This is a genomic window from Ferrimicrobium sp. (assembly GCF_027319265.1).
Taxonomy (GTDB): Bacteria; Actinomycetota; Acidimicrobiia; order Acidimicrobiales; family Acidimicrobiaceae; genus Ferrimicrobium.
Window position 1 is genome coordinate 1 of the sequence record NZ_DAHVNP010000024.1, and the last position, 52630, is coordinate 52630.

At 57.8% G+C, this 52630-nt stretch carries 44 protein-coding genes and 2 tRNA genes; 13 read left to right on the plus strand and 33 right to left on the minus strand.

What is annotated here, in order from left to right; genetic code table 11:
• Positions 1-332 precede the first annotated feature (332 nt).
• Both M7439_RS02425 and M7439_RS02430 read right to left on the minus strand, forming a co-directional pair.
• Entirely contained in the window at positions 333-1523 is a 1191-nt protein-coding gene (locus M7439_RS02425; RefSeq protein WP_298442933.1) for an acyl-CoA dehydrogenase family protein, read from the minus strand.
• A 75-nt stretch (positions 1524-1598) separates the two neighbouring features.
• On the minus strand, positions 1599-5201 hold the full coding sequence (locus tag M7439_RS02430) for a bifunctional diguanylate cyclase/phosphodiesterase (RefSeq protein ID WP_298343021.1): 3603 nt from the start codon (positions 5199-5201) through the stop codon (positions 1599-1601).
• Positions 5202-5349: 148 nt separating this feature from the next.
• Between M7439_RS02430 and M7439_RS02435 the strand changes: the two genes are divergently transcribed.
• The 4 genes from M7439_RS02435 (at position 5350) to M7439_RS02450 (ending at position 8984) form a co-directional block, all read left to right on the plus strand.
• Positions 5350-6498, plus strand: coding sequence for an acyl-CoA dehydrogenase family protein (locus tag M7439_RS02435; protein WP_298343024.1), 1149 nt, complete (start codon positions 5350-5352; stop codon positions 6496-6498).
• Positions 6498-7352, plus strand: coding sequence for a 3-hydroxybutyryl-CoA dehydrogenase (locus tag M7439_RS02440; RefSeq protein WP_298349053.1), 855 nt, complete (start codon positions 6498-6500; stop codon positions 7350-7352). Before M7439_RS02435 ends, M7439_RS02440 begins: the two co-directional genes overlap by 1 nt.
• A gap of 71 nt (positions 7353-7423) precedes the next feature.
• On the plus strand, positions 7424-8824 hold the full coding sequence (gene gltX / locus M7439_RS02445; protein ID WP_298349055.1) for a glutamate--tRNA ligase: 1401 nt from the start codon (positions 7424-7426) through the stop codon (positions 8822-8824).
• Between the two features lie 88 nt (positions 8825-8912).
• Positions 8913-8984: transfer RNA gene (locus tag M7439_RS02450), tRNA-Gln, on the plus strand.
• A 370-nt stretch (positions 8985-9354) separates the two neighbouring features.
• Here M7439_RS02450 and M7439_RS02455 read toward each other — a convergent pair.
• The 3 genes from M7439_RS02455 to M7439_RS02465 form a co-directional block, all read right to left on the minus strand.
• Positions 9355-10890 (minus strand): 2-isopropylmalate synthase, encoded by a 1536-nt coding sequence (locus M7439_RS02455; RefSeq protein ID WP_298349058.1) that lies wholly within the window; start codon positions 10888-10890, stop codon positions 9355-9357.
• A gap of 239 nt (positions 10891-11129) precedes the next feature.
• The gene (serA, locus tag M7439_RS02460) at positions 11130-12713 is read right to left on the minus strand and encodes a phosphoglycerate dehydrogenase (RefSeq protein WP_298349061.1); all 1584 of its coding nucleotides are present in this window, start codon (positions 12711-12713) and stop codon (positions 11130-11132) included.
• A gap of 159 nt (positions 12714-12872) precedes the next feature.
• Positions 12873-14078 carry a pyridoxal phosphate-dependent aminotransferase gene (locus M7439_RS02465; RefSeq protein WP_298349064.1) on the minus strand — a complete coding sequence of 402 codons (1206 nt, stop codon included), beginning with the start codon at positions 14076-14078 and terminating at the stop codon, positions 12873-12875.
• Between the two features lie 29 nt (positions 14079-14107).
• Here M7439_RS02465 and serC point away from each other — a divergent pair, with 29 nt between their 5' ends.
• Positions 14108-15229, plus strand: a complete 1122-nt coding sequence (serC, locus tag M7439_RS02470; RefSeq protein WP_298349067.1) for a phosphoserine transaminase — start codon at positions 14108-14110, stop codon at positions 15227-15229.
• A 92-nt stretch (positions 15230-15321) separates the two neighbouring features.
• Here serC and leuD read toward each other — a convergent pair whose 3' ends face one another.
• The 3 genes from leuD to greA form a co-directional block, all read right to left on the minus strand.
• Entirely contained in the window at positions 15322-15921 is a 600-nt protein-coding gene (leuD, locus tag M7439_RS02475; protein ID WP_298349070.1) for a 3-isopropylmalate dehydratase small subunit, read from the minus strand.
• Positions 15922-15953: 32 nt separating this feature from the next.
• Complete coding sequence (gene leuC / locus M7439_RS02480; protein ID WP_298349074.1) at positions 15954-17363, minus strand: 3-isopropylmalate dehydratase large subunit; 1410 nt, start codon at positions 17361-17363, stop codon at positions 15954-15956.
• Between the two features lie 144 nt (positions 17364-17507).
• Positions 17508-17981 carry a transcription elongation factor GreA gene (gene greA, locus M7439_RS02485; protein WP_298349156.1) on the minus strand — a complete coding sequence of 158 codons (474 nt, stop codon included), beginning with the start codon at positions 17979-17981 and terminating at the stop codon, positions 17508-17510.
• Positions 17982-18253: 272 nt separating this feature from the next.
• On the opposite strand from greA, the gene M7439_RS02490 reads away from it, so the two are divergent.
• The 4 genes from M7439_RS02490 (at position 18254) to M7439_RS02505 (ending at position 22242) form a co-directional block, all read left to right on the plus strand.
• Positions 18254-19273, plus strand: a complete 1020-nt coding sequence (locus M7439_RS02490; protein WP_298349077.1) for a 3-isopropylmalate dehydrogenase — start codon at positions 18254-18256, stop codon at positions 19271-19273.
• Positions 19273-20199 carry a branched-chain amino acid transaminase gene (locus tag M7439_RS02495; protein WP_298349079.1) on the plus strand — a complete coding sequence of 309 codons (927 nt, stop codon included), beginning with the start codon at positions 19273-19275 and terminating at the stop codon, positions 20197-20199. The genes M7439_RS02490 and M7439_RS02495 overlap by 1 nt, the downstream gene beginning before the upstream one ends.
• A 61-nt stretch (positions 20200-20260) precedes the next feature.
• Entirely contained in the window at positions 20261-21784 is a 1524-nt protein-coding gene (cimA, locus tag M7439_RS02500) for a citramalate synthase (RefSeq protein ID WP_298349158.1), read from the plus strand.
• A complete protein-coding gene (locus tag M7439_RS02505; RefSeq protein ID WP_298349082.1) occupies positions 21781-22242 on the plus strand; it encodes a hypothetical protein in 462 nt (153 codons plus the stop codon). The genes cimA and M7439_RS02505 overlap by 4 nt, the downstream gene beginning before the upstream one ends.
• On the opposite strand, the gene M7439_RS02510 is transcribed toward M7439_RS02505, so the two are convergent.
• The 15 genes from M7439_RS02510 to M7439_RS02580 form a co-directional block, all read right to left on the minus strand.
• A complete protein-coding gene (locus M7439_RS02510; protein WP_298349085.1) occupies positions 22226-23521 on the minus strand; it encodes an NAD(P)/FAD-dependent oxidoreductase in 1296 nt (431 codons plus the stop codon). The genes M7439_RS02505 and M7439_RS02510 overlap by 17 nt on opposite strands.
• A 70-nt stretch (positions 23522-23591) precedes the next feature.
• Positions 23592-24203 carry a hypothetical protein gene (locus tag M7439_RS02515; RefSeq protein WP_298349088.1) on the minus strand — a complete coding sequence of 204 codons (612 nt, stop codon included), beginning with the start codon at positions 24201-24203 and terminating at the stop codon, positions 23592-23594.
• Complete coding sequence (locus M7439_RS02520) at positions 24193-25443, minus strand: hypothetical protein (RefSeq protein WP_298349091.1); 1251 nt, start codon at positions 25441-25443, stop codon at positions 24193-24195. The genes M7439_RS02515 and M7439_RS02520 overlap by 11 nt, the downstream gene beginning before the upstream one ends.
• 1 nt (position 25444) lies before the next feature.
• Positions 25445-26467 (minus strand): ketol-acid reductoisomerase, encoded by a 1023-nt coding sequence (gene ilvC, locus M7439_RS02525; protein WP_298349094.1) that lies wholly within the window; start codon positions 26465-26467, stop codon positions 25445-25447.
• Positions 26468-27043 carry an acetolactate synthase small subunit gene (gene ilvN / locus M7439_RS02530; RefSeq protein WP_308464370.1) on the minus strand — a complete coding sequence of 192 codons (576 nt, stop codon included), beginning with the start codon at positions 27041-27043 and terminating at the stop codon, positions 26468-26470.
• Positions 27040-28746, minus strand: a complete 1707-nt coding sequence (locus tag M7439_RS02535) for an acetolactate synthase large subunit (protein ID WP_298349097.1) — start codon at positions 28744-28746, stop codon at positions 27040-27042. Before M7439_RS02535 ends, ilvN begins: the two co-directional genes overlap by 4 nt.
• A gap of 201 nt (positions 28747-28947) precedes the next feature.
• On the minus strand, positions 28948-30633 hold the full coding sequence (gene ilvD / locus M7439_RS02540; protein ID WP_298349100.1) for a dihydroxy-acid dehydratase: 1686 nt from the start codon (positions 30631-30633) through the stop codon (positions 28948-28950).
• 123 nt (positions 30634-30756) lie between these two features.
• Positions 30757-32220 carry an Asp-tRNA(Asn)/Glu-tRNA(Gln) amidotransferase subunit GatB gene (gene gatB, locus M7439_RS02545; protein ID WP_298349103.1) on the minus strand — a complete coding sequence of 488 codons (1464 nt, stop codon included), beginning with the start codon at positions 32218-32220 and terminating at the stop codon, positions 30757-30759.
• Complete coding sequence (gene gatA, locus M7439_RS02550) at positions 32217-33653, minus strand: Asp-tRNA(Asn)/Glu-tRNA(Gln) amidotransferase subunit GatA (RefSeq protein WP_298349106.1); 1437 nt, start codon at positions 33651-33653, stop codon at positions 32217-32219. Before gatA ends, gatB begins: the two co-directional genes overlap by 4 nt.
• Positions 33653-33949: an Asp-tRNA(Asn)/Glu-tRNA(Gln) amidotransferase subunit GatC gene (gene gatC / locus M7439_RS02555; protein ID WP_298349109.1), complete on the minus strand. Its 297-nt coding sequence runs from the start codon at positions 33947-33949 to the stop codon at positions 33653-33655. The genes gatA and gatC overlap by 1 nt, the downstream gene beginning before the upstream one ends.
• 66 nt (positions 33950-34015) lie before the next feature.
• The gene (locus M7439_RS02560; RefSeq protein WP_298349112.1) at positions 34016-34459 is read right to left on the minus strand and encodes a hypothetical protein; all 444 of its coding nucleotides are present in this window, start codon (positions 34457-34459) and stop codon (positions 34016-34018) included.
• A 76-nt stretch (positions 34460-34535) separates the two neighbouring features.
• Positions 34536-36560 (minus strand): PASTA domain-containing protein, encoded by a 2025-nt coding sequence (locus M7439_RS02565; RefSeq protein ID WP_298349115.1) that lies wholly within the window; start codon positions 36558-36560, stop codon positions 34536-34538.
• A 242-nt stretch (positions 36561-36802) separates the two neighbouring features.
• Entirely contained in the window at positions 36803-38791 is a 1989-nt protein-coding gene (gene ligA / locus M7439_RS02570) for an NAD-dependent DNA ligase LigA (protein WP_298349118.1), read from the minus strand.
• A complete protein-coding gene (gene mnmA, locus M7439_RS02575) occupies positions 38784-39842 on the minus strand; it encodes a tRNA 2-thiouridine(34) synthase MnmA (protein ID WP_298349120.1) in 1059 nt (352 codons plus the stop codon). The genes ligA and mnmA overlap by 8 nt, the downstream gene beginning before the upstream one ends.
• Positions 39835-40599: a glycerophosphodiester phosphodiesterase family protein gene (locus M7439_RS02580; protein ID WP_298349123.1), complete on the minus strand. Its 765-nt coding sequence runs from the start codon at positions 40597-40599 to the stop codon at positions 39835-39837. The genes mnmA and M7439_RS02580 overlap by 8 nt, the downstream gene beginning before the upstream one ends.
• 35 nt (positions 40600-40634) lie before the next feature.
• On the opposite strand from M7439_RS02580, the gene M7439_RS02585 reads away from it, so the two are divergent.
• From M7439_RS02585 to M7439_RS02600, 4 genes are all read left to right on the plus strand, one after another.
• Entirely contained in the window at positions 40635-41228 is a 594-nt protein-coding gene (locus M7439_RS02585; RefSeq protein WP_298349126.1) for a hypothetical protein, read from the plus strand.
• A 74-nt stretch (positions 41229-41302) separates the two neighbouring features.
• Entirely contained in the window at positions 41303-42118 is an 816-nt protein-coding gene (locus M7439_RS02590) for a prolipoprotein diacylglyceryl transferase (protein WP_298349128.1), read from the plus strand.
• A complete protein-coding gene (gene pncB, locus M7439_RS02595) occupies positions 42111-43421 on the plus strand; it encodes a nicotinate phosphoribosyltransferase (RefSeq protein ID WP_298349131.1) in 1311 nt (436 codons plus the stop codon). The genes M7439_RS02590 and pncB overlap by 8 nt, the downstream gene beginning before the upstream one ends.
• Positions 43422-43459: 38 nt before the next feature.
• Entirely contained in the window at positions 43460-44683 is a 1224-nt protein-coding gene (locus M7439_RS02600) for a serine hydrolase (RefSeq protein WP_298349133.1), read from the plus strand.
• Positions 44684-45642: 959 nt separating this feature from the next.
• Here M7439_RS02600 and M7439_RS02605 read toward each other — a convergent pair.
• From M7439_RS02605 to M7439_RS12965, 10 genes are all read right to left on the minus strand, one after another.
• On the minus strand, positions 45643-46257 hold the full coding sequence (locus M7439_RS02605; protein WP_298349135.1) for a helix-turn-helix domain-containing protein: 615 nt from the start codon (positions 46255-46257) through the stop codon (positions 45643-45645).
• A gap of 133 nt (positions 46258-46390) precedes the next feature.
• Complete coding sequence (locus M7439_RS02610; protein WP_298349138.1) at positions 46391-47791, minus strand: glutamate decarboxylase; 1401 nt, start codon at positions 47789-47791, stop codon at positions 46391-46393.
• A gap of 55 nt (positions 47792-47846) precedes the next feature.
• A complete protein-coding gene (locus M7439_RS02615; RefSeq protein ID WP_298349140.1) occupies positions 47847-48725 on the minus strand; it encodes a serine hydrolase in 879 nt (292 codons plus the stop codon).
• Positions 48726-48748: 23 nt separating this feature from the next.
• Positions 48749-49120: a thioredoxin gene (gene trxA, locus M7439_RS02620; protein ID WP_298349143.1), complete on the minus strand. Its 372-nt coding sequence runs from the start codon at positions 49118-49120 to the stop codon at positions 48749-48751.
• 62 nt (positions 49121-49182) lie between these two features.
• A tRNA-Leu gene (locus tag M7439_RS02625) sits at positions 49183-49265 on the minus strand.
• Positions 49266-49270: 5 nt separating this feature from the next.
• Positions 49271-49777 (minus strand): DUF501 domain-containing protein, encoded by a 507-nt coding sequence (locus M7439_RS02630; RefSeq protein ID WP_298349145.1) that lies wholly within the window; start codon positions 49775-49777, stop codon positions 49271-49273.
• Positions 49758-50393, minus strand: coding sequence for an SRPBCC family protein (locus M7439_RS02635; RefSeq protein ID WP_298349147.1), 636 nt, complete (start codon positions 50391-50393; stop codon positions 49758-49760). Before M7439_RS02635 ends, M7439_RS02630 begins: the two co-directional genes overlap by 20 nt.
• 1 nt (position 50394) lies before the next feature.
• Positions 50395-50991, minus strand: coding sequence for a nucleotidyltransferase family protein (locus M7439_RS02640; protein WP_298349150.1), 597 nt, complete (start codon positions 50989-50991; stop codon positions 50395-50397).
• On the minus strand, positions 50985-52196 hold the full coding sequence (locus M7439_RS02645; protein WP_298349153.1) for an XdhC family protein: 1212 nt from the start codon (positions 52194-52196) through the stop codon (positions 50985-50987). Before M7439_RS02645 ends, M7439_RS02640 begins: the two co-directional genes overlap by 7 nt.
• Before the next feature lie 40 nt (positions 52197-52236).
• A partial coding sequence (locus tag M7439_RS12965) for a zinc ribbon domain-containing protein (protein WP_366525198.1) occupies positions 52237-52630 on the minus strand: 394 nt, incomplete at its 5' end.

Genomic DNA, 52630 nt, shown 5'->3' on the forward strand with positions numbered 1-52630 from the left:
CCCCAGTGAATGTAATGATCAGGATGATTAAGGTTAACAATCGCCCCGATGACTGGATGACCGTTCATGGCGGTATCCTTTCTAACGCTTGCGCGTAAATGACACACCCAACAACCGAGCTATCCACGGTGGAACAACTCCAACAACTATCCTATGGAGTCACGACAAACGATGTTAGGGACTTTGGTCACACAAGGATTGGGCGTTCAGACATTTCACAGATCCAAAGATACCAGGCGCATCTCTACCGCCATTCTGCGAAGTGCAGCCACCGGCCAACCCACCCACTGGGACGGTGGGAAACCGACTCCGGCATGTTCACGACATGGTGTTCATCGTGGAATCTGCGACCAGGGCAACTCCTTGTCGGAACGTGGTTCACCAGGGAGCCCGAGCACGCGCTCGCCCAAGATATTTCGCATCACCTCCGAGGTGCCACCTTCGATCGTATTGGCACGGGATCGCAAAAATGCCTGTGCCATCGACCGCGAGGAGGTATCGCCGTGCACACCCGCAAACTCAGGGCGTCGCATGGTGTAGTCCGGATACAACAGTGAGGCGTCTTGCTGGATATCTATGCAATATTCGTAGATTTTCTGGTTCAGCTCTGCATTCGCGAGCTTCACCACTGATCCTTCAGGACCCGGATTACCCTGCTGCCGCTGCGCGGCGGCCCGCAAGGAGGTCAATCGGAGGGCCTCTGTGCTGCACCATAGTTGCATCAACTGATCGAGTCCGCTACTCGGACTCCCCATGGTCCGAAAAGCTCCGATCGCCTCGGCGATAGCGCCGCTACTCCTTGGCATTACCACACCACCGATCGAAGCTCGCTCGTTCATCAATGTGGTAATCGCGACCGACCACCCCCTGCCGATATCACCAAGGCGCATCGTGTCGGGGATACGCACATCAGTGAGGTACACCTCATTGAACTCTGCCTCACCAGTGATCTGTCGCAATGGCCGCACCTCAACACCCACTGCTCGCATATCCAAAACAAAATAGGTCAGCCCTCGGTGCTTAGGTGCTTCGGGATCGCTCCGTGCGACAAGCATCCCCCAACGAGCAACATGAGCGAGGGTGGTCCACACTTTCTGTCCGTTCAGGATCCATTCATCCCCATCACGAATCGCCCTCGTCGCCAGGGAAGCGACATCTGACCCAGCTCCAGGCTCAGAGAAGAGCTGGCACCAGATCTCTTCACCGGTAAAGAGCGGGCGTAGCAGCCGTTGCTGAAGATCGACGGATCCATAGGTCATCACCGTCGGAGCTCCCATTCCCACGCCGATTGGGTTACTCGCAAAGGCGGGAGGGATATTCGCATTCGCCAGCAGCTCATCGATCACCCCTTGCAGGGCAGGACTCGCTGCAAGACCACCGAGACCAACCGGATGATGCACAAAGGCGAGACCGCGATCGTATTGTTCGCCACGGAATGCGACCCCCCCAACCTTCTCGAAATCGACCTCCTCGAGAAGCCGAAGCGTCGCCTGGCGTACCTCTTGCTCATCCGTCATCATCATTCGCCCTCCTGGCAGCCAGCCTAGCAAAGCGTAGGTGTTCTAGCAGAGCACTCGGATCAAACCAAGTGTCGTAGCTCAACGCAGACAGTTTGCGATGTCATCACGGAGGGCCTTGACATGGCTGGCCCAGTGTGAGGCCAACGCATGGTAGCTCTCCTCGGTTGCGGAATGACGGTGGATCTCTTCATGCATTGCCGCCGACGTGGCAAAGCTCGCAAGTTCTCCCCAACGGCCACTGCGCGTAGCGAACCAATCGAAAAAGGCACAGACCTGCGAAGACTTCTCACGCCGTTGATCGAGGTGCTCAATCACCAAGGCATCATTGAGCAGGAGGAAATCCTCGACAGCGAAGACCCGTCCGGGGAAGTGCAACAACTCGCCTCGACCGAGAACTCCAAGCAATGCCTCAAAGTCAACTGGGCGCGAATAGAGGTACCCCTGCACCAACTGGCCACCCAAGTGAATCCAACGCGACAGTTCGTCAATCGTCTCGACACCCTCTGCGACGATATGGATTCCCGCTATTCTCGCGAGAAAACTCAGTGAGCTCACGATCGCAAATGAGTTGACATCCATGCCAAAACGCGAGATGAAGGACCGATCGATCTTGAGTTCATCAACATCGAGTAGGGCGACATTGCTCAGCGAAGCATAGCCAGTCCCGAAATCGTCGACGGAGACTGCGACACCCACCGAGTGCAGCATACCGATGGTGGAACGCGCAGCCGCTAAGTCGTCGAGTGCGACATCTTCAGTGATCTCAACCGTAAAGTGCCATGGCTCCTCAGCCGCAAAGAGCGCTACATCCTGGGAAAACTGTCTGGAGAGGAAGTGCGACGGTGTCACATTAAGTGATACGTTGAGATCGGGGTATCCATCGGCAGCAAGCCGGTGATGCGTGGCGAGAGCAGCTTGGATCGCATGATTACCAAGCATGCGTGCCAGTACTGGATCGCTCTTCACCTCGTTCAGCACCGATTCGAGCGGCACTCCGTCCCATCGCATCAATAACTCGACACCGTTGATCAAGCCGGTCGTGCCGTTGACTTTGGGTTGCAGTAAAAAATACAGTTCGCCACTCTCGATAGCGGCTGGAAGCCGATCGCGAACCTGGCGGCGTAACGCGATAGAACGTGCCACCATGCCTCCAAAAAGGTAGGAGCGTGCTTTGCCGGCCCCCTTTGCCGCATAAAGGGCTTCGTCTGCATGAGCAAGCAAGCTTGGATAGTCACGTCCATCCGTCACCGACATCGCCCATCCCAAGGATCCAGTGATGCGGAATTTCTCACCCGTGGTCGTTACGAGCCCCATGACTCGTTCCACAAGATCATCGACTGTGTGTAACTCAGCATCGGCGACGCAGAAACCAAACTCATCACCGCCAAGGCGGGAGACGAAGTCGTCACCGGTGATGAGTGACCGTAAACCTGCACCGAGCGCTTCCAAAAACTTGTCGCCAGCCCAGTGCCCCGCTGTGTCATTCAACTCTTTGAAACCATCGAGATCAAGGATCCCAATGGCGACCTCGCGACCTGCAACTAGTAGATGGCGAACTTTTTCCTCGAATGCGAGCCGGTTATCTAGGCCGGTGAGCATGTCGGTTCGCGCCGCGATACGTTGGACGTTTCGCTCCCGTTCAAGTGCCTGCTTGAGGTTTAAATCAGCGATCCCTTGCTCAATCATCTTGACCACCGTCTCAAGCAGTGAGAGAACTGCGGGAGTCACGGTGTTGGTGACCTGCGACATGACCGTGATGGCGGCAAAAACTTTGCCGTCGCGATGGATGGGGAGCGAGACCCCACAATTCCAACCAAAGGTTCGGAGAAAGTCGATCCACGGGCTTACCGTAACATCACCGAGTTCATCTTGGTTCCACACAACCGCATCACTTCGGATCGCACGCAGCGCCAACGGTCCGCCATCGCCGACGAGATCCAATGGCACCATGAGAGCGCCGACCTCCTCAGCCCCACGTCCTGCACTGGCCATAGGGACAAGTCGATTCATGTCTGGGTTCGGGACGGCGACCCATGAGGAGGTAAAGACACTCTCGGTCACCAACACATCACAGAAGGACTGCAACAGCTCGACCTCCGTGCGAGCAGATACCATAATCGAGGCGCTCTGGAGGACGGTTAGGGTCAGATTGTTGAGCCAACGGTTCTCCCACTCAGAACGATTGTGTTCCACCCGAGCGATGGCTTGTCGGATCAGCTCGTCGATCGAGTGCACGACATCTTCACCAATACCCTGATCAGCCTGATCATCGATAGCGAAGATGATCACACCTTGACTCCGACCACTCATCACGATTGGAAGCCGCAGCACAGCACTGCCATGAGCCAACAGGGCCGCCATCTCGTTGAGCTCGTAACTTTGGGAACGGCCGATGAGGCCGTTGGTCACGATCTCGCGCTGCAATCGAAAACACGTTGCAGAGGGACCAGGCGGGCAGGTCTCGTCGGATACCGACACCTCAAGAGCAAGGAGCTCATCGCGAGCAGAGTCACTGAGTTCACCCCAAACTCCCGCGCAACGCAGCATCCCCGATTGCGTATCCAAGCAGAGAAGAGCAGCCTGGCTAATCGAGGTCTCCCCCACGATGCTTTGGGCAACCTCTCCCATCGCCGTTACCCAATCGGTCGTCATGGACAGCTGCAAGGCAACCTTGGTGTCCATGATGCGATCGAGCAACCGTCCATGAGCGAAGGCCGTTCTTGCCTCAAAAAGACGGCCCAACTCCGATCCAAGGGCACCCATCATGTCCTCGATATCGACGGGCATCGGATCTGACTCTCTCCGGTACAAAGCCAGGGCAGCGCTTCTGTTCAACGAGAGCGGGAAGGGAACAACAATGGCGGAGCCTAACTCGTAACGTTTGAGTTTGTCGATCCAAGGCCCAAAACGACTCTCGACGTCGCGAGAGCTCAAGCTGACGTTGCCAGTGCGCAAAGCGATACCCACAGGGCCCTGACCACGTAGATCATTTGGATCGGTTCGCAGATCAAGATCAGCTACATACTCGCGCCCATCACCAACCGCTGCCACAATGGAGATCTTTTCGTCGAGCCCCGTCACGGGGGTGCCGAGAGCGGTGGCAAAATAGACTAGGGGTGCCTGCGTGGCCCGCTGCACCATCTCCACCAGCTGTTCTATTAACAATGACTCCGGCATCTGCACATACCGATCAAACAGATTCGCAACCTCAACGATGGTCTGTTGGAGCGCCTCTCGGGCACTCCAAAGGCGCATACTCGCCTCGCTGGTGCACGCAAGGAGTTCCTTTTCGTGTAGCAAAAGTAGTGTCTGTTCCGACTCGTCGAGGACTCCAGCCAAGTCGGTACGATACAGCGAGTAGATGAGATCAATCCATGTTGGGCGGATATTCATACGGAGATGCACATCACCAATGCGAGCAATCACCTCGTAGTCGATGCGATGCTCGGAGAAGAGCCGGATGAACTCCTCAGTGATCAGCTGAGCGATCCGATCCACCTCCGAGGCGTCACGCTCATGAAAACTTCCAAGGTCAGCCTCGAGGAGTTCGCGAAGCTTAGGCAGGAGCTGTCGCAACGCCTTAATCACTCTTCCGGGAACTCTGCGAGTCTCCAACCTTGACCCCTCAGAACTCTGGTGCGCTGCTATCAGATCTGAACCGGACTCTGAATTTACCTCCATACCTCAGCCCCTCGGCAGCGCACACCATCTAAAACACCATAGGACACACGCAACTTCTTGCGTACATTTTTTATCGGCGCCGTTCGCCCGAACCTAAGGCATCGTCTCAAAACTGGCAGAAGTTGTCGCGAGGGTGCACAATAGAGGAATGACTAACTTTGCACTCAATGAGGAGCACAAACAATTTCGCTCGGTCCTCCGATCCTTTGCCGAGAACCGTATCGCACCTCACGCGCAAGAGGTCGACGAGTCCGCAAGCTTTCCATGGACGAGCTTTGAGGCATGCAAAGAGATGGAGCTACCTGCGCTCGGCATCCCTGAGGCCTACGGGGGGGCAGGAGCGGACGGCATCACCAACGCCATCATGGTTGAGGAACTCGCTCGCGTCTGTGCGTCAACTTCACTCACGATGCTGATCTCCAAGTTGGGTATGACGCCGGTCATCTACTGGGGATCAGAGGAGCTCAAACGCAAATATCTGCCGCGAGTCGCCTCCGGAGATGCCCAGGCCTCCTATTGCCTCTCAGAACCAGATGCAGGCAGCGACGTGGCCGCGATGACGACACGGGCCGTACGCGATGGCGACGACTACGTCTTGACTGGTACCAAGTACTGGATCACCAACGCGGGCATCTCCGATACGTACACTGTCTTCGCGAAGACTGATCCAAAGGCTGGCCATCGAGGCATTACCGCCTTCCTCGTTGAGGCCGATTGGGGCGTCAAGGTGGCCAAACTCGAGAAGAAACTCGGCGTCCGAGGTTCCCCCACCGGTGAGATAACCTTCGACGAGGTACGCGTACCAGTTGCGAATCGTATCGGGGAAGAGGGGCAGGGCTTCTACATCGCGATGGGCACATTGGATCGATCACGGCCAACCATCGGCGCCCAAGCCGTCGGGATCGCCACAGGGGCTATTGACTATGCCGCTGACTACATCAAAAATCGACAGCAATTCGGACGCCCGATCGCGGATAATCAAGGCATTCAATTCATGCTCGCCGATATGGCAACGCGGGTGGAAGCGGCACGGGGACTGGTCTATCAGGCGTGCCAGCTCATCGACAACGACCCCGATGGGCAGTTGACCAAATACGGGGCAATGGCCAAGATGTTCGCTTCGGATGTGGCCATGTCCACCACCATCGACGCTCTCCAGCTCCTTGGCGGCTATGGCTACACCAAGGACTTTCCACTTGAGAGGATGATGCGCGACGCCAAGATCACCCAGATCTATGAGGGAACCAACCAGGTCCAACGCATCGTCATCGCCCGCCAGGTCCTAGGAGGTAAGTAATGATTCAGCGACTCGGTGTCATTGGAGCGGGCCTGATGGGATCAGGCATTGCAGAGGTTGCATCCCGACGGGGCATTGATGTGATCGTCATTGAGGCCGACGATGGTGCCGCGCAGGCAGGATTGGCTCGGATCACGAAGTCCCTCGATCGTGGCGTCCGCTCCGGAAAACTCGACGAAAAGAGCCGAGAGGAGGCTCTCAGCCACGTCTTGGTAACCACGGACATGGAACAGCTAGGCGACAGGGAACTGGTGATCGAGGCGGTGATCGAAGATGAGACTACCAAACTCGCCATCTTCAAACGTATCGACGGCATCGTGGAGGATCCGACCGCCGTCCTCGCCTCCAACACCTCGTCAATCCCGATCATGAAACTGGCGATGGCGACACGGCGCCCCGAGCAGGTGGTTGGCATTCATTTCTTCAATCCGGTGCCAGTCATGCCTCTTGTCGAGGTCGTCACTTCATTGATGACCAATGCCAAGGTGGAACAGCAGGCCAACGAATTTGCTGCCGGGCAGCTAGGCAAACATGTGATCAAGTCCAAAGACCGCGCTGGCTTCATTGTGAATGCACTGCTCATCCCTTACTTGCTCTCTGCGGTGCGAATGTTCGAATCCGGTTTTGCAACCGCCGAGGACATCGATACCGGTATGGTGGACGGTTGTGCTCATCCAATGGGACCCCTTGCACTCGCCGACCTCATCGGCCTCGATACCACCATGGCAGTTGCGCAATCTCTCTACGAAGAGTTCAAAGAGCCGCTGTATGCTCCACCGCCACTCCTATCGCGCATGTGCGAAGCTGGGTTGCTGGGGCGTAAAGCAGGACGTGGGTTTTACCAGTACAACTAGTGTCGACAAGCACCTCCCCTGCGAGGCGAGGCTAGGATGATCCTCTGACCCAAAACCCTAAGGAGGAGCTGTTGCATCCGTCCCGCCCAGAGAAGGTTCGGTTCGCTCCATCGCCGACCGGCTTCTTCCATGTTGGAAGTGCTCGAACAATTCTCTACAACTGGCTCATCGCACGCCAAACACATGGATCACTAGTTCTGAGGATTGACGACACTGATACTGAACGCAACCGCGAGGAATGGGTTGACGGGATCTATCGTGCTATCCAGTGGCTTAGCCTTGACTGGGACGAGGGCCCAATTCGTCAATCGAGCAGGATCGAACACTACCAATCAGTTGCCTTCGACCTCCTAGAGAGCGGCCATGCATACTGGTGCGACTGCACACGTGATGCTGTTGAAGCTCGGAAAGCGCCCGGAACGCCGCCTGGTTACGACGGCTTCTGTCGTGATCGAGGGCTCGAGCAGGGCGCTGGCAGGGCGCTGCGCTTTCGCGTTCCCGACGCTGAGGTCATCGTCTCCGATCTGATTCGGGGTGAGGTCACTTTCCCGAGAGGATCCATCGAGGACTTCATTATCCTCAAGTCCTCACTGGCTCCACTCTATGTCTTGGCAAATGTCATCGATGATATCGACTTCGCCATTACGACAGTTTTACGCGCGGAAGAACACCTACCCACCACACCCAAGGCAGTCCTCATTCACCAGGCCTTAGGCGCACCTATCCCTCAATTCGGCCATCTTCCCGTTCTCGTCAACGAGCAACGTCGTAAACTCTCGAAACGTCGCGATCGCGTGGCAGTCGAAGACTACCGCCAGCTCGGCTACCTGCCTGAGCCGATGATCAACTACCTCGCGCTGCTCGGCTGGAATCCCGGGGATGATCGTGAGTTCTTCACCCTGGCGGAGCTCGTTCAAGCCTTTTCGCTCGACCGTGTAGGCCATTCACCCGCCTTCTTTGACGAACAGCGCCTATTACACTTCAACAAGTCCTATCTTGCCTCCCTCCCTCTGGCGTCCTTCGCAACAGTCGCCCGTCCATTTGTTGCAGCACTCATCACCATGCACCCAGAGGGAGAAGAACGCTTTGCTCGCATTGCACCTGAGGTCCAGACGCGAATCGGCACACTCTCCGAGCTGCCCAAGATGATTGGGTTTCTCTTTACTTTTTCCCCAGATTACGTAGAGCTCGTTGGGAAGCTACGCGCCGACGACCTCAGTTACCTCACCCAGGCCAGCAGGACATTACTGGATCTGAAAGACTTCACTGCGAGCGAAATCGAGACCTGTCTGCGAGCCTGTGCCGACAGCCTTGGCACCAATCTTCGTAAGCTGCAGGCACCCATTCGTCTCGCCATAACCGGTGCTCCCGTTGGTCCTCCCCTCTTTAGCTCCATGGCGATTCTTGGACAGGACGAATGTGTTGCTAGAATCAATACGCTTGCTCAGGCTGCGGAGAATGAACACCCCTGAAATGAGAGAAAAAGAGCCCGTTCTCTCGGATGAACCGATCCAGACTGGACGGTGAGCTGGGCAACAACTGCTAGGATCAGAGGGACCTTCGGGGGTGGTGTAATTGGCAACACTGCAGATTCTGGCTCTGCCATTGGGGGTTCGAGTCCTCCCCCCCGAGCTTTTCCTGTGACAAGATCGTCAGGGTTATCCTTCATCAGCAAGATGGTTCAGCTCACCTCGTGACCACGTAGCGCAGGCAACGTCGTTATGGGTTGCCCTAGCGACAGGACGCCCGGATTGCCTGCACCATGCGCCTCTTCACTGACACAAGGAGCTTTCTGTAGCGCACCAATCGCGTCGAAGCGTCATGTCACCGACCGCCAGGCTTGACGAGTCTGGCCATCACGCATCCCAAGACGCTGGATCCTTGTTCCACCCTGATCCTCTCTGAAGACCCTCATTACCCTCGTGACATCCCAACACGCCGTGCAACAGTGAGCTCATCTCCCGGATCTGCGGGTCACGGCAACACTAGGGTAACGGCAACACTAGGGGGTCTCGTTATTTGATGCCTTTTCTCTTGCCCGCAGTAACCGATTCAGGCCATTGAGATACGCCCGAGCCGATGCCTCCACAATGTCCGTCGAGATGCCTCTACCGGTGACTTCAGCATCTGAAGTCCGCAAGGTAACGACGACATCACCAAGGGCATCCACCCCGCCGGTTACCGAGGTGACGGTAAAACCGGTCAGCTTGGCACTCACGCCAGTCGCCTCCGACAGCGCCTTACCAATCGCGTCAACCATTCCGTTCCCAACGGCATCGGCCATCACCGCTTCGCCGTCGATTTTGACGACCACGCTCGCCTTCGCTGCCTCACCCGAAATGGAGGCAACCGACAGACTGATGAGCTCGAACCGGTCTGCGATCACAACACCGAGTTCATCGGTAACGATCGCCTCAAGATCGGCCTCGGTGATCTCACTCTTACGATCTGCCATGTCTTTGAAGCGTTCAAATGCGGCGTTGAGTGCATCTCCCGACAGATCAAATCCCATATCGTGCAGGGTTGAAGTGAACGCATGACGCCCAGAATGTTTCCCTAGGACGATCTGAGATCCTTGCTGCCCGACCGCACTGGCGTCGATCACCTCATAGGTGCTGCGATCAGCGAGCACGCCGTGCTGGTGAATGCCTGACTCATGCGCAAATGCATTACGCCCGACGACTGACTTGTTGTACTGCACTGGATAGCCGGTCAGACGCGACACGAGACGTGAGGCCTTGGCCAACTCCTCTGTACGAATCTGTGTTCCAAGGCCTTCGAACAGATCAGAGCGCACACGTAAGGCCATGACCACCTCTTCTAGCGCCGCATTACCAGCGCGTTCCCCGATACCGTTGATGCAACACTCCACTTGCCGCGCCCCGCCGGCTACCGCAGCAAGTGAGTTCGCCGTCGCCAACCCAAGATCGTTATGGCAATGACTTGAGATCACATACGTTCCCTGGACATTGCGCCGGACCTCCTCAACCATTCGGCCAAACTCGGCAGGGATACCATACCCCACCGTGTCCGGAATATTGATGGTCCCAGCTCCATGGTCGACCGCCACCTGGATGACCTCATAGAGGAACTCCAGTGGCGTACGAGTAGCATCCTGTGGGGAAAACTCGACATCATCGGTAAAGTTACGCGCATGCGCCACCGATGCCCTCACCTCTTCGAGAACCATCTCGTTCGTCATCTTGAGCATGTGGGTAAGATGCGATGGAGAGGTCGAGATAAAGATATGGATCCGAGCTCGTTCTGCATCGCGCAAGGCCTCCCAACAACGGTCCACATCACGCAGTTGCGTCCGCGATAAGGCGGCGATAACTGGCCCTTCGACTCGACGAGCAATCGCCTGCACCGCCTCGAAGTCGCCTTGCGAAGCAACTGGAAAGCCGGCCTCAATGTAGTCCACGTTCAAACGCGCCAGCTGCTCAGCGATCTCCAACTTCTCCAGCACATCCAGGGAGATACCGGGAGACTGCTCACCATCTCGAAGTGTGGTGTCGAAAATAATAACCTGTTCGTCCATTTTTCCTCCAAATTCAACAACAACGCTCACGACTCACATTTGTGTGACTCTTCTCCAACCGGTCATCGCCATCGTTCCCTATCCACGCACGACCACAGAGTGTTGACTCGGCTTTCTTTGCCGGGAAATAAAAAGACCCTCTGATCAACGATCAAGAGGGTCTAGGGCGATCACCGTCGGTGATCGCCCTAAATAAGAAGAAGTCGCTTACTTGCCAAAGTACTCATATGCGGTAGAACCTAATCGACCTCTAACGCAGATCCGACCGACTTCGCATAAATGATCCCCGCATTGGCCTCTAGCAGCTGAATAATCTCCGGATCCACTGGGCGTGAGACACTGAGCAACATCAACGCAGTTCCATCATCTACACGCGGAGAGACCGCCATCGAGTCGATAGAGTACCCACCATCGCCAAGCACTTTACCCACGACACCAATCATGCCTGGCTGGTCAAAATTACGGACAGCCAGCATAGAGACTGAGGGTGGCACCTCGACCCAGTGGCCATCGACAAGCACAATCCTCGGCTCAGCGCCACTGGCCCCAGCGAGCGTTCCACCAACCAGATGTTCTGGCGTGCGCAAGACGACCAGGTTTCGGAAGTTCAGGCTATTCGCAACCGTCGTCTCACGAATCTCCAGCCCTCGTTCTGAGGCGAGCTGCGGCGCGTTCACGTAGGAGACGGGCTCGTTCAGGCCAACCGAAAAAATCCCTTTGAGGATCGACAGCGTCAAGAGTCGGGTGTCCTCGTGGGCAAGCTCGCCCTGATACTCAATCTCGAGCGATCCGGGCAGACCGCCAGTCAAGGAGGAGATGAACTGGCCGAGGAACTCCACCAGACCCAAATATGGACGTACCTGCGCCGAAGCCTCAGCCGCATTCACATTCACTGCAAACGGAACAAACTCGTTGGCCAGCGCTAGCTGCACCTGCTCGGCGATGGTGATGCCTGCTTTATTCTGCGCCTCCTCGGTACTTGCACCGAGATGGGGAGTGGCCACCACTGTATCGAGGCCGAGCAGAGGTGATCCCGTGGGCGGCTCTGTTGCAAACACGTCTAAAGCGGCCCCGGCGACCGTTCCCTCTACAAGAGCTGCATAGAGCGCATCCTCATCGATGATTCCACCCCTGGCGGCGTTCACAAAGCGTATACCTGGCTTCGCATGCGCAAGCAGTTCCTTGCCGATGAGCCCCTTTGTCTCCTTGGATTTGGGTAGATGGATCGTGACAAAGTCAGCCCGTTGCACAAGATCGACAAGCGAGGTCAGCTCTACTCCCATTTTCTTGGCTCGTTCCTGGGATATGTACGGGTCGTAAGCGATGAGTGTCATGCCAAAAGCCAGCGCTCGCTGGGCCACAAGTGCGCCAATCCGTCCAAGACCAACGATACCAAGCGTTTTTCCATAGAGTTCGACACCTTCGAACTTAGACCGGGCCCAAGTGCCAGAGGCCAAGCTGGCATGTGCTTGTGGAATCTGTCGTGAAAGCGCCAGCAACAATGCCATGGTGTGTTCGGCCGCAGAGATAATGTTGGATTGAGGTGCATTCACCACCATCACGCCTGCCTGAGTGGCAGCCTCCACATCAACGTTGTCCAGGCCGATGCCAGCCCGCCCCACCACGATCAGATGCGGTGCGTTGGCGATGACCTCAGCCGTCACCTTGGTGGCCGACCGAATGATGATCGCATGCACGTCTTGTACCGCCTCAAGGAGTTGCTCCGGCGAGAGATCGAGCGCGACGCGAACCTCATGCCCAGCCCCTCGAAGGATATCAAGCCCGCGATCTGCAATAACCTCGCTCACTAAGATGGTAGCCACATCTACTCCCCACTGTATTACGACATCATATTACGATATCGTGTTTTGATACCTGCAACCATAGGCACCCTTGCCCGCGCCACTGCTACCAGCGACCAACCGCTACCCCTAGCTGCCCAGCCCACATAGCTGGTCAGCAGCAAAAAGGCTTACGTTCGCTTAAAGTCTAGTGACGAAGTCAGCAATCCGACCAATCCCGTCGACAATACCTTCATCAGACAATGCGTAGGAAAGACGTAGATAACCAGGGGCGTCGAACGCCTCACCAGGAATGACTGCAACTTTGGCGTGTTGCAGCAGCAACTCTGCCAAGCGATAGCTCGATCCAATCGGCGATCCCTCGAACTGCCGTTCAAGCACACCCTGCACCGAAGGGAAGACATAGAAGGCACCCTGTGGCCACATCACATCAATTCCGTCGATAGCGGCGAGAAGGCTGACGATGCTCTCTCGTCGACGAGCAAACGCCTCGCGCATGTAGCTTGTCGCGTCCGCATCAGCAGCGAGCGCCGCAACCGCCGCCCGCTGCGAGACGTTGGAGACGTTCGAACACAGCTGCGACTGGAGCTTGACCACTCCCTTCGCAATATCACCCGGTGCAATCACCCACCCGACGCGCCAGCCGGTCATGGCAAAAGTCTTCGCGACCCCATTGACTAGGATCAAACGTTGCGTCAGCTCTTGGCTCGCAAAACTCCCAATGGCCGGAGCACTCTCCATCCCATAGGTCAGCTGCTGATAGATCTCATCGCTGACGACATAGAGACCACGACGATCGGCAAATTCCGCTAGGGCAGCGCTCTCTTCGTCGGAGTAGACCGCACCGGTAGGATTCGACGGGGAGACGTGAATCAACATCTTGGTGCGCGGTGTGCAGTAGCGTTCGAGTAACTCAGGGGTAACCTTGAAGGCAGTGGAGAGGTCGGTCGGGACCGCAACGGGGACTCCACCAGCAAGACGCACTACCTCCGGATAGGTCACCCAATAGGGAGCTGGGATGAGCACCTCGTCACCGTCGTCCAGCAGCGTCATCATCGCCGAATAGACCGCATGCTTTCCTCCATTGGTGACGACGACTTGGTTCGGATCCACAAAGAGTCCGCTCAATTGCTCGGTGCGCTTGGCGATGACCTCACGTAGTTCGGCAAGCCCAGCAGCGGGTGTGTAGTGGTGATTGCGTGGATCACGCGCAGCCTCAACAGCAGCCTCAACAATAAAAGATGGTGTTGCAAAGTCAGGTTCTCCCGCCGCAAAGCTCACGAGGTCGACTCCACGGGCTAGCATCGACTTTGCCGTCGCATCGATCGCGAGCGTCGCAGATTCGTTGAGCTGTTCGATTCGTGTTGCGATACGGCGAGGAGACATTTGGGTTCACCTTTCGAATTGGAGCGACTATGAGTGCGAATTCATCCATCACCCTACCCGCGGAGATACTGCCCTCCGACGGCCGATTTGGCTCCGGCCCATCGAAGATCCCCACCTTCTTCCTCGATGGTCTAGCAGCGACCCAGGACACCCTTCTTGGCACCTCTCATCGCCGACCAGCGGTCAAGGATCTGGTCCGGGTCATCCGAGAAAGGATGTCCGAACTGTTCAAGCTCCCCGACGGTTACGAGGTCGTCCTCGGGAACGGTGGAGCCACCCTCTTCTGGGACATGGCCGTCCATTCCCTGATCAGGTCCTCAAGTGAACATCTCGTCTTCGGGGAGTTCTCATCAAAATTCGCCGCCGCAGCGCGACAGGCGCCCTTCATTGACTCGGTCAAGGAGGTGAAGGCAGAGTATGGATCGTGCCCCACGCTTGAGGAGGTCGAGGGGATCGACACCTACGCCCTCACGCACAACGAAACCTCGACCGGCGTTCTCGCCCCGCTCCAGCGACCACAGTCGTCGGATGCCTTAGTCCTCGTCGATGCTACCTCCGCAGCTGGAGCGGTCCCAGTAGACCCTTCCGTCTTTGATGCCTACTACTTCTCTCCTCAGAAAGCCTTCGCCTCTGAGGGCGGGCTCTGGATCGCACTGCTCTCGCCCCAAGCGATATCGCGCGCCGTCGAGACTGTCGCTCTTGGCCGTTACATCCCCACCATGCTCGACCTCTCCGTCGCCATCGATAACTCCCGGGAGAACCAAACCTACAACACGCCAGCAATCGCTACCCTCTACCTCATCAACGCACAGCTTGAATGGTTGCTATCGCACGGCGGGCTCTCGTATGCCGCTAAACGTTCGGCAGATTCAGCCGCCATCCTGTATCAGTGGGCCGACAATGCGGCGTATGCGCAGCCTTTTGTCAGTGACCCCACACTCCGGTCGCCGGTGATTGGAACGATCGACTTCGACGATACAGTGGACGCAACGGCGGTCGCAGCCACTCTCCGCGCCAATGGTATCGTCGACACCGAGCCGTACCGTAAGCTTGGCCGCAACCAACTACGCATCGCGCTCTTTCCCTCAATCAACCCCGATGACGTCGAAGCCCTTACCCAGTGCATCGACTTCATTGTGGGCCGACGCTAGCGCCGCCGACTGTTACCCCGGGACGACCCAACCCTCACTCGGGCTACCTCCCAGAACGGCTAATGCTTGCCCCCAAAATACCGATACATCGCTCAGCTGACCGAAAGACTTGGCATCCACGACGGACGGCGCTTTTCGTAGTCAAGTATTTTCGCCTCTTTGGTCAAGCTGATCCCGATCTCGTCGAGACCGGCAAGTAACCGCGCCTTCGCAGTCGGGTCGATCGCGAATCCGAACTCTAACGAGGCACCTGGTACACTCACGCGCTGGCTCTCTAGGTCCACCAGGATCTCCGTCGCGGGCTCCTTGACAACGAGCTCAAGCAGCGTTTGCACCTCTTGCTGGCTCAACTCCACTGGCAACAGCCCAACTTTCAACGAGTTGTTACGAAAAATATCGCCAAACCGTGGCGATATCACTACCCGGAAACCATAGTCCATCAACGCCCATACCGCATGCTCGCGCGAGGAGCCAACCCCGAAGTTCTCCCGTGCGATCAGGATCGTCGATCCCACAAACTGTTGCTTGTTCAGAACGAATTCAGGGTCCTGGCGCCATTCGGAGAACAATCCTTCACCAAAACCAGTACGTTCGACGCGCTTGAGCCACTCACTCGGAATGATCTGATCGGTGTCGACATCTGATATCGCCAACGGTACCGCATGGCCGCGTAGTTCGGTTATAGGTTCCATTCCCTCTCCCTCTTTCTCGATCGTTGTTGTAACTAGTCCAGATCGCTTGGCGAACTAAAGGTGCCGCGCAGTGCCGTTGCAGCTGCGATCGCTGGCGAGACCAGGTGGGTGCGCCCTCCCCGACCCTGTCGTCCCTCAAAGTTGCGATTCGAGGTTGAAGCCGCCCGCTGACCAGGTTTGAGCTGATCCGGGTTCATGCCCAAACACATGGAGCAGCCAGGCTCCCTCCACTCCGCTCCGGCAGCACGAAAAATCCGATCCAGGCCCTCGGCTTCGGCTTGCTGCATCACACGACGTGAACCAGGCACCACCAAGGTGCGCACGGAAGGGTTAACATGTCGACCCTCCAGGACCGCAGCGGCAATCCGGAGGTCTTCAATGCGCGAATTCGTGCATGATCCGATGAACACAACATCGACTCCGATAGCGCGGACCGCTGTCCCTGGACGGAGATCCATATAGCGTAAGGCACGATGAGCAGCCTCGCGTTGCGGCGCGAGTGCAAACTGATCCGGATCGGGGATCGCGCCATCGATATCGACGACCTGCGAGGGATTCGTTCCCCAACTGACCTGCGGCCTCAGCGTAGAAGCTTGGATCCGGACCTCTGTGTCAAATGCCGCATCTCGATCACTTGCAAGCTCAGTCCAAGCCTTTGTCGCCTGTCCAAAGAGTTCACCTTGAGGAGCAAATTCGCGACCCGTAAGATAAGCAAAGGTCGTGGCATCGGGCGCAATCATGCCCGCACGAGCGCCAGCTTCGATGCTCATATTGCAGACCGTCATACGAGCCTCCATCGACAGATTGGTAATGGCCTCACCGCGATATTCAATCACATGGCCAATGCCTCCACCCGTCCCGATCTGCCCGATGATGGCCAGAATGAGGTCTTTGGCGAAGGTCCCCTCTGGGAGTGCGCCATCAACTGTCACCGCCATCGTCTTCGGTCGGACCTGGGCCAGCGTCTGCGTGGCCAAAACATGCTCTACCTCGGAGGTACCAATTCCAAAAGCAAGAGCGCCAAACGCTCCATGGGTTGCGGTATGCGAGTCGCCGCAGACGATCGTCAAACCCGGCTGGGTGAGTCCCTGCTCCGGACCAATCACATGTACGATTCCCTGGCCCTGTGAGCCCATGGGATAGTACCTGATCCCATACTCATCACAGTTGCGCGCCAATACTTCCAGCTGTTTTGCGCTGATAGGGTCGGCAATTGGGCGGTCGATATGCTCGGTGGGAACATTATGATCGGCCGTTGCAACGGTGAGGTCTGGACGACGAACTCGGCGATTCGCCAGCCGCAACCCATCGAAGGCCTGCGGAGAGGTCACCTCATGGACAAGATGTAAGTCGATATAGATCAGGTCTGCCTCTCCCGGTCCTCCTCGATCGACCAGGTGAGACTCCCACACCTTCTCGGCGAGCGTCTTTCCGTTGACCACTGGTCACTCCCCCTTTCCATGGTTCACCCGAACCACCTCCATCACCCACGACAATGCAGGCCACCCACCAACAGCGCACACACGCAACCCTATGGCAGGTAGGCGCGCACCCGTTTAACGCTTGCGTTGACCAGCGCGGTCGAACTACGCCCGGCGAATCGCTACTACCTCGACCTTGAGCCGTCCACCTGGCGCCTGGTACTCCACTAAATCACCAGCGGCTGCACCTATCAGTGCCTGACCAAGAGGTGATGTCGGCGATACGACCTCTACTCCGGCGAGTCGTTCCTCAATCGAACCGAGGAAGTACTCACTCACCTCATCGTCATCCTCATAGCGCAGGGCCACCACCAACCCTGGACGCACACTGTCGACGTCCGCCCCCTCGTCGGTGACGACGACGGCATTTTCAAGCAACGACTGAAGCTGGCGTACTCGTGCCTCCATCTTGCCCTGAGCATCCTTGGCCGCGTGGTAATCACCGTTTTCGCTGAGATCGCCGAGTGCACGGGCAGACTCGATAGCCTTGGCGATCTCGATTCTGCCTGTGGTGGTGAGTTCATGGAGCTCAGCGACCAGTGCGTCATAGGTAGCTTGGGAGATCGTAGTATCCGTCATGACAGACACTCTAGCGCCTCACCCACCATAGCACTTGCCCATCAAAATGGTCCTTCCTTCGGTACCTCCGACGAGTTCCAACCCCGAACTAGCAAGCAACAGATGCGAGAACGCCCCTAGCAACGCGGTACTCGACATATCACCAAGCGCAATCACCCACCAGTTTCGGATTTTTGCGAAGACGGCCTACAATAGTCGAGTACACAGATTTATTGAGCCAAAGTTGTATTAAGACAAAGTTGTATTAAGCCATAGTGACAAGGGTGGAATAGGTGAAGTATCGTATTGCCGTGGTCGGCGGAGACGGCATTGGACCAGAGGTGACCCGAGAAGCCTTGAAGGTCGCCCGGTCGGCCGGTGCAGTCTTGGAGACCCAGGAATTTGAACTCGGCGCGGCTCACTACGAGCACACCGGTGAGGTGCTGGGTGACGAGACGCTAGCGGAGCTCATGAGCTTTGATGCCATCCTGCTCGGAGCTATCGGCCCTGCCATCGGTTCAACCACAGTCCCCTCGGGCATACTCGAGCGAGGTCTGCTGTTGCGTCTCCGCTTCGCTCTCGATCTCTACATCAACCAACGCCCCTTCCTTACCCTCGATCCGAGCGTTACCATCACCCACAAACCCGTTGATATGGTGGTTATTCGTGAGAATACGGAGGGTGCCTACACTGGCGAAGGCGGGCTCCTGCGCAAGGGAACCGCCTACGAAGTGGCCACCCAGGGCTCAGTAAACACCCGCAACGGAGTCGAGCGAGCGATTCGCTTTGCCTTCGATCTCGCCCAAACAAGAGAGCGCAAGTTGCTCACGCTCGTACATAAGACGAACGTCCTCACGTACTCCGGGGATTTGTGGTATCGAACCTTTCTTGAGGTCGCGGCGGAATATCCGGCCGTAACGACCAGCTATAACCACGTTGATGCTGCTTGCATCTATCTTGTCGAGGCGCCAGAACGTTACGACGTGGTGGTCACCGACAACCTCTTTGGCGACATACTGACCGACTTAGCCGCCGCGGTCTCCCAAGGTATTGGTTATGCGGCCTCGGCGAATATCAACCCCGCACGCACAGGCCCCTCGCTCTTTGAACCGGTGCACGGTGCAGCACACGACCGCGTCGGGACGGGTCAGGCAAACCCCTACGCGGCCATCAGGTCGGCAGCGATGATGCTCGCCTTCCTTGGAGAGACAGCAATCGCCACAAAAATCGAACACGCACTGACGGTTTTGCCCCCTTCGGGTGCAACGACCGCCGAAATAGGTGATTTCTACGGAGAAAGGGTAGCGCACTAATGCCAATACAAGCAATGAAATACGTCTGGATGAATGGCGAACAGGTTCCTTTTGAGGATGCCAAGGTTCATGTTCTCACACATGCACTCCACTATGGTTATGGAGTCTTCGAAGGTATCCGCGCCTATGAGACTCCACGAGGCTCGGCGATCTTTCGACTCACCGACCATATCAACCGCTTCTATGAGTCGGCCAAGATTCTGATGATGGAGATCCCTTACGCACCCGCCGAGCTCGTGGAAGCCACCAAGCGACTTGTCGGAGACAACGAATTCGCATCGTGCTACATCCGTCCCATCGCCTATCTCGGCTACGGCGAGATGGGCCTCAACCCACTGACCGGTACGACTGATGTCGCGATCGCTACCTGGCCGTGGGGTGCTTACCTTGGCGATGAGGGCCTCACCAAAGGCATTCGAGCGAAGATCTCCTCCTTTAAGCGTCATGACCCCAACATTATTCCACCAGCTGCCAAGACGACCGGTGGATACATCAACTCGGCGCTCGCCAAAGCAGAGGCCATCAAAGCAGGCTACGATGAGGCCATCATGCTCTCTGGTCAGGGAAATGTTAGTGAGTGCACGGGCGAAAACATCTTCATCGTTAAGGACGGCACGCTCTTCACCCCATCTGACGCCTCGGGAGCGCTTTCAGGCATCACCCGCAAGACCATCACCCAGGTCGCCAAGGATATGGGTATCGAGACACGCGAAGCCCAGCTCCTTCGAACCGACCTCTATCTTGCTGATGAGATGTTCATTACTGGCACCGCCGCCGAGGTAGTGCCGGTGAGTTCGGTCGACGATCGCTTGATCGGAACAGGCGAGCCTGGCAAGATCTCCAAGGAACTCCAGCGTCGTTACTTCCAGATCGTCACTGGTAACGAACCTGCCTACGATCACTGGCTTGAGTACGTGAAGGGTTAACGTTCTGCGTCACGTTGCTATCTACGATACGACCCTACGAGATGGGTCCCAACAGGAGGGCATCGCCCTCACCGTTGAGGACAAGCTGCGTGTTGCCCGCCAGCTCGACATTCTTGGGGTACAGTTCATCGAGGGGGGTTGGCCGGGGGCCAATCCGAAGGATGCGGCGTTCTTTACCCGAGCATCCGATGAGCTGAACCTCCACACTGCCCAGCTGGTAGCCTTTGGCTCAACCCGCCGCGCAAATGGGGATGTCAACAGTGACCCTAATCTCCAGGCTCTCGTAGATAGTGGCGTCACTCACGTCTGCATCGTCGCCAAGGCCTGGGATTACCATGTAGTGCACGCACTTCGCACCTCCCTCGAAGAGGCACTTGCCATGGTGCGAGATTCGGTCTCCTTTTTGACCAACCATGGTTGCCACGTGCTGCTCGACGCTGAGCACTTCTTTGACGGATTCAAGGACAATCCGACCTTTGCGCTCTCGGTCCTTGATGCTGCCGAGGAGGCCGGAGCAACAACACTAGTACTCTGCGACACCAATGGCGGAACCCTGCCATCAGAGGTTCCCGCGATCATGAGCAGTGTCAACGAACGTGTGGGGCTTCCCATCGGAGTCCATTTTCACAACGACTCCGGCTGCGCCATAGCGAACTCCCTCATAGCCGTTGATCTCGGAGCCAGCCAGGTGCAAGGGTGTGTCAACGGCTACGGAGAGAGGACGGGTAATGCCAACCTTGTCCCCATCATCGCGGCACTCTCGCTCAAACAGGAGATCGTCACCATCCCACCCCACAATCTTGAACTCCTCACCTCCACCGCCCGTCACATTGCAGAGATCACCAATCTTCCACTCGCTCCACAATCTCCCTATGTGGGCGCGTCTGCCTTCACCCACAAAGCCGGCCTCCATGTCAGCGCCATCGCAAGGCGCAGTGACGCCTATGAACACATCAATCCCGAACTCGTCGGCAACCATAGTCGCTTTGTCGTGTCAGAGATGGCGGGTCGTCAAACCCTCCTGATCAAAGCTGGGGAACTCGGGCTCGAACTCACCGACGACGCGACTACCTCGCTGCTCCAGCGCCTGAAGGATCTCGAACATCAGGGATATCACTTTGAAGTCGCAGATGGCTCACTGGAACTGCTGATGCGCCATGCTCTCGGCTGGACCCAGCCCTATTTTCATGTGGAGTCCTATCGGGTGACGACCGACGGCTATCACGGACCTGAGCTGCTCACCGAAGCGACCGTGAAGGTGCAGGTACGCGGCCAACGCATCATCGCTACCGCTGAGGGGAATGGACCTGTCCACGCACTCGATCAGGCGCTGCGACAGGCGTTGCAGACGACCTACCCCTCCCTCGCCACCATGGGGCTTGATGACTACAAGGTGCGCGTGCTTGACACCTCAAGCGGCACCGATGCCGTTGTCCGGGTCCTCATCGACTTCTCCGACACTGAGACACAGTGGACGACCACGGGAGTCTCCACCAACATCATCGAGGCGTCGTTTTCAGCACTGACTGAAGGCTTCGTACTCGCACTCGTGAAAACTAGCACAACTGAAGGGAGCGCACCATGAGTCAGCCAGACATGGTCGAGATTAGTAAGGGTGAACGTGCACCGTTGTTCTGGGCCGAACCCGTCAACCCAGTCGAGTTGGCGCTTGATCGACCCGCAGAGCTGACCGGCCGCAAGCTTGCCCAGGGGCAGCTGAACGGGCGCCCGGGACCGGATCAAGGCTACGCACTCACGCTCTACGGACACCTAACGGACCAGCTCCAAACCCTACCCGGGGAACAGCGCTCCGATATCCAGGCCGGCGTAGTCGCGATCGCTATGGCGATCGCAGGACGACTGGGACGCGCCCCTGTTCTGGCCGATCTCAAAGTAGTCCTCGAACACTTCGGTTACCTCGGGGGTGCCACCTCAGAGCAGATCCGTATCCGCCAAGACCGCTTCAAGGGGATCGCCCACAACTACCAAGCGTTACGGCGCATGGTTGCTTTTACCGAGATGGAGCTCAACCTCCAAGAATAACTCGTGGACCCTTGCCCCACGAGAGGTAGTGCCAAGTCCAGTTGATCATCACTGAAGCCTTGTTCCGCGAGCCCAACAGGGTGACCACGTGCAGACCAAGCCAAGCCAACCAGGCGGTGGTTCCGCTCAAGCGTATGCCACGACCCACCTCCGCAACGGCGGCGCGCCGGCCAATAGTCGCCATCGTCCCCTTGTCGCGATAGCGGAAGGGATAGGTCGCCTCCCCCTTGACCAAGACACCGATTTGGCGAGCGGCATGGCGCCCTCCTTGAATAGCTGGCTGGGCAAGCTGGGGCAAGGGGTTGCCGGTTGGATCAGAGGCGAGCGCAACGTCCCCGATAGCAAAGATCGACTCCGAGCCCAGTACACGCAAGTCGCCTCCGACCATGAGACGTCCACTTCGACCGGTGGGTAGGCCCAGCCGCCCGATCACCGACGGCACTGCCACGCCGGCCGCCCAGAGAACGAGACCATTCTGGATTTCACGGCCACTATGCAACAGGATGACCCCCGGCTCCACCGCCTGTACCGCCTCCTGAAGCAGAACGGTGACACCACGGGTGCGCAACTCCCGTCGCGCGTACTCCGAGAGCCCCTCATTGAAAGCCTCCAAGAGGCGGGACTGTTGCTCGATGAGGATCACCTTCACATCATCGGGATTCAGACTGGTGTAGTCGGTATAGAGGGCCTTGTGGGCGAGTTCAGCGATGGCACCCGCAAGCTCGACCCCCGTCGCACCGCCACCGACAACCACGAAAGTGAGCGCACCATCACGGACCCCATGAGCAACGGCTTGCTCAAACTGATGAAAGAGATGGTTTCTCACGTCAAGCGCCTCGTCGAGCGTATAGATGGCATGCGAATACTCACGAGCACCCTCAATGCCGAAGTAGTTTGCGGTAGCACCCAGCGCGAGGATGAGGTAGTCGTAGTCGATGGTACGTCCGTCCTCAAGCACGATGAACTTGCGCTCAGCATCCACCGACGCCAACTCACCCTGTTGGAACTTGGTCCGGGCCATGCTCCGGATCACCGTCCGAATAGGAAAGGCAACATCGCCAGGGTTGAGTCCAGCCGTCGCCACCTGGTAGAGCAATGGTTGAAAAGTAGCGAAGTTATGACGATCGACCAGGGTGACGTCGGCAGACAGCTTCGAGAGTTCCTCCACCGCCGCCAGACCAGCAAAACCAGCACCAACGACGACCACCTTTGGACGACTCGGGGCTCCAGGGGCATCGGCCGCTGCTGTCTTGCGCTGACGCATTCGTGTCGCAATCATCCTTACCTCCTCATACTTTCGATCGAGCCTAGTAGACACGACGCCCGCCATGGTTGTCCGTAACGATCCCTTAATCTTGTGCGGTCTTGGTCCCCAATCGACGTGTCTGATGCGCAAGGAGCTGCAGTGACTCAGCGTCTGAATGCATGACGATCCCTACACCAACCACACGAGCCTGCTTCAGGCGCTCCACCACCGATGGGGAGGGCACAAACCCTGGCGGAGTCACGACAACCCAAACCGGCAATAATCGAACGAGCATGATCGCCAGCGAGAGTTGAAATCGACCGTTAGCGTCGAGGCGACCGGCGGGTTCATTCGCCAAAGGGAGCAGACCAACCTCCTCAAGAACCGCTCGAAACGACGGCACCTTTCCGAGCCGAGGGGGCCCTATCCGCACCGCTAGCGCGAGATGCTCGAGCACCTTGAGCGAGGGCATAGGCACAAAGCCCGCAAAGGCAATACCGAGCACGGAGCGCGCCTCCCGACTGCCAACTCGAGCACCAAGGACACTGATCTCAGCGTGGGGATCCAAGCCAAGAAAAGCCCGAACAACCGGCTCCGGTGGAGCACCAGTCAAGAGCATCGTCTCACCCTCAACGAGCTTCCATGTCCCTAAGCGTAGCGTGCCATCGCCATAGGCTACCGAACCCTGCACTTCAAGCACCGTCTTAGGTGTCACGAACCTCTCCCTGCCACCAACTGACCAGCGAAATACCAACGATTCCCATGATGACCGAAAAACTCGTTCCCGTGATCACGTACTCGAGGAAGAGCCCGTGGGCCCCAAAGGCGTTGTTCAGTTGCACCAAGGGGGCAAGGGCACACCCAGCGAGCGCGACGGCGAGGACCCCACTCACCCATCGCTCCTGAGCGAGATGGACATCTGTGGCCATCACCCGAAGCGCGACTCCCGCGCCGAGGAAGCCCACGCCACAACCAAGTGCGACGACCATAGCGGTCCCAAAACCAATGAGAAAGCTCACCCGCCAGGCAATACCGATCGCTAGCACAACGAGTGCACTCGACAACAACGCTGGCACCACCGACCCACGCCGCCCATAGGATCCGCGCGTCCGCGGCAGAACCCCGAGGAGTCCCTCCGGCGACACGAGTGTCGCAGCGATTGGACTCAACTCCCAACCAAGCCAACAACCGATGGCCGCCACAAGCGGTCCGAGCACCAGCAGCCCTTCGGCAAGACCGATACCCAACGGCACGAGTGCCAGTGTCACGAGCAGTACCCGTAACCAAGTCCTTGTCTCTAGTCGAACAACGCTGATCGCGCCCAGGGTCAACCCAGGATAACGCAACAACGACGATAGACTCAACGACTGGTCAGCAAAACCTCCGTCGGGAACATGTGCCCGTTGCACCTGCGGCGCCCACCGGGACCCGACCACGACAACGATCCCGATGAGTAGCGCGAACACCGATCGCTCCAGGGCACCGTCGCCAATGAGCAGGTGGGACACGCCGCGTTGAATGACCAGCGCAGCGCCACTTGCCACTCCGACGATCCAGAGTAGCACCCCAAGCCCTAGACCCAGATCGATCCAGATACCCGCCACCGTCCAACGGTTCAGGCCAACCAGCCAGAGGGCGAGCGCACCCGCCAGCAGCAACCAAGGTGCCACGCCTTGGTGGATGAGGCCCTGGTGGCGCAGTGCGTACCAGGCAACCGCTGCGTAAGCGATCGTGACCACCACGACCACTGCCGCCACCACACGACTCCAGCGCTGCCCAAGGCTGACAGCACTCGCGACGAAGAAGGCTGCGAGCAGACCGCCTCCGAGCGCAGCTCCAGGCAGCGAATGCACGACCTTGTCGAGATCACGATCAAGAGCGGCCACGAGAACGATCAGACTGACAACCCCCCACAGTACTGGTTTACGCCAGACACGCAGGGCAAGAGGAGTCACGTCAGCCGCCAGACACCTCGGTGATCTTCGACTTCGTCGACAGGAAGGGCATCATCGCACGTAGCGTGGCCCCAACTTGCTCAACCGGTTGGTCTCTTGCCTGTTGGCGGAGTTGATTGAAGTGAGGACGTCCAGCCGCCATCTCGTCGATGAGTTCCCGTGCGAAGGTCCCATCCTGAATCTCGCCAAGAATCCGTCGCATCTCTGCCCGTGTCGCCTCATTGACCACCCGTGGCCCACGAGTGAGTCCTCCGTACTCCGCAGTCTCTGAGACCGAGAACCACATACCCGCTAATCCATTTTCGTAGAGCAGGTCGACAATGAGCTTCATCTCATGCAGGCACTCGAAATAGGCGGACTCCGGCTGATAACCAGCCTCGACCAAGGTGGTGAAACCAGCGACGATGAGCTCGCTCAGGCCACCACAGAGCACCACCTGCTCGCCAAAGAGATCCGTCTCCGTCTCTTCGGCAAAGGTCGTGTCAAGTACCCCGGCCTTAGTGGAGCCGATACCCCATGCATAGGAGAGGGCGAGCGCATGACCGGTCCCCTGTGGGTCATTTGCGACAGCGATCAGCGACGGAACGCCGCCGCCCTCTTCGTAGGTGCGGCGCACAAGGTGTCCAGGGCCCTTTGGGGCTACCATCATCACCGTTACGTCCTCAGGTGGAACGATCTCCCCGAAGCGGATGTTAAAGCCATGGGCAAAGCCCAGCGTTTGACCTGGGCGAAGGTGTGGAGCCACCTCGTTGTCATAGATCTCTTTTTGCACCGTGTCTGGGGCAAGAAACATGATAAGGTCCGCCCAAGCGACCGCTTCTGGCACCGACAGAACCTCGAGCCCACTCGCCCACGCCTTATCACCAGAGGCCGACCCCGGGCGAAGCGCAACGCGAACCTTGACGCCAGAGTCGGACAGGTTCAGTGCGTGGGCATGCCCTTGCGAACCGTAGCCGATGATGGCGACACGGGTGCCGTTAATGATGGATGGGTCTGCGTCCTTGTCGTAGTACATGTGAGCCATTTACGATACTCTTCCCTTTCTCGGTCGACGTGTCGGTTTTGGTAGCTTGCTAAGAGCAATCCTACCGGTTCGTTGCAGCTCAATCAGACCAAACTCAGCTAGGAATGCCTCGACGTCGTCAAGCTTCTCTGGAGAGAGCGCGAAGACCACGGTCAATCGATCCATCGAGACGTCGATGATCTCACCATGGAAAATCTCTACCAGCTCCATCACCTTCGCGCGGGCACCCGCCTCCGCATTAATCGTTGCGAGCATACACTCATATTCGAGTGCATCCACTGGGTCAATCTCGGTAATTTTGATGACATTGATCAACTTATGCAGTTGCTTCGTAATCTGCTCAAGTGGCACTGTCTCGACGTCGACCACAATGGTGAGACGCGAAAAGCGCTCGTCGTCAGTAGGTGCCACGGCTAGCGAGTAGATGTTAAAGCCGCGTCGGGAGAAGAGCAACGCCACCCTAGCAAGCACGCCCGCCCGGTTCTCTACCAACACACTCAGGATATGATGGCGGCCCTCCACTGGGGGACGAATCGATCCAATTGGGACGAGGTTCGATGATCGCTCCGCCATCATCGACTCCGCTGCTGGTGTGGGGGCAACACGATGTCATCATTTGGTGCGCCGGCCGGCACCATCGGATAGACCTTTTCGAAGGTGTCAACCCGAAAGTCGATCACTACCGGTCGGTCATCGATCTGGTTCGCCTTCTCAATGACCGGGTCAACTTCACTGACCTGATCGACACGGAAACCAACCGCACCCATCGCCTCAGCCCACTTGACATAGTCAGGCAGATCGGGTGAGAGAAACACCTCGGAGTAACGCTCCTCGTAGAACATCTCCTGCCACTGGCGTACCATGCCAAGATAACCGTTGTTCAAGATAGCAACCTTGATTGGGATGCGTTCCGCCGTCGCCGTCACTAACTCCTGCGCCGTCATCTGGAAACATCCATCCCCATCGATGGCCCAGACCGTACTCTGAGGACGGCCGGCTTTTGCGCCGATCGCCGCCGGCACAGCAAAACCCATCGTTCCGAGCCCTCCGGAGTTGATCCAGGAGTTCGGCGACGCAAACTGGAAGTACTGTGAAGCCCACATCTGGTGCTGTCCAACACCCGAAGCCACGACGGTGTCGGCCGGTGCGAGCGCCGAGATTCGTTCAACGACATACTGAGGTTTGATAGCCGCACCGGGCAACGAGGGTTCATAGGAGTAGGGATACTGCTCCTGCCAGGCGTGCAGTTGGGCGACCCAGGCTGAGAGATCCGCCCCTTTGGCGGGCAGGTGCCGCGTAATCTCTGGAATCACCGACTTTACATCCCCGACAATTGGAACATCGGGACGACGCACCTTACCCAGTTCAGCCGGATCGATATCGACGTGGATAATGCGCGCCTTAGCCGCAAAGGCATCCACCTTTCCAGTCACACGGTCATCAAAACGAGCTCCGAGTGCGATCACCAAATCAGCCTGTTGCAGCGCCGTCACCGCAGTGAAGTTGCCATGCATGCCGGGCATACCAAGGCAGAGCGGATCGGAGTCAGGCAGCACTCCCCTCGCCATCAACGTCGTCACCACTGGGATACCGGATCGATCGACCAGCGCCCGCAGCTCCGCTGCAGCCTTGCCACGGATCAACCCGCCACCTGCATAGATAATCGGCCGTGTGGCCCCCGCAATCATGGCAGCCGCCTGCTCAATCATCTTGGCGTGCCCCTTGACCGTCGGCTGGTAGCCGGGCAGATCGAGCCGGCGCGGCCAGTACCACTCCATCGTATCGTTCGCCACGTCTTTGGGGAGGTCGACCACGACTGGTCCAGGTCGACCTGTCGTCGCGACATGGAAAGCCTCAGCAATCACACGCGGGATATCGCTAGCCTTGGTAATCAACCAGTTGTGCTTGGTCACCGACATCGTAATCCCTGTGGTATCAGTCTCTTGAAAAGCATCGGTACCGATCGAAGTTGTCGCCACCTGCCCAGTGATCACCACAATCGGTATCGAGTCAACGTAGGCGTCGGCGACGGCGGTGACGATATTGGTGGCCGCTGGACCACTTGTCACAATAGCCACACCTGGCTTCCCAGTCGCCTGTGCAAACCCTTCCGCAGCATGGCCGGCACCCTGTTCATGACGAACCAGAATATGCCGGATCGGCGACTCCAAAAGGGGATCATAGACAGGGAGAATCGCCCCACCAGGGAGGCCAAATACCGTCTCTACCCCTTGCATCTCAAGGGATTTAATCAACGCCTGTGCTCCGGTTAACTTCATGATCGTCTCCTCCATGCATACGTACTAGCAACGCCAAAGCCAATAGTTCTCTGAGCGGGCATCCTCACGAGCGTAGATACGAAAAGACCTCCCGCGAAGGGAGGTCTTGGGCACGACGCAGCGAAGAGCCGTGCCCTAACGAAGGAGTACTACCAGCGCGCGTCGAATAGTCATAGAAGGTAGCATACCCAGTCTGAAGGGCTATCCGCCAGTTACCGCTCCAATATCTGCCCCTTTGACCAAAAGAGCATACTTCCCAAGCGCTCCCTCGGTATAGCGCGCGGGTGCCGGAACAAAAGCTTGCCGTCGGAGCTCCAGCTCTGTCTCATCCACCAGCAACTCGATCGAGTGGGTGGGAACATCGATCACGATTCGGTCACCATCACGGATCAGACCGATAGGTCCACCATCGGTGGCTTCAGGCGCAACATGGCCGATGCAGAACCCGTGTGTTCCACCAGAGAAGCGGCCATCAGTGATCAAAGCAGCATCGTGACCACGTCCAGCACCCTTCATCGCCCCTGTTACCGCCAACATCTCACGCATCCCAGGCCCCCCTTTGGGTCCCTCGTAGCGAATGACCACCACATCCCCAGACCGGATCTCCCCGGCGAGAATGGCATCAAGTGCAGCCTCTTCACGATCAAAGACCCGGGCAGTTCCGTCAAAATGCTCCTGATCAAGACCAGCCACCTTCACAACCGAACCTGCGGGGGCAAGCGATCCACGGAGTACAGCGATCCCTCCAACTTTATGGATCGGCTGATCATGGCGGTGGACGACCTCACCATCTGGACGCGGCGGATCATAGGCTCGCAACTCCTCGGCGAGTGTTCGTCCGGTAACGGTCAAACAATCACCATGCACAAGGCCAGCCTCAAGGAGTTCGCCGAGAACCACCGGGATCCCGCCGATACGATCCAGATCGGTCATGTGGTACTTGCCATGGGGTTTTGTGTCAGCGAGGTGAGGGACGCGAGTCCCGACTCGATTGAAGTCATCGAGGGTGAGTTCGACCTTGGCTTCATAGGCAATAGCCAGCAGATGGAGGACGGCGTTCGTCGACCCGCCAAGCGCCATCACGACAGCAATCGCATTCTCGAAAGCTGCCTTGGTCATGATTTGGCGAGGTGTGATCCCCAACTCCAACAGGTTCATCACCGCTCGACCAGCCTCAAACGCGATGTCCTCTCGGCGACGATCAACCGCCGGTGCCGAGGCAGAACCAATCTGGGCCATTCCCAGTGCCTCCGCCACGGACGCCATCGTGTTAGCGGTGTACATCCCTGCGCAGGAACCCTTGGTGGGGCACGCGTTGCGTTCAACATCGCCAAGTCGTTGCTCGTCGATGCTACCGGCTGCATAGGCGCCAACCGCCTCGAAGACGCTCACAATATCGAGCGTCTCCCCACGGAAGCGACCAGGAAGAATACTCCCACCGTAGACAAAGACAGAGGGGAGGTCGAGGCGGGCCGCCGCCATCATCATTCCTGGGAGCGACTTATCACAACCAGCCAAGGTCACCATCGCGTCGAAGCGCTCAGCGTGCATCATCAGCTCCACCGAATCCGCTATCACCTCACGAGAGACCAAGGAGGAATGCATGCCTTCGTGACCCATCGAGATCCCATCCGAAACGGCAATGGTGCCGAACTCCAGCGGCACACCGCCGGCGGATCGCACGCCGGCCTTCGCACGCTGTGCAAGATCAGAGAGCACGAGATTACAGGGAGTCACCTCGTTCCAAGAGGATGCAATGCCGATCTGAGGCTTCGAGAAGTCCTCATCATTGAGGCCAACAGCCCGCAGCATCGCCCTTGCTGGTGCTCTCCTCGGCCCCTCAGTCACCTCTTGGCTACGAATGCGAATCGACTTGGTATCACTCATCGTTTGGTTTCCCCTCTGGTCGTAGTGCAACTGTAAGCCACTGTAGCCTCACTCGACCCTGGACGACGCCGCGCCAGCCACGCTCTCGAAATCTCGGGAACGGACGCCGCCGCGACGAGCAGATCAGCCAGCGCCGGGCCGCGCCTCATCTGCCAGCTCGACTAAGGCCTGACGGGCGTCAGCACCCGAAACCTGGCGTCCGTGTTGGCGCATGACCTGCCCCAACAAAAAGCCGGCGACCTTTTCGTCACCGCCCAAATAACGACTCCATTCATCGGGAAACTGGGCAATGATCCCCTCCACAATCGCCCTGATCGCGTCCTCATCACGAGCTCCAAAGCCGAGCTTGGCCATCAACTCCGCGGCCGGAGCAGGATCCGTGCAGGCCTCACGCAGAAGGATCTTCACTTGCGAGGCGCCCAATTCCCCTCGATCCTCGATGGCGAGCACCGCTACAAAGCGTTCAGGAGTCAAGACACCGATATCAGCAAGCAATGCCGTTAACTCGTTGGCACACCGCGCAGCCGCGCGCGCTGGTGTGATGCCATGATCGATAGCAGCCCGGAAATATGGCCAGCATTCGTCGGTAATGATGGTCTCACGAAGGTCATCACTCAACTCAGGCAGGATCGCCGCAACATCACCACGCCGCTTGCTCGGAAGTTCTGGGAGCTGCCCTCGACGCTCCTCAATCAAGGTGAGATCGGGGGCTACTGGCGGTAGATCGGGTTCGGGGAAGTAGCGATAGTCGTTTGCCTCCTCCTTCAGTCGTAAGGCTCCAGTCAACGAACGCTCCTCGTCCCAGAAGCGCGTCTGTTGGATCATCGCCTCCCCGTCCTCATAGAGCTGCACCTGCCGACGACCCTCAAACGCCAGCGCACGAACTAACGAACGAAGAGAGTTCAGGTTCTTGATCTCCGCTCGTGTCCTGAATTGAGCCTCGCCAATCGGACGTACTGAGACGTTGGCGTCGACTCGCAGGGACCCCTCCTCCATACGACCATCGCTTGCGCCAACCGCCACCAGGATGGCACGCAGTTCGGTCACGTACTCCTTGGCCTCCTCCGGATCACGAATATCGGGAGCGGAGACGATCTCAAGCAGTGGAACGCCTGACCGGTTGTAGTCGATGAGCGAGTACGCAGCGGACTCAATGCGTCCGTGTCCCCCCCGGTGGACCAACTTCCCGGTGTCCTCTTCAAGGTGGGCTCGTTCGATACCGATCACGCGCCCCGAGGGTAGTTCGAGATGCCCATTGGCATTGATGGGCACATCGTACTGCGAGATCTGGTAGTCCTTGGGCATGTCGGGGTAGAAGTAGTTCTTCCGATGAAACTGACTGCGTTGGATCGTCGCGTTCAGTGCTAAACCAACTCGAATGGCAAAGTCAACCGCCTGCGCATTCATGACCGGAAGACTCCCGGGCAACCCGAGGCAGACGGGACAGATCGACGTGTTGGGTTCCTCACCGAAGGCGTTCGGACATCCACAAAATAACTTGCTCTTGGTCTTGAGCTCCGTGTGGACCTCTAGGCCGATCACATACTCCCAACCCTGAGCCGGGCCGGTTGTCGCTCGCTGGGTCAACGTAATCCCTCCTCGACGGCGTAGGCTCCACGAAACAGCAGCTGCTCTGAACGAGCAGGGCCAAGCAGTTGCACGCCGATCGGTAGGCCATCGGAGTCGACCCCGGCAGGAATGGAGAGGGCGGGATCACCCGATAGGTTGGAAGGTATCGTGCAGATGTCTGATCGATACATCTCCACCGGATCCGCCGCACGCTCGCCGATCCGAAAGGCTGTGGTCGGCGAAGTAGGGCTTAAGAGTAGATCAACACTCGCATACGCACGATCAAATGCGGCGCGAACCAGCGAACGTACCCGCTGGGCGGTGACGTAAAATGCGTCATAGTATCCGGCCGATAATGCATAGGTTCCCAACATGATTCGACGCTTGACCTCAGGTCCAAAACCCTTCGTCCGAGTCGCAATCATCATCTCCTCTACAGTGGCGCCGGGCTCACGGAGTCCATAACGGACACCGTCATAACGGGCCAGATTGGACGAGGCCTCAGCTGGAGCCACAACATAGTAGGCCGCAAGACCAAAGGCCAGCTCGTCAAGTCTGATCTCGGTGACCGTCGCACCCGCCTGTTGCAAGGCATCGACCGCTCGTGCCAACGCTGTCTGGACACCCGGGCTTGCGATCTCTACAAGGTTCGTTACCACACCAATGCGCACGCCTCGTACCCCTTCGGCCAGCGAGGACAGGAGTGTTGGCGGTACCTCTTGGAGCGAGGTCGCATCCCTTGGGTCATGACCCATGAGGCACTCAGCAACGAGCGCGGCATCCTCTACTGACGCGGTAAGCGGACCGATCTGATCGAGCGAGGAGGCAAAAGCGAGGAGACCGTACCGGGAGACTCGACCATAGGTCGGCTTGAACCCAACGATCCCAGTCAATGCGGCAGGTTGACGGATTGAGCCGCCGGTGTCCGACCCGAGTCCAACGAGCGCCATCCTGCTTGCAACAGCGGCAGCAGAGCCACCTGACGATCCACCAGGCACCCGTTCAAGGTCATAGGGGTTCTTGGTGATCTTGTAGGCAGAGTTCTCCGTGGAAGAGCCCATGGCAAACTCGTCGAGGTTGGTCTTGCCAAGGACAATGCCATCCTGGTCGGTGATGCGGTCGACTACCGTTGCATTGTAGGGAGGAATCCAACCCTCGAGGATTTTCGACGCAGCCGTAGTCGGAAATGTCGTCGTACATAGGTTGTCCTTCAGCACGACCGGCACCCCCGCCAATCTGCCAAGTTTCTCCCCTCGCGCCCTCCGAGCATCCTGAACGGCGGCTCTGCTTCGCGCGGCATCAAGGTCAAGTGAGAGAAAGGCATCGATCTCCGGTTCTTGGATCGCTATCTGTTCCTCATAGGCGTCAATCACCTCAACAGTGGTGACCTCGCGTCCGTCCAGCCGACGCTGGAGTTCAGCGATCCCCCAATCGAGAATCTCGTCGTTCATTATGCTCCTAAGATGCGAGGCACGCGAAAATAGTCCTCTTCGGCACTTGGAGCCATACCAAGGACGACCTCCCGATCGATCCCTGGCTGGACTACATCGTCTCGAAGGAGGTTGACCGTCTCCAATGGATGATCCATCGGAGGGTACGCAGATAAGTCCTCTGCGTTCATCACCTCAATAACGTCGAGAATCCGGGAGAGCGTATCCTCATACTCCCGAAGTTCCTCATCGCTTAACGACAGCCGCGCCAGCTGCGCGATATGGGCGACATCCGCTTGGTCGATCCGTTTTGTCATCCTCCAGAGCCTAGACCTCGTCTTAGGCGAGTCAGCCAATCACAAGGCACCATAAAGGAAAAGCAACTAGCTCGTGATCGCCTTCATCAACGTCGACATCGGATCGTCATCCGTTCTCCCTGCAAAAACTTGTGTTAAGCCAAGGAGTTTCGTCATATCGCCCGTCACCAGTATTTTGCCAGCGATGAACGACTCGATGGCTCGCTGGGGATTGAACTCTACAAAAAGAGCCTTTGCCGTCTCGTAGTCGAGCGATACGGTAAGGTCCGCCTCCTCGAGCTCCCCTAGGTCGAGTTCGACCACCCCTGAAGACGTGTCGAGATATGCCTTCAAAGGCTCCTCCTGGAATGGACAACCCGAGATAATTTGGTTCATTCTGAGTGTGACATCAACTCGCATCGGCTCGATACCGAGTCGCTCTGTGATCCCTCGAAACTCTTCAAGCCATTGGGGACTCAAGAACTCATACTGACTCAGCCCATCAAGCATCGAAATGTCGAAATCTGCCATACGTCAAACCGCCTTTTCTCTTCGTATCACTCTACAAGCTCGGAATGATCGAGAACATTCCAGCGATCCGATCTGCTCAAGGAATGACCAACAGATTGATACTCGCGCCATAGAGCACCGTCTGGCCAGCTCCAGGGCTCTGGTATTGGACGATAGAACCACCAAAGGGAGCAGACACGGTACCGATGGCAAAACCCTGGCTCTGTAGGGTCGACTCAGCCGATCCAAGGGCATCACCAACGACGTTGGGCACCTGCACATAGTGCGGACCAAGTGACGAGACAATTGTCACGCTCGACCCAACCCCCAACACGGTCCCGGCGCTCACCGACTGCGATAGTACGTCGCCGCTAGCCACCGAGTTCGAGTACTGCTTTTGGACTTGGTAGACGAAACCCTGGTTCGTGAGATCCCCCTCTGCAGTCGCAAGCGAGGCGCCAACAACGTTCGGCACTGGTCTTGGTGCAGGACCCTTCGATACCACGAACCTCACGATGGAGTGGTAGGGAACCCGCTGATTGACGGGCGTCTCTCCCATCACAACCCCGGCTGGAACGTCTGGGGAGTATTCATACTTGGGGTCAACCCGGAAACCCTTGGCCAACAACGCACGTTGCGCCATGGCGAACTGCGCCGATTGGTAGGAGGCTACGTAGACCGGAGCGTGGCCCTTGGATACGTAGAGCACGACATCGCCATCGGGGTGCACGTTCGCCCCTACGGACGGACTGGACCCAATCACCCGTCCCGACGCTACGCCCGTCGAGTAACGGTCTTGGACGGTCACATGAGCAATTCCCTCACCGCGCAGGCGTTGGGTCGCAGCCACCGCCGTCAAGTTCGCAACATTATCGACCTTGATCTCCCGAAAGTGTTGGTACAGCACTGCCGCACCAAGCGCCGCAGCAACCAGAATCGGCAACAAGAAGAACAGGAGCCACCAAGGGCGGCGACCACCCACCTCCTCGGTCTCGGGCGGGACGGACTCCACATGCATCGGCTTAGCCACCTCGAGCACTGAGGTTGGCTCATCGCCCTCGCCTCCCATTGGTGCAACAAGTACGGCGGTAGTACCATCGCCTCGATCCGAGGCAAGATGCTCCGTCAGGTCACCAGCGACCGTCGCCCCGTCACCAAGCCACTGCAAACTGTCGTCCATCACCGCCTCAGGGGTCATGACAGTCAGTGCTTGCCCGCCGACGAAGAGCGGCTCGGGGTTCGTGAGATCCCGAGCAAAGGCGTTCCAAAGGTGTTCGATCTCCGCGGCACTTGGACGGCGGTCCGCTTCGCGGTCCAGCATCGAAACGATGGAACTCGCGACCGGATCCTCTGGGTTGGGATTGACCACTGGTTCTCGAAGCCGCGCAAACGCTAGGGCCAGTTGGGTATCCCCCTGGAAAGGGATGGCACCAAAGAGCGCTTCATACAATACAAGCCCGAGCGAATAGACATCACTACCAGGAACCGAACGCTTCCCTTCGACCTGTTCTGGTGCCATGTATCGAGGGGTTCCCAGAATGCCGCCACCGGTCTCCGTTGCTGAACTCTCCGACAGGGCACGCACGAGTCCGAAGTCTGCAATTCTGACACGACCCCCATCGTCGAAGAGGAGGTTGGCAGGCTTGATATCTCGGTGTAAAAAGTTGCGATTGTGCGAGTACGCGAGTGCCGAGGCCGTCGCGGCGCCGATCTGCACCACCTGGGGTGTGGTGAGCTCAACGCCTCTGGCATAGAGCTCCCGCAGTGAGCCATTCGAGAGGTATTCCATCACCAGATACGGCTCACCCTCGTCAGAGCCCCAGTCAAAGACCTTCATGATGTTGGGATGGTTCAGCTGCGCGGCTGCCTGTGCCTCGTCACGGAATCTTCTCAGAAAAATAGGGTCGTCGGCGAGCCCACGCTGCAACAGCTTGATCGCCACGGTTCGCCCCAACCGATCATCGACCGCCCGGTAGACAATACCAGCACCACCCGAACCTCTTCGAGCCACCACCCGATATCGGTTACTCAGGACTCGACCAATGTTCTCGTCCGTACCTGCCGCCTTCGCCAGCTCGTTACCTACCTTATGACGACCGCCTGACCTAGCGGTCAGCTCCACAAATCCAGATACAGCCTACACCAAGGCGCGCTGAAGCATTCGCACCGCTCCTGCTGGGCTTCGCCGAAGTCTCAGCAAGATCGATCGCCCCGACGCGAGGACAGGATGGCGTGTCAAGTCCCATGGGATCGTTTCCCCTAGTAGTGTGGGCGCGTTGTCGCGCTCCGTGTTACTAGCGCGTTGTCGCGCCGTGCGTTACAGGCGCGTTGTCGCGCCGTGCGCCATACTGTCTGCCATCTGACTCATATCACTGTCTGCTGCCCTCGAGACGCAACGATCGCAGAGAGCCCAGGCAAATCGATGACTGGGATGCCGAGCTCGATCGCTTTGGCGAGTTTGGATCCCGCACGCTCGCCTGCTACGAGATAATCGGTTCTTTTGGAGACCGCCTCTATCACGCGACCTCCATGCTCGACAATGAAATCACGGATCTGCTCACGAGGGCCATCCGGGAAACTTCCGGTGATAACAAAACTGAGCCCCATCAGCTGATCCGATGTCGCGGGAGCCAGGTCGGGGGCCCTTTGTCCGCGTACGTCAGCATCGATAAGTCCTGCCACAACCTGTGATCCGTACGGATCATCTCGGAAATGGACAACAGACCTGGCTACCGTATCACCAACACCATCCAAGGCAACCAGCGCCTCAACGGTAATGGTGAGGAGGTCATCAAGTGCGCCCATCGATGACGCAACTACCTGGGCAACGTGGGCACCGACATTATCAATGGCGAGTCCAAAAAGAATTCGATGGAGCGGCCGTTGGCGTGCGGTTGCAATGCCCACCATAAAACGTTGGATCATCTTGTCACCAACGCCAGGAAGTTGACCCAACTCATGGGGTTCAAGACTGAACAGATCCGAAGGGATCCTCACCAAGCCGAGCTCAATGAGCTGACGTGCCCGTACCTCGCCAAGACCATCGATATCCATGGCGTCACGAGATCCAAAGTGCATCAGACGCTGCACAAGCTGCTCTGGACAGAAACGATTTGGGCAATGAAAGTCAACCTCGTCAAGTACACGGATGAGGCGCGTTCCACAGCTGGGACAGTACGCAGGAAACTGGTAGCGGGGTAGTTCTCCAACCCGTGCTCCAAGCACTGGGCCCACCACCTCCGGAATGATCTCGCCTGCCTTTCGCACAACCACGAGGTCTCCTACTCGAACGTCCTTGCGCTCGATCTGCTCTGCATTGTGCAACGTTGCGCGAGAAACCGTTGAGCCCGCAACGACCACAGGTTCAAGCTCCGCGAAGGGGGTTATCTTGCCGGTTTTACCGACGGAGATCTCTATCGCCAACAGCCGGGTCAGCTGCTCCTCGGGGGCAAACTTGTAGGCAATCGACCAGCGCGGCGCCCGCGAAGTCGCACCCACTCGCCCACGATCCTCGATGCGATCTAATTTGATCACCACACCGTCGGTATCATAATCGAGCTGGGCGCGAGTCTGATCGAGCTCCTGTATCCGAGCAGCAAGCTGTTCCCGCTCGACCAACGCAGCGTGCTCCTCAACGGCAAAACCGAGAGATCGAAGTAACGCGAGCGCCTCATGATGGGTCTCGGTCTCAATGGGTTCCTCGAGCTGATAGGCAAAAAACGCGAGTCCCCGACTCGCGGTAATCCGAGGATTCTTCTGACGGAGACTCCCAGCTGCTGCGTTGCGGGGATTCGCAAATGGAACCTTGAGGTCTGGATCTTGGTTCAACAGCTGGAACGCCGACCGGGGCAGATAGATCTCGCCACGAACCTCAAGCGGAGCATCATGGGCGATACGTTTGGGTATCGCATCGACCGCGTAAATATTCGCTGTAACATCCTCACCTGTTCTCCCATCGCCACGAGTCGCTGCTTGCAGCAGGATCCCATGCTCATAGCGCAGGCTCAGGGCTAATCCATCGATTTTGAGCTCCCCAAAGAGAGTCGGCTCTCTATCCAAGAGCCTCGCGAGTCGATCGACCCACGCGTTCAGGTCGTCGATCGCAAAAACATTATCGATGCTCAGCATTGGACTCTCGTGCACCACCGGTGCGAAGAGTTGCAACGGCGGCGCACCTACTCGTTGGGTTGGCGAACTCGCCACCACTCGTTCAGGGTGCTGTTGCTCGAGCTCAACCAGTTCACGGTAGAGCACATCGTATTCAGCGTCGGTCAGGACCGGAGAATCAAGCGCATAGTACGCATAACTCGCTCGATCGAGCAACGACCGGAGGTCATCAATCCGATCACTCATCAGCAATGGCCTGTGTCGACATCGCCACCATCGCCGATCCTACCACGAGGTCCTCCTGATAGAGCGCAATCGTCTGGCCGGGTGCGATGCGCCGAGTTGGGGTCCGAAACTCCAACGCCGTCTCACTGAGCACCGCCGGGACTGTGGCTCCATGCGCGCTCCCCTGTATCTGGCCCTCCTTCGGCCAGCCGTCACCCAGATAGTCCATGGCGGTGGTAACCACGAGCCTGTCGGTCTGCAGTCGGTCGATGGTTCCTACCTGAATCACCCGTGTCGCCGGATCTTTGGCCAATACATAGCGGCGCATCCCGTCGCCAAGGCCGCCGATCCTCCGGCGTTGCCCGACGGTCACCGTCTCAAAAGGGCTCGCATCTTCGTACTCATGCCCTGTCACCGTGTCGATCACTTTGGTCGCATGCAACGTTCCTCTCGAGGAGAGAAAACTCTCCTTACCAGCTTGCCGAGAGATAAAACAGACCTCGAGCGAATCCGGCTTAGCAGCCGTGCGCAACTCCAGCTCGGCGGCGATGCGACGGACGTCGTCCTTGGTCATCTCCCCAACGGGGAACAGTAACTTCGCTAATGAATGCTTCGGCACCACCGAAAGCACGTAGGACTGATCTTTTGCGACGTCTAACCCTCTTCGGATCAGAGGAACCCCTCGATCCAAACTGATCCTTGCGTGATGACCAGTAGCGAGGTACTCGAACCCGAGTTGGGTCGCCCGGTCAACCAACGCAGCAAACTTGATGCTCCGATTGCATTCAATGCAAGGGTTCGGCGTCTCTCCGCCAAGGTAGCCCCGCACATACGGATCGACAACACTGTTTTCAAACTCCTCAGTGAGGTTAAACACCAGGTGTTTGATACCGAGTTGATGCGCCACAAAACGGGCATCCTCGACGTCGGCCACTGAACAACAACCCGAGTCCGAGGCTCCGCCCCAGAGTTTCAGGGTAACGCCGACCACTTCGTGACCCTCTTGCACCGCTAACGCAGCAGCCACCGAGGAGTCAACTCCCCCTGACATCGCCACCATGACTCTAGCCATGATAGAGCTCCAACGCCCTCGCTGGATAGTCGGTCACCACGACATCAATACCCATCGTTTGCACACGCCGTAGATCCTCCTCTTCGTTCACGGTCCAGACCCAAACCTCAAGTCCTTGCTGGTGCGCCCAGTCAACGAGTTGCGCAGTCAGATACTCGCTACCCATGAGGGTAAGCGGAAGCGAAAGCACCGCAAAGGCGGGTTCAGAGGTCACTTGATTATGGAAATCCTGATACCACCGAATGGCCTCAGCACTCGATGCAGCGGTGCGTACTGCTGGGAAAAGTTGCCGAAATCGAGCGAGCGGAGGATCAAGAAACGAAGCCACTACCACCCTTTTGCCCGTTGCATGCTCTTGCAGAAGCTCCCCGACCGTCCCCTCCACCCATGAGTCGGCCCCTAGGTCCTCCTTGATGTCGATTGAGACCTCGACATCTCCACTGATGGCGAGTACCTCCTCGAGTGTTGCGATCCCGACGCGACTTGGAGCGCTACCATTGCTCAGATCAAGCGTGGCGCGCAGGGCCTTAAGCGAATAGTCATGAATGGCGCCAACGAGGTTCGTCGTGGCTTCAAGATGGTCGTCATGGAACACGACAAGTTCGTGGTCCTTCGTGGGATGAATATCGAGCTCTAGAGCGACACCCAGATCGATTGCAGCACGACGAAAGGCAGCCATCGATGACGCAACCTCCTCGCCCATACCCCCACGATGCGCGGCGATGTGTGGACACTGAAGCCTTGGTGCAGCGGTCATGTCAACCCTCCTGGAGCGACTACAATCGTAGGCGAATGCTCGATCATCTTTTTCTTCGCTTCATAGCCTCGCTCAAAACCTCCCTCAGCTCTTCGATGCTTGAGCGCGCAGGTTTAGAAGAGCAGCTCCATAACGACCTCATGCTTGGAGATCTAACCTTCGAGACCTCCTACAGCCTACCGGGAGAGGCCTCCCCACCCCACGTGCGTGCCGACCTAACGGTCGAGTGGCCCACCTGGAGTCAAGGCTCCTACCGCAGTTGGACACTCGGCGATGGTATTGAAGACCCGATTGAGATCGTCATTGAGGTAGCTCTTCGTTTCACTGGCCTCAGCGCCCTTCCGATGACGCCTCAACAGCTTCTGACCCACCTGCCGCGTCACTCATCGCAGAGCATTCTCAATGCACCGATGGAACTCCAACGCGTCACCATCGAGACGAGCTATGACATCACGACCGACGACACGGAACTCAGTGCTGAGGTCGTCTACGAAACAACGTGTGTCATCGATGAACAGATCATCGATGACGATGAACGGGTGCAGGTAGCGATCAGTCAGCTCACCGGGTGGATCGCCTCCGTCCTCGTACAGGCAAGCGATATCCCTCTGACCTATCTGCAACTATGAGCACCATCATCTACGAATACCATCACGACTGGTTTAGAATGATGACTACCCAAAGCGATCGGAGGTAAAGCGCAGTGCGACCGATACCTGTTGCTTTCCACATCGGGCCACTTGTGCTCCACACCTATGGTTTCGGCCTTGGTATCACGTTTTGGTTCGCCTACTGGTACTTGAGCCGCCGGTTTCAGCACTACGGCCTATCGACAAAGTGGTTGGAAAAGTCCTTCATATGGATCATCGTCATGGCCGTGGTAGGTGCGCGAACGGTACACTGCATCGCCAATATCAGCTACTATCTCGCTCACCCAATCCTGGTGTTCGCGGTCTGGCAGGGCGGTCTCTCCTCCTATGGGGGGATCGCAGGCGGTCTGATCGTCGCTCTGTATGCACTACACAAGTACAACCCGGAAATATCCTTTCGGACAGCTGCTGACGTAACAGCTCCGGTGTTGTTGGCCGCCTGGGCCATGGGCCGATTGCTCGGTCCTCAGCTCATGTTCGCAGGTGGTGGCCATCCGACCACCGCTTGGTACGGCATGAAGTATGCCGGAGAGGTCGGCTATCGGATACCGGTGCCTATTTTTCAGTCCATCGAAACGATCATCACGTTTTCGATCGTACTTGGGCTGTCCCGGCTCTACCCACAATGGAAGATGCCAGCACTTTCACTCGCGGTTACCGCCTACGGCATCTGGTCGATCGGACGCTTCTTTGATGAGTACCTTTGGCTTGCGGTACCCCGTGTGTGGGATGCGGTCGAGGTCTTCGCACTGATCAGTCTGGCGGGGTCGATCATCGTGATGCTCGTGTTGCTTTCCAGAAGAGGCAAGGACACCACGGTGCTCGCGCCACCACCACAACCCCTTGCAGCCGCGGATGCACATGGCTGAACATACCTCTCTCTTCACGGATAGGTATGAGCTCACCATGCTCGAAGCATCGCTCCAGAGTGGGATCGGTACAAAGCGAGCGACCTTTGAGATTTTTGGACGTGGGCTAGGAGGGCGAGCCTATGGGGTCACCGCCGGCACCGCGCGAGTCGGCACGCTCCTCGAAGGGTTTACCTTTGACGAAGCTGATCTCGACTATCTCGGACGCAACTCCATCTGCTCCAGGGAGACGCTCGACTATCTAGCTAACTTCCGATTTGCGGGTTCAATCTACGCCTACCCTGATGGGGAGCTCTATTTCCCCTTCTCTCCCGTCTTGCGACTTGAGGCGAGCTTCGCCGAGGGACTGATACTCGAGACGCTCCTGCTCTCAGCGCTCAACTTCGACTCGGCCATCGCTACTGCGGCCTCACGAATGGTACTCGCCGCTCGCGGGAGAACATTGATCGAGATGGGGACTCGGCGCACCAATGAGAATGCTGGTGTCGTAGCGGCGAGAGCCGCCTACATTGCGGGTTTTGCAGCGACCTCCAACCTCGCCGCTGGGCAACAATACGCGATTCCAACGGCCGGTACCATGGGGCACGCAATCGTCCTCGCTCATGACAGTGAGGCAGCCGCCTTTCGCGCCCAACGAACCATTGCGGGAGAAGCGACAACAGCACTCGTCGATACGTACGATACTCTCAATGGCATCCGTACGGCTATCGATGTTTTCGGACCCTCACTTGCCGCTATTCGCATCGATTCAGGCGATCCCTTTGCTACCTCGATCGCCGCTCGACAGTTACTCGATAGCCTTGGGGCCACAAAGACACAGATCCTCGTCTCGGGAGATCTCGACGAGGCAGCGATCCACCGGCTACACGATGCCCCCATCGATGGCTTTGGCGTCGGCACCAAGCTTGTGACCGGTTCTGGCATCCCAACCGCGGGTTTTGTCTACAAGCTCGTCTCCATCGAGCGCGGAGGAGAACCGATTGCCGTCGCCAAACAGTCAGAGGCCAAGACCTCAGACGGCGGCGCCAAGGCCGCGTACCGACGTATACGTGCACAGCACGCTATCGACGAGTTCTCAATCGATCCCGAGGCCACAATCTCCTCAACGTCTGCGGATGCGTTGCGGCCGTTGCAGGTTCCAGTGATCGTCAACGGCGAGAAGGTTATCGATGACGATCTTGAACGCTGGCGACGACTCCATCAAGAGTCGCTCGAGGAGCTCGCATCCTGTAAAGATCTGCTCTCCGCCACAGCACCGCTGTTGCAATGCCACTATCTTGGCCCAGGAACGGTGAAGGTCTAACGTTCACGACTACTACTCCTATCTGAAAGGAATCTCTTATGACCATCGAGATGACATCACTTGAGGAGGCCGGACTCCATCGTCCCCAAGTCGAGGCCCTCCTACGGCATATGGAAGCCTACGTTGATGCCGGCAAAATCCCGGGGTTTGCCCTTCTCGTCGCTCGGGATGACGCGATTGCGCTCCGCCATTACTATGGGTTGGCTGATCCGGTTACCCAGACCCCAATCACCGATGCAACTCTTTATCGCATCTACTCGATGACCAAACCGATCACTTCGGCCGCGCTATTACAGCTTGCCGAGGCCGGATTGGTCGATCTCCAAGACCCCGTCGGTGACTACATCCCCTCGTTCCACAACATCCAGGTGCTCACCGGGGGGTCAACCTTGGAACCCGAGTATCGGCCTGCGATCGAACCTGTTCGGGTGTGGCATTTGCTCACCCACACCGCTGGGTTGACCTACGGCTTCCACAATCAAACCATCCTCGATGCGCTCTATCGTCAGCATGCCTCTGAGCTGAACCTCCCCGACGACCTCACCCTTGGAGAGTTGGTGGATCGCTACGCGCAACTTGGGCTTCTCTTTGATCCAGGTCACGGCTGGAACTACTCGGTGGCAACCGACGTCGTCGGCCGCCTGATTGAGGTCATTAGCGGCAGGCGGCTCTCGGAGTATCTTCGAGCCGAAATCTTCGAGCCGCTCGGAATGGTTGATACCACCTTCGAGGTCGATGCGGATCAACTTGGCAGGGTTGGTGGTCTATACCTACGGACTGAAGGCGATGGCATGCATCGTCTCGGTGGGCCAGTCCCTGAACGACGAGTCTTCCCCGTCGATATGGGCGGTGGCGGGCTCTACTCCACAATCGACGACTACCTTCGCTTTGTATTGATGCTGCTACACCGGGGGTCCTTGGATGGTAGCAGAATTCTTGGACCTCGAACCGTCGATCTGATGACGACCAATCACCTGCCCGGAGGTGCCGACGCGATCGACCTGTGTCGCTATCATCCCCAGCCGATTGACGAACCAGGCAAAGGTTTTGGCCTCGGGGTCTCTGTGGTCACCAATGCGGCTGCGGCAAAGAACTTCAGCTTGGACGGCGAATTCGGATGGGGTGGGATGGCAAGTACCAACTTCTTTATCGCTCCTCACGACCAGCTCAGCGTCATTTTCATGACCCAGTTAATCCCGTCAAGCGCCTACGCTTTTGGGCACGAAATTCACCGAATGTTGATACCTGCTCTGACCAGCTAATCATTGCAACCCCGTGCGTGAGTTCTACGGCCCATGCCGCACCTCGCGCAAGGCTCTTCACCCATGGGCCGTCAGGTTCAGTTCTGGCCTCATCGCAACGGGCACCCACATAGGAACAGCTCACTGCGTGGTCGACCTCGGTGACTGTAGCCAACGCCAACCTCGCCGGACAATCCTCCGGGCTCGATCCTCAGGCAATTACCCACACCACAGTGGCTTTGCACGCACGTTCTGAGTAGAGCTCCGAATCTGCACAAGCGCAACCACGATCCTCGCTGCAAGGAAGTCGCAGGCCGCAACAGCTCCAACCTCGCTGTTCGCGCACCCGAGAGCCATGATCGCATAGCTCCGACTGCCTCGTTACCGCTGGACAGGCAAAAGAGCCCACTGCAACCTCTGTCGCATCGCAACGACACGGTCCTCATCCCACTCGCCAGGTTTACCACTACTAGCCGTTGGTCCTTCAGTCGACGGGCCGCCACGAGATTCGCGACGCCAAACTTTGCCAGCCGGTCCCGGTGTTCGACGATGGCGCGCGAAGTTGTCGGACCGGCGGCGGTATCTGCTAGAACTTCGCGTCGCCTGCTCATCCCAGATCCGACTTGCATGACCACTGCACACACTGCCACCCACGATAGAGGTCGAGCCACCGGCTGATCCAGATCTGCCCATTGGTCATGGAATCGCACTCACGCAGGGAGTCGCGCTTCGAGCCTTCTTCGTCAAGACCGTTGACGAGGATGAGCTTCCCGACCCACGGAGCGGGAAGCGGCAGCTCTTCCTTCTCGCACCACCGGTAGACGGTGTACTTGCCCACCCCGATAGATGCATGACAACGTCTTCGACCACCCGTTCGTGCATTGGGGCCCACTGCCCGGACAGTAGGTGCGAATAACCCCGGCATGCCTAACCGCACGGGCGTGGTCGATACGTGGATGCCCGCAGAGCTAACTCTCGGGTCAGCCATCCCCATCAGGGGCATCAAGGGGAGAGACGAGCTTGGCGATATCCACCCTGCGTGCCTCCGCGGGAATCGCCTCATAGCCATGGGTGCGTGCCGCCGCCAGCGTAGCGAAGTGATCGAACGAGCGATCGAGTGCCCGTAACTCATCAACGGTTAGCCAGCCGGTGCCTTCGTGGATACCGCTAACCTCACGCCAATCCAGACTCAGCTTGCTGACAAATCTCCGATAGACCCTGAAGCGTTCGACGACGGTTGCAATCATCTGCTCTGCAAGCGCATTGAAGCCGCTCGTGAGCTCGCCAGCATCATCGGCAACGGTGATGCCAAGATACTTGAGACGCCAAGGGTGTTCCCGTCGACTGGGAACCTCAACCGCCTCCACAAAGTCATATTTTGCCAGCTGTCGAAGATGGAACGAGCAGTTGGCTGCCGTCGTTCCCAGGATGCGGGCAGCATCGGCCGCCGTGATACTCTCGTGCTGCCCAAGCAGATCGATCAGTGCCAGCCGTAGCGGATGCGCGAGAGCCTTGATTGAACCGACATCTGCGAGCACTCGCGTCGGCATGGGCTCATGTTGCGTCGTTGGTGGGGTACTATCTTCGTTTGGCATACATCCTCCATGAGGAGCGACAGGACTACACGATCACCATGCCCGATCACGATCCGCTGCCACTCCAGTATGACACAGCATCCTATGGGCAACGTCGTGCGTGCCCATCCTCCTTACGGTGCAATACAAAGCGCTAGTGATGGAAGCCGTTGACATGCGACGATGTGGGCATAGGAGCGTCAAGCTCCTCGAGTTCCTGGACGGCTCGCTTGATATCGTCGACAAACAACGCGGCCATGTCACTTCGGAAGCCGTTGCGCAAGACCGCTCTCATGATCAGCTCATCCGACAAATTATCGGGCATTGGATAGACCGGTACCTGCCATCCACGCTCCCGCAGCTTCGAAGAGAGATGGTGGAGGTTCCAGTTGGGGTTTGCATCGGCGGTTTTGGTCCACGCAACCACCGGCAGTGCGTCACCCCGAGCGATGACCGACATCGATGCGAGATCATCGAGTCCCGCAGCGATGATGGCGGCGGTATGTTGGGTCTCGCGTTGCACCCGCGTGTAACCCTCAAAACCTAAACGGATCAGGTTGTAGTACTGGAGCAGCACTTGTGCGCCAGGACGAGAAAAATTGAGTCCGAAGGTTGGCATCTCCCCCCCAAGGTAGGAGACCTTGAAGATCAACTCGTCAGGCAACAGATCTTTGGTCCGCCACAACACCCAGCCAAGACCGGGGTAAACCAAACCATACTTGTGACCCGAAGTGTTGATCGAGTGCACGCGTTCAAGGGAGAAATCCCACACCAATTCCGGTTGGAGGAAAGGTGCAACAAAGCCACCCGATGCCGCGTCGACGTGGACCGGGATGTCGAGTTCTGTCCGGGCGGCGAGATCATCCAGCGCTCGAGTGATCTCTGCGATAGGCTCGTAGATGCCGGTGTAGGTCACGCCGAGAATAGGAACGACGCCGATAGTTCGCTCATCGACCGCCTCAAGGACTCCACGGGCGGTGAGGTACGGCTCCTCATGGGTAATTGGGACGTAGCGCGGCTCGACCTCAAAGTAGTTCGCAAACTTCTCCCACACGACCTGCACCGATGAGCTAAAGACGATATTGGGTCGATCGACATCCTTACCTTGAGCTCGTCGTTTGGCCATCCACCTTCGTTTCAGGGCCAGCCCAGCAAGCATACATGCCTCAGATGAGCCGGTCGTTGAAGTTCCGATCACATTTTCTGGGTCTGGTGCATGCCATAGGTCGCCGATAATCGCGATGCACCGATCCTCAATCGCGGCAGTCTGCGGGTACTCATCCTTGTCGACAATATTCTTGTCGACTGCCTCAAGATAGAGCTGATCTGCTTCAGGCTCCATCCAGGTCGTGACAAACGTAGCAAGATTCAGTCGTGCGGAACCGTCGAGGTCGATCTCATCGCTGATCAACTGGTAAGCCGCCTGGGCGCTCATCCCAACAGGGGGAATTTGGTACTTAGGAATTTCGTGATCAGGTCCGTCAGCATACACAGGGTTCACCCGTATGCCATCAGACGTCTCGTTGGAATCATGGCCGCCACTAAGTCGAGTCATCGTATCGTCCTCCTCCGGACAAGGATAGCAGACGCCCCTTGGCGAACACTGAGTGCTAGGAGGAGGCAAGCTCCTCGACGATGGCGTTATTGAGCACTGGCCACCGATTCTTTGCCCACCCACCAAAAGGTTTTGCGCCAAGAAAGACGGCGAAAAACCGCTGGGTGGGATCGATCCACAGAAAAGAGCCGCTCTGTCCAAAATGACCATAGCTCTGCTCCGATACCGCCGATCCCATCCAATGTGGTGACTTCGTGCCCCGCACCTCGGGTCCAAGACCCCACGAGTTGGGGTCTTGACGACCAAAGCCTGGCAACACACCGACCAGTTCAGGGGCAAAGGGAGTGCGAAGAGCCATGAGGGTTTCGCTGGTAACAAGCGAAGGATAGCACAGCACCCTCACCAAACTGACGAGATCAGCGATTGTCCCAACGAGCCCAAAGGCGGCCCCTGTGACTGGTCCTGTAGCGAGTAGACCTGGAGGATAGCTAGCTTGAGTCATGCCAGCAGGCTCCAAGACGGCCTCCCTCGCATAGTGATTAAAGGGCATTGTGCAGTGCTGCGCGATTCCATAACCCAGCAGTTCATAGCCGAGGTTGGAGTACATGCGCCGTTCATGCGGCGCGCAAATCGGTCGAACCTGCCAAGGCGTGCTCATAGACACATCGGCTACCTCGCCAGTAGGAAGACCCGACGCATGCGCCAGGAGATCCTCCACGATGAGTTGATAGTCACCCAGCGGCTCCCACCGCTGCAGGGAAGCCTCCTCAATAGCCACATGCACTGCGAGTGCGGTGACCAGCTTCGAGACCGAGGCCCAAGGCCGCGCAATATTGCCTTGGCTCTGATACCGTACCACGAGTTCCTCAGCGCCGACGTACCCGTAGGCGAGATCCTCACCTGGGCGCAGCGCATCCCCTATGGCAGCACCCATCGCTACCCGACTCAATGAAGGCCTTACTCGGCTGCTGCCTCTTGTTCGGCGATCTGTCGTCGAACCTCATCCATGTCGAGCGCCTCGATCTGGGAGATGATCTCGGCAAGAGCTTGGCGAGGCAATGCACCGGGCTGCGCGTAGAGCAATACCTGGTCACGAAAGGCCATCAACGTCGGAATCGACATGATCTGAAACGCCTGAGCAAGCTCTCGCTCTGCCTCTGTATCAACCTTGCCAAAGACGATATCTGGGTGTTCCTGAGAGAGTTCATCGTAGACCGGAGCGAACGCCCGACACGGCCCACACCAGGCTGCCCAAAAGTCGACCAGCACGATTCCGTTACTCTCGACCGTCTCGTTGAAGTCCGCTGCTGTCAAATTACGTGTTGCCATCTCTTTCCTTCCTCGATAACGACTTTAACAATTATACCCCCACTGGTATTCCAGCGTTACCGTACCCGGAGCGGGAGTCGAACCCGCATGGCCCAAAGGCCCGGGGGGTTTAAGCCCCCTGCGTCTACCATTCCGCCATCCGGGCGCTCGTCACCTACTCGATGTCGCACCTAACAGGAGACCCTCAAGTAGTTCACGATCGGACTGGTAGAGTCTCCACGTCGCCCATACCCCGACAGGAGTAAACCCTCCAGCCAAGTAAAAGGCGACATGTGCATGGAGACACTTTACACCCGCTCGGGCACCACCAACACCGCGACCCTGCATATGAGCAAGTGCTGGTCGGCCGCTTCGATAGCTCGTATTGGCCAGATCTAGCGCCTCCCGGCTCACCGAAGCGCCCGCCTGACGCACGCCACCATGTGATTCCAACCGCGAGACGGCAGCAACCAACGAACGGTCGACCAACCAGAACCAGTTGGACTGCGGAGTACCCTTGCGATCAAAGGGCGCAAGTTCGATGACGATCGGACGTCCAGTAGCGGACCTGAAGGCGGCACGAAACGGAATCTCTGCGATCCGACCAAGCTGTTCCTCTACCCAGAGGTGATCATCCGCATCGGAAACCCACGCCGACTCAGACGTGCTGGCGCCCACGCCTACGAACCAGAACCGCGGTGACGATCAAAACGGCTGCCACCGGAGCAAGGCGCTTGATGATGGGCTTTGCCAAGACACGAAGGGCATTGAGTTCTTGGGGTTCCTCCTCGACACGGACCTCGTGCTCTTCTCCAGCGCTATCCACCTCCTCGACCTCCCCAGACTCGCTCTGGCCAATCAAGGCGGCGAGCCGTTGGGCAAACTCGCCCATGAGTTTCTCAGAGACTTCGTTCAGCACTCCACGTCCGAACTGCGCAACCCTGCCTGCGATCGTGAGATCCACGTCGACCGTCACCCGAGTCGTCTCGTCTCCCTCGGGAATCAGACGGGCCGTAACGACCGCACTGGCGTTACCCTGGCCCTTGGTCTCTCGACCCTCTGCACGCAACACAGCGATGTGATGCTCTTGATCCTTGGACTCGAAACGTGCGACACCTGCGTAGTTCGCCGTGATGGGACCAACCTTGATCTTCACGGATCCTTTATGCTCATCACCCTCAACCGAGGAGAGTGATGCACCGGGGAGGCAGGGTGCGATCTGCTCGAGATCGGTCAGGATCTCCCATGCACGATCCACTCCGACTGGTACGATGAACTCGTTTACAATCTCCATGTCAATTCCTCTCTACGGCTTGTACGTGCTCAAGATCCTGGCGAGTATCGACATCGAACGGATCTCCCGGACAAGGAACCTCTACGGCCTCGACACGATCAAAAATCGACCTCGCACCGACATCGCCAAAGCGCTCAAGCAGGCCAAAGACCGATAGTGTCAGCTTAACAGGGTTCGCCCTCACCCCCGCATAGGTCGCGATGGCCACACCGTTCGTGCGAGCACATACTACCCTTCTCCACGCCTCCTGGGGGATGTATGGCTGATCACCAAGGCCCACCACCACGGCGCCCAACCCTACAGCCCTTGCCCGATCCAGGGCCAACGCCAGTGAACTCGCGAGACCATCCTGTGGTCGCGGATTTCGAAGCTCCACAAAGTTCCTTGGCGACAACGACGCGATGCTTGCATCCCGCGTGACCACGAAGTGCGCAGCGGCAGGGACCTCAGCGGCTGCATCGAGTACCCAACTCACCAACGGACGGCCGTGAAGGTCAACGAGCAACTTATGGACAGAGGAGTCAAAACGGCTCCCGAAACCGGCGGCAAGAACGACAATCCCCGTCGACCTCAGCTCCTGATCTGCCGTGTTTACCAAGTCATCGCCCCTTCGGCATGAATGGGACCTGCACTCTCCGAGAGCGAACCAGCAAGGCGACGCTCACGCCGAGCGATAATCTCAGCGAGTATCGAAACAGCGGTCTCCTGAGGAGTCCTCGCGCCGATATCGAGACCGATCGGACCGCAGACCCGTTGACGAATCTCCTCTACTGCGATTCCTTGGGTCACCAGTCGGCTGACTCGGTCAGCCTGGGTTCGTCGGGATCCCATTACGCCGATATAGCCTGCGCGAGTCGCGAGTGCCGCCTCGATAGCTGGTACGTCAAACTTTGGATCATGGGTGAGGATGCAGATGGCATCACGCTCGCTGAGCGATGCGCCCCATGTAGTGAGGTAGTCATTCGGCCACGCCACCACGACCTCATCGGCCTTCGGGAAGCGTGCCTCAGTCGCAAAGACGGCCCGAGCGTCGACCACCACCACTCGATAACCAAGCAGTTTGGCCGCTTGCGCTAGTGCGTCACTGAAGTCCACAGCACCGAAAATCAGCATGGTTGGCGGCGGCGCTGAAACCGCCATCACCACAGCAACCTCCCTGGAACGCGACTGACCCCTTCGACCATAGGAGCGTCTCGTTCCCTGGGCCTGTTGCAACACCCCGGCAGCATCCCTTGCCACCACACGATCGAGATCCGCGTTGCCAAGGCTACCTAGCACCTCGCCATCTCCAAGGATCAGCATCGATGCACCAACCGCCGGTGGGACAACCGCACGGTTTTCTTCGACAAAGTAGGAGTCCAAGTCCTCATTCACCGAGTAGACCGTAGCGATGACGAAGGGAGTATCCTCTTGCAAAGCCTCAGCAAGACGATCGAGATAGCCGGGGGGCTCCGGTTGTACCAAGATATGGAATGTGCCGCCACAGGTCAAACCAACGGCTACCGCCTCGTCATCCGAGAATCCAAAGGCCAAGGTGGTCGCCTCCTTGGGGGTCTCGGTCCCGAGAATACCAAAACTTCGCAGTATGGGCTCCGGAGCATCGAGTCGTAACAACGCCTCGGTGACAACGGCACCCTCAACACACCCTCCTGACACCGACCCAACGACTTCGCCATCCTCGTTCACCGCCATCAAGGCACCAGGCTCTCTCGGTCCCGAACCTTCAACCGCCACAACTGTGGCGAGGGAGCAACGTTTGCCCTGTGCCCTCCACTGCAGAACTCGTTCGACTACCTCGATCATCTAAGCACCGTTGCATCTAAGTGATTAATAGTGAGTCCACTCATAATGATGCACCTCTTACAAGGTTCTCGTCTCGGACTTCATGCTCACTTGTCCAAGAGTCGTTCTTGCCTCTCCGAGCACGGCCAGTATTGCTACTGGTCTTACGCGCTCTCTCCAGGTGATAAGTCAACCCATCATCTGAACTGTCGTCTGTACCCGATAAGGGCCTGGGAACGAACAGGGCACTGGCCTCAACTAGGCCAGGACTGGTAGCCGACCAGTCACGGATATTGAGCCCAGCATTGGCATCGCGATCCACCTCAACGTCACAGGTCTCACAGGTCAGTCTCTTGGCGAGCTTTGCACCCATGAGTCTGCCAGAGCAGTCATGGTGGATCTGCGATGAAGGGAAGAAGCGATCAACGACGACTACCGTTACTCCGGCTCGTTTG

Excerpts from the sequence above, each read along its gene's own strand:
- M7439_RS02605 (WP_298349135.1), bottom strand. The coding sequence starts at position 46,257 with ATGCCAAACGAAGATAGTACCCCACCAACGACGCAACATGAGCCCATG.
- M7439_RS02430 (WP_298343021.1), bottom strand. The coding sequence starts at position 5,201 with ATGGAGGTAAATTCAGAGTCCGGTTCAGATCTGATAGCAGCGCACCAG.
- M7439_RS02635 (WP_298349147.1), bottom strand. The coding sequence starts at position 50,393 with ATGGAGATTGTAAACGAGTTCATCGTACCAGTCGGAGTGGATCGTGCA.
- M7439_RS02495 (WP_298349079.1), top strand. The coding sequence starts at position 19,273 with ATGCCAATACAAGCAATGAAATACGTCTGGATGAATGGCGAACAGGTT.
- gatC (WP_298349109.1), bottom strand. The coding sequence starts at position 33,949 with ATGACAAAACGGATCGACCAAGCGGATGTCGCCCATATCGCGCAGCTG.
- M7439_RS02505 (WP_298349082.1), top strand. The coding sequence starts at position 21,781 with ATGAGTCAGCCAGACATGGTCGAGATTAGTAAGGGTGAACGTGCACCG.
- M7439_RS02560 (WP_298349112.1), bottom strand. The coding sequence starts at position 34,459 with ATGGCAGATTTCGACATTTCGATGCTTGATGGGCTGAGTCAGTATGAG.
- M7439_RS02440 (WP_298349053.1), top strand. The coding sequence starts at position 6,498 with ATGATTCAGCGACTCGGTGTCATTGGAGCGGGCCTGATGGGATCAGGC.
- M7439_RS02455 (WP_298349058.1), bottom strand. The coding sequence starts at position 10,890 with ATGGACGAACAGGTTATTATTTTCGACACCACACTTCGAGATGGTGAG.
- ilvD (WP_298349100.1), bottom strand. The coding sequence starts at position 30,633 with ATGAGTGATACCAAGTCGATTCGCATTCGTAGCCAAGAGGTGACTGAG.
- M7439_RS02580 (WP_298349123.1), bottom strand. The coding sequence starts at position 40,599 with ATGACCGCTGCACCAAGGCTTCAGTGTCCACACATCGCCGCGCATCGT.
- gatA (WP_298349106.1), bottom strand. The coding sequence starts at position 33,653 with ATGAACGACGAGATTCTCGATTGGGGGATCGCTGAACTCCAGCGTCGG.
- M7439_RS02600 (WP_298349133.1), top strand. The coding sequence starts at position 43,460 with ATGACCATCGAGATGACATCACTTGAGGAGGCCGGACTCCATCGTCCC.
- pncB (WP_298349131.1), top strand. The coding sequence starts at position 42,111 with ATGGCTGAACATACCTCTCTCTTCACGGATAGGTATGAGCTCACCATG.
- M7439_RS02645 (WP_298349153.1), bottom strand. The coding sequence starts at position 52,196 with ATGATCGAGGTAGTCGAACGAGTTCTGCAGTGGAGGGCACAGGGCAAA.
- M7439_RS02465 (WP_298349064.1), bottom strand. The coding sequence starts at position 14,078 with ATGTCTCCTCGCCGTATCGCAACACGAATCGAACAGCTCAACGAATCT.
- greA (WP_298349156.1), bottom strand. The coding sequence starts at position 17,981 with ATGACGGATACTACGATCTCCCAAGCTACCTATGACGCACTGGTCGCT.
- M7439_RS02510 (WP_298349085.1), bottom strand. The coding sequence starts at position 23,521 with ATGATTGCGACACGAATGCGTCAGCGCAAGACAGCAGCGGCCGATGCC.
- M7439_RS02425 (WP_298442933.1), bottom strand. The coding sequence starts at position 1,523 with ATGATGATGACGGATGAGCAAGAGGTACGCCAGGCGACGCTTCGGCTT.
- M7439_RS02585 (WP_298349126.1), top strand. The coding sequence starts at position 40,635 with ATGCTCGATCATCTTTTTCTTCGCTTCATAGCCTCGCTCAAAACCTCC.
- M7439_RS02535 (WP_298349097.1), bottom strand. The coding sequence starts at position 28,746 with ATGAAGTTAACCGGAGCACAGGCGTTGATTAAATCCCTTGAGATGCAA.
- M7439_RS02435 (WP_298343024.1), top strand. The coding sequence starts at position 5,350 with ATGACTAACTTTGCACTCAATGAGGAGCACAAACAATTTCGCTCGGTC.
- ligA (WP_298349118.1), bottom strand. The coding sequence starts at position 38,791 with ATGAGTGATCGGATTGATGACCTCCGGTCGTTGCTCGATCGAGCGAGT.
- ilvN (WP_308464370.1), bottom strand. The coding sequence starts at position 27,043 with ATGATGGCGGAGCGATCATCGAACCTCGTCCCAATTGGATCGATTCGT.
- M7439_RS02610 (WP_298349138.1), bottom strand. The coding sequence starts at position 47,791 with ATGACTCGACTTAGTGGCGGCCATGATTCCAACGAGACGTCTGATGGC.
- M7439_RS02615 (WP_298349140.1), bottom strand. The coding sequence starts at position 48,725 with ATGGGTGCTGCCATAGGGGATGCGCTGCGCCCAGGTGAGGATCTCGCC.
- trxA (WP_298349143.1), bottom strand. The coding sequence starts at position 49,120 with ATGGCAACACGTAATTTGACAGCAGCGGACTTCAACGAGACGGTCGAG.
- leuD (WP_298349070.1), bottom strand. The coding sequence starts at position 15,921 with ATGGAACCTATAACCGAACTACGCGGCCATGCGGTACCGTTGGCGATA.
- mnmA (WP_298349120.1), bottom strand. The coding sequence starts at position 39,842 with ATGGCTAGAGTCATGGTGGCGATGTCAGGGGGAGTTGACTCCTCGGTG.
- serC (WP_298349067.1), top strand. The coding sequence starts at position 14,108 with ATGAGTGCGAATTCATCCATCACCCTACCCGCGGAGATACTGCCCTCC.
- ilvC (WP_298349094.1), bottom strand. The coding sequence starts at position 26,467 with ATGGCTCACATGTACTACGACAAGGACGCAGACCCATCCATCATTAAC.